42 protein-coding genes (1 of these 42 only partly in view) are annotated in these 57,671 nt (G+C 45.1%); 5 read left to right on the plus strand and 37 right to left on the minus strand.

The annotated features are described in order from the left end of the window. The first annotated feature begins 91 nt into the window (after positions 1-91). Positions 92-1,396: a molybdopterin-dependent oxidoreductase gene (locus ACE3MZ_RS20305; protein WP_411343903.1), complete on the plus strand. Its 1,305-nt coding sequence runs from the start codon at positions 92-94 to the stop codon at positions 1,394-1,396. Positions 1,397-1,540: 144 nt separating this feature from the next. Here the strand turns inward: ACE3MZ_RS20305 and ligA are convergent, their stop codons facing one another. The 20 genes from ligA to ACE3MZ_RS20405 all read right to left on the minus strand — a co-directional run bounded on the left by ligA (position 1,541) and on the right by ACE3MZ_RS20405 (position 23,679). Beyond that, on the minus strand, positions 1,541-3,571 hold the full coding sequence (ligA, locus tag ACE3MZ_RS20310; RefSeq protein WP_411343904.1) for an NAD-dependent DNA ligase LigA: 2,031 nt from the start codon (positions 3,569-3,571) through the stop codon (positions 1,541-1,543). Between the two features lie 189 nt (positions 3,572-3,760). After that, positions 3,761-6,106: a DNA helicase PcrA gene (gene pcrA, locus ACE3MZ_RS20315; RefSeq protein ID WP_411343905.1), complete on the minus strand. Its 2,346-nt coding sequence runs from the start codon at positions 6,104-6,106 to the stop codon at positions 3,761-3,763. Between the two features lie 30 nt (positions 6,107-6,136). Continuing rightward, the gene (locus ACE3MZ_RS20320; RefSeq protein WP_411343906.1) at positions 6,137-6,826 is read right to left on the minus strand and encodes a heptaprenylglyceryl phosphate synthase; all 690 of its coding nucleotides are present in this window, start codon (positions 6,824-6,826) and stop codon (positions 6,137-6,139) included. Between the two features lie 181 nt (positions 6,827-7,007). Next, the gene (locus ACE3MZ_RS20325; protein WP_411343907.1) at positions 7,008-8,432 is read right to left on the minus strand and encodes an undecaprenyl-phosphate glucose phosphotransferase; all 1,425 of its coding nucleotides are present in this window, start codon (positions 8,430-8,432) and stop codon (positions 7,008-7,010) included. Then, the gene (locus ACE3MZ_RS20330) at positions 8,429-9,334 is read right to left on the minus strand and encodes a glycosyltransferase family 2 protein (RefSeq protein ID WP_411343908.1); all 906 of its coding nucleotides are present in this window, start codon (positions 9,332-9,334) and stop codon (positions 8,429-8,431) included. The genes ACE3MZ_RS20325 and ACE3MZ_RS20330 overlap by 4 nt, the downstream gene beginning before the upstream one ends. A 275-nt stretch (positions 9,335-9,609) precedes the next feature. Then, positions 9,610-10,572 (minus strand): glycosyltransferase family 2 protein, encoded by a 963-nt coding sequence (locus ACE3MZ_RS20335; protein ID WP_411343909.1) that lies wholly within the window; start codon positions 10,570-10,572, stop codon positions 9,610-9,612. A 200-nt stretch (positions 10,573-10,772) separates the two neighbouring features. Continuing rightward, complete coding sequence (gene rfbD, locus ACE3MZ_RS20340; protein ID WP_411343910.1) at positions 10,773-11,642, minus strand: dTDP-4-dehydrorhamnose reductase; 870 nt, start codon at positions 11,640-11,642, stop codon at positions 10,773-10,775. Next, complete coding sequence (rfbB, locus tag ACE3MZ_RS20345; RefSeq protein WP_411343911.1) at positions 11,642-12,661, minus strand: dTDP-glucose 4,6-dehydratase; 1,020 nt, start codon at positions 12,659-12,661, stop codon at positions 11,642-11,644. Before rfbB ends, rfbD begins: the two co-directional genes overlap by 1 nt. Positions 12,662-12,743: 82 nt before the next feature. After that, positions 12,744-13,289 (minus strand): dTDP-4-dehydrorhamnose 3,5-epimerase, encoded by a 546-nt coding sequence (rfbC, locus tag ACE3MZ_RS20350; RefSeq protein WP_411343912.1) that lies wholly within the window; start codon positions 13,287-13,289, stop codon positions 12,744-12,746. A 9-nt stretch (positions 13,290-13,298) separates the two neighbouring features. Next, a complete protein-coding gene (locus tag ACE3MZ_RS20355; RefSeq protein ID WP_411343913.1) occupies positions 13,299-14,042 on the minus strand; it encodes a sugar phosphate nucleotidyltransferase in 744 nt (247 codons plus the stop codon). A 20-nt stretch (positions 14,043-14,062) separates the two neighbouring features. Next, positions 14,063-14,428, minus strand: coding sequence for an EamA family transporter (locus ACE3MZ_RS20360; RefSeq protein WP_411343914.1), 366 nt, complete (start codon positions 14,426-14,428; stop codon positions 14,063-14,065). Between the two features lie 18 nt (positions 14,429-14,446). Beyond that, complete coding sequence (locus ACE3MZ_RS20365) at positions 14,447-14,818, minus strand: DUF2304 domain-containing protein (RefSeq protein WP_411343915.1); 372 nt, start codon at positions 14,816-14,818, stop codon at positions 14,447-14,449. Positions 14,819-14,826: 8 nt separating this feature from the next. After that, positions 14,827-15,534 (minus strand): glycosyltransferase family 2 protein, encoded by a 708-nt coding sequence (locus ACE3MZ_RS20370; protein WP_411346868.1) that lies wholly within the window; start codon positions 15,532-15,534, stop codon positions 14,827-14,829. A 24-nt stretch (positions 15,535-15,558) separates the two neighbouring features. Further along, positions 15,559-16,998, minus strand: a complete 1,440-nt coding sequence (locus ACE3MZ_RS20375; protein ID WP_411343916.1) for a DUF2142 domain-containing protein — start codon at positions 16,996-16,998, stop codon at positions 15,559-15,561. A 33-nt stretch (positions 16,999-17,031) separates the two neighbouring features. Next, entirely contained in the window at positions 17,032-17,562 is a 531-nt protein-coding gene (locus tag ACE3MZ_RS20380) for a hypothetical protein (protein WP_411343917.1), read from the minus strand. Further along, positions 17,543-19,777, minus strand: coding sequence for a glycosyltransferase (locus ACE3MZ_RS20385; RefSeq protein ID WP_411343918.1), 2,235 nt, complete (start codon positions 19,775-19,777; stop codon positions 17,543-17,545). The genes ACE3MZ_RS20380 and ACE3MZ_RS20385 overlap by 20 nt, the downstream gene beginning before the upstream one ends. Positions 19,778-19,797: 20 nt before the next feature. Next, positions 19,798-20,658, minus strand: coding sequence for a glycosyltransferase family 2 protein (locus ACE3MZ_RS20390; protein WP_411343919.1), 861 nt, complete (start codon positions 20,656-20,658; stop codon positions 19,798-19,800). 20 nt (positions 20,659-20,678) lie between these two features. Continuing rightward, positions 20,679-21,422, minus strand: a complete 744-nt coding sequence (locus ACE3MZ_RS20395; RefSeq protein WP_411343920.1) for an ABC transporter ATP-binding protein — start codon at positions 21,420-21,422, stop codon at positions 20,679-20,681. Positions 21,423-21,433: 11 nt separating this feature from the next. Further along, positions 21,434-22,219 carry an ABC transporter permease gene (locus ACE3MZ_RS20400; RefSeq protein WP_411343921.1) on the minus strand — a complete coding sequence of 262 codons (786 nt, stop codon included), beginning with the start codon at positions 22,217-22,219 and terminating at the stop codon, positions 21,434-21,436. Between the two features lie 158 nt (positions 22,220-22,377). After that, positions 22,378-23,679, minus strand: a complete 1,302-nt coding sequence (locus ACE3MZ_RS20405) for a methyltransferase domain-containing protein (RefSeq protein WP_411343922.1) — start codon at positions 23,677-23,679, stop codon at positions 22,378-22,380. A gap of 122 nt (positions 23,680-23,801) precedes the next feature. On the opposite strand from ACE3MZ_RS20405, the gene ACE3MZ_RS20410 reads away from it, so the two are divergent. Next, a complete protein-coding gene (locus tag ACE3MZ_RS20410; protein ID WP_411343923.1) occupies positions 23,802-26,276 on the plus strand; it encodes a Wzy polymerase domain-containing protein in 2,475 nt (824 codons plus the stop codon). Between the two features lie 147 nt (positions 26,277-26,423). Here the strand turns inward: ACE3MZ_RS20410 and galU (ACE3MZ_RS20415) are convergent, their stop codons facing one another. The 3 genes from galU (ACE3MZ_RS20415) to ACE3MZ_RS20425 form a co-directional block, all read right to left on the minus strand. After that, positions 26,424-27,308: a UTP--glucose-1-phosphate uridylyltransferase GalU gene (galU, locus tag ACE3MZ_RS20415; protein ID WP_411343924.1), complete on the minus strand. Its 885-nt coding sequence runs from the start codon at positions 27,306-27,308 to the stop codon at positions 26,424-26,426. Positions 27,309-27,648: 340 nt separating this feature from the next. Further along, complete coding sequence (gene galU / locus ACE3MZ_RS20420; RefSeq protein WP_411343925.1) at positions 27,649-28,533, minus strand: UTP--glucose-1-phosphate uridylyltransferase GalU; 885 nt, start codon at positions 28,531-28,533, stop codon at positions 27,649-27,651. A 420-nt stretch (positions 28,534-28,953) separates the two neighbouring features. After that, positions 28,954-31,467: a DUF3656 domain-containing U32 family peptidase gene (locus tag ACE3MZ_RS20425; RefSeq protein ID WP_411343926.1), complete on the minus strand. Its 2,514-nt coding sequence runs from the start codon at positions 31,465-31,467 to the stop codon at positions 28,954-28,956. Between the two features lie 337 nt (positions 31,468-31,804). Here ACE3MZ_RS20425 and ACE3MZ_RS20430 point away from each other — a divergent pair, with 337 nt between their 5' ends. Further along, a complete protein-coding gene (locus ACE3MZ_RS20430; protein ID WP_411343927.1) occupies positions 31,805-32,245 on the plus strand; it encodes a hypothetical protein in 441 nt (146 codons plus the stop codon). 313 nt (positions 32,246-32,558) lie between these two features. Here ACE3MZ_RS20430 and ACE3MZ_RS20435 read toward each other — a convergent pair whose 3' ends face one another. The 4 genes from ACE3MZ_RS20435 to uvrB form a co-directional block, all read right to left on the minus strand. Beyond that, the gene (locus tag ACE3MZ_RS20435) at positions 32,559-34,496 is read right to left on the minus strand and encodes a stalk domain-containing protein (RefSeq protein WP_411343928.1); all 1,938 of its coding nucleotides are present in this window, start codon (positions 34,494-34,496) and stop codon (positions 32,559-32,561) included. A gap of 56 nt (positions 34,497-34,552) precedes the next feature. Then, entirely contained in the window at positions 34,553-35,719 is a 1,167-nt protein-coding gene (locus ACE3MZ_RS20440) for a S1C family serine protease (protein ID WP_411343929.1), read from the minus strand. 542 nt (positions 35,720-36,261) lie between these two features. Continuing rightward, positions 36,262-39,123, minus strand: a complete 2,862-nt coding sequence (uvrA, locus tag ACE3MZ_RS20445) for an excinuclease ABC subunit UvrA (protein ID WP_411343930.1) — start codon at positions 39,121-39,123, stop codon at positions 36,262-36,264. A gap of 185 nt (positions 39,124-39,308) precedes the next feature. Then, positions 39,309-41,309 carry an excinuclease ABC subunit UvrB gene (gene uvrB, locus ACE3MZ_RS20450; protein ID WP_411343931.1) on the minus strand — a complete coding sequence of 667 codons (2,001 nt, stop codon included), beginning with the start codon at positions 41,307-41,309 and terminating at the stop codon, positions 39,309-39,311. A gap of 645 nt (positions 41,310-41,954) precedes the next feature. Here uvrB and ACE3MZ_RS20455 point away from each other — a divergent pair. Beyond that, positions 41,955-42,746 (plus strand): flagellar motor protein, encoded by a 792-nt coding sequence (locus ACE3MZ_RS20455; protein WP_411343932.1) that lies wholly within the window; start codon positions 41,955-41,957, stop codon positions 42,744-42,746. A 2-nt stretch (positions 42,747-42,748) separates the two neighbouring features. Beyond that, positions 42,749-43,567, plus strand: a complete 819-nt coding sequence (locus ACE3MZ_RS20460; protein WP_411343933.1) for a flagellar motor protein MotB — start codon at positions 42,749-42,751, stop codon at positions 43,565-43,567. Between the two features lie 172 nt (positions 43,568-43,739). On the opposite strand, the gene ACE3MZ_RS20465 is transcribed toward ACE3MZ_RS20460, so the two are convergent. The 10 genes from ACE3MZ_RS20465 to ACE3MZ_RS20510 all read right to left on the minus strand — a co-directional run. Beyond that, on the minus strand, positions 43,740-46,115 hold the full coding sequence (locus ACE3MZ_RS20465; RefSeq protein ID WP_411343934.1) for a hypothetical protein: 2,376 nt from the start codon (positions 46,113-46,115) through the stop codon (positions 43,740-43,742). A 180-nt stretch (positions 46,116-46,295) separates the two neighbouring features. Then, positions 46,296-47,753: a S41 family peptidase gene (locus ACE3MZ_RS20470; protein ID WP_411343935.1), complete on the minus strand. Its 1,458-nt coding sequence runs from the start codon at positions 47,751-47,753 to the stop codon at positions 46,296-46,298. A gap of 80 nt (positions 47,754-47,833) precedes the next feature. Further along, positions 47,834-49,102 (minus strand): murein hydrolase activator EnvC family protein, encoded by a 1,269-nt coding sequence (locus ACE3MZ_RS20475; RefSeq protein WP_411343936.1) that lies wholly within the window; start codon positions 49,100-49,102, stop codon positions 47,834-47,836. A gap of 147 nt (positions 49,103-49,249) precedes the next feature. Then, the gene (gene ftsX / locus ACE3MZ_RS20480) at positions 49,250-50,170 is read right to left on the minus strand and encodes a permease-like cell division protein FtsX (RefSeq protein ID WP_411343937.1); all 921 of its coding nucleotides are present in this window, start codon (positions 50,168-50,170) and stop codon (positions 49,250-49,252) included. Next, positions 50,160-50,846, minus strand: coding sequence for a cell division ATP-binding protein FtsE (gene ftsE / locus ACE3MZ_RS20485; protein ID WP_411343938.1), 687 nt, complete (start codon positions 50,844-50,846; stop codon positions 50,160-50,162). The genes ftsX and ftsE overlap by 11 nt, the downstream gene beginning before the upstream one ends. Before the next feature lie 245 nt (positions 50,847-51,091). After that, positions 51,092-52,666, minus strand: coding sequence for a DHA2 family efflux MFS transporter permease subunit (locus tag ACE3MZ_RS20490; RefSeq protein ID WP_411343939.1), 1,575 nt, complete (start codon positions 52,664-52,666; stop codon positions 51,092-51,094). A 214-nt stretch (positions 52,667-52,880) separates the two neighbouring features. Beyond that, a complete protein-coding gene (locus tag ACE3MZ_RS20495) occupies positions 52,881-54,371 on the minus strand; it encodes a UxaA family hydrolase (RefSeq protein WP_411343940.1) in 1,491 nt (496 codons plus the stop codon). Between the two features lie 18 nt (positions 54,372-54,389). Beyond that, entirely contained in the window at positions 54,390-55,898 is a 1,509-nt protein-coding gene (locus ACE3MZ_RS20500) for a tagaturonate reductase (RefSeq protein WP_411346869.1), read from the minus strand. A 486-nt stretch (positions 55,899-56,384) separates the two neighbouring features. After that, on the minus strand, positions 56,385-57,389 hold the full coding sequence (locus ACE3MZ_RS20505) for a LacI family DNA-binding transcriptional regulator (RefSeq protein ID WP_411343941.1): 1,005 nt from the start codon (positions 57,387-57,389) through the stop codon (positions 56,385-56,387). A gap of 125 nt (positions 57,390-57,514) precedes the next feature. Next, positions 57,515-57,671, minus strand: the end of a protein-coding gene (locus ACE3MZ_RS20510; protein ID WP_411346870.1) for an MFS transporter. Its footprint extends 1,250 nt past the window's final position; the window shows 157 of its 1,407 coding nt (coding positions 1,251-1,407); its start codon lies off the right edge, out of view; it ends in the stop codon at positions 57,515-57,517.

Consider the following 57,671-nt stretch of genomic DNA (forward strand, 5'->3'; position numbering starts at 1 on the left):
GTGATTATTTAGCTTATATGGTTGGTATTCGATTTGTATCTTTTCAACATCATGATGAATGATTCATCGATTGCAAGGGAGGAATATAGATATGAGTCGTTTGCTTTCCATTATTCAAAAAGGCTTTGGTAAAAAGCTGATTCGTCTTCATGCTTGGAATGCCTGGCTGGTTGCGTTACTGGCGGTAACTGGACTTATTTTGCTAGGTGGATTCTGGCGCGAGGTATTGGGCGAAGTTCGGGTTTGGATTCGCTGGGTGCATATTATTGGCGGACTGGCGTTGCTCGTGCCAGTGGTCTACTATTTATTCCTTGCTTCCAAGCACTGGAAACAGATTCGGCAAAAGCCAGCACAGAAGATGAATGTGATTCTGGTTATGATTTTGCTGGTCGGTTGGATTGTATCGGGGGTTTTGTTATGGTTGCTGCGGCAGGTTGGACCCAATGTTGCCAATACGGCATTGTTCGTGCATGATCTGCTAACTTGGATTGGTCTTCCTTATATCATTTATCATTCACTCACACGTACAGCATGGCTAAAAGATCCGAAAAAGCGCTCCATTCGATTACAGCCGGACAAAGCAGAAGTAGATACCCTACATCCAGATTCTGAGCCAACAGTGAAGAAACCGGTAGTAACACCTGTGTCACGTCCACAGGAAGCAACGCCTTTTTATACACGACGTTCCTTTTTGCGCGGTGCCATTGGTATTGGACTTGCGGTTTCGATTGGTCCTACTTTTTTGCGGTGGCTGGGTAGTTCATTAACAAGCGGTGGTGGTAGTTGGACTGAAATGGAAGCCAGCAATCCAAACAAAATGGTGCCTGATCCGAAACCGCTCACCGATTCGTCGCCGCCGATCGGTGGAGGAGCACAGGGTGAGTTCCGTGTATATACGGTGACGCCGATTCCTTCTTTTGATAATAGTAACTGGTCGTTCACGATTGATGGGCTGGTGGATAAGCCGCAAACATGGAATTGGGAGCAATTTCTGAAGTTGAAGCGGCAGGTTCAGGTTAGTGATTTTCATTGTGTAACTGGCTGGTCGGTGTATAAAAATACGTGGGAAGGCATTCCGTTACTCGACTTTTTGAAGATGGCTGGCGTGAAGCCGGAGGCGCGTACGATTAAATTCTATTCTGGTGACGGAGTGTATACGGATTCGATTACGATGGAGCAGGCGCAGTTGAAGGATATTATGGTTGCGCTTCTGCATGATGGTAATATTATTCCTGCCGATCTGGGCGGTCCGGTGCGACTTGTCATTCCGAAAATGTATGCTTATAAATCAGTAAAATGGTTGAATCGGATTGAGTTGATTGCGGATGATTATACGGGATATTGGGAAGAACGCGGTTATGATAAAGATGCTTGGCTGCCGGATAATCTGAGTTGATCAAGGACGAGTGTCTCTGTGTATAGAGATGCTCGTCCTTTTTTTAGAGATTGTGGTTCAAACATTTCAAGATACTAGGTGGCAAAGGAGTTCTCTTAGTTCTCTTAGTTCTCTTAGTTCTCTTAGTTCTCTTAGTTCATTCTGTTATGCTTCGTCGAGATTTAGCAATTGGCGGAGTTGTTGCTCGTCTTCGATGATCTCGATGCCGAGGTCTTGTGCTTTAGTGAGTTTGCTACCTGCTTTTTCGCCGGCAATGACGATGTCGGTCTTTTTGGATACGCTGCCGGTGACTTTGGCGCCGAGTTGTTCCAAACGCTCAGCAGCATCGTCACGGGTCATCGTATGAAGTGTGCCCGTTAGGACAACGGTTTTGCCAGTAAAGTAGGAATCTTCGGTTATAACCGTTGCGGGCGCTTCAGGAACTTGCGGCTTCACGCCTTGCTCCAGCATACGGTCAATTCCGGTTTGCATAAATGGATCGGCAAAGTATTCGACGATACTTTCAGCGACAATCGAACCAACGTCTGGCAACTCAACCAGTTCTTCAACCGTTGCCGCGCGGATTTTGTCCAGATCGCGGTAATGTTCTGCCAGCATACGCGTTGTTGTTTTCCCAGTATTGGGAATGCCCAGTGCGTACAGGAATGATGCCAGATCACGGGTTTTGCTGTCTTCGATTGCTTGTAACAGGTTATTGGCCTTGCGTTCGCCAAAGCGTTCCAGCTTCACCAGATCGTCCAGCTGCAACGTATACAGATCCGCTGGTTCGCGTACTTGCAATTCGCTTTGCAACTGCGTTGCTGTCTTGATGCTGAATGTCTCGATATCCATCGCATCTCGGGAAGCAAAATGTGTAATACGCGCTACAATTTGCGGCTCGCAGCCAAATTTGTTGTTACAGAACAAATGTGCACCGCGCTGTTCTACCGGAAATCCGCATGCCGGACATTGATCCGGGTATGGAATTTCTTCGCCATCGTTCTCTTCGGACACTTTGCCAAGAATTTCAGGAATGACATCGTTTGAGCGACGAATATATACACGAGTGCCAAGAGCATGTTTCAAGTTTTTGCGTTCAATGTCGCCGATGTTGTTGAGTGTACAGTTCTGTACAGTTACGCCTGCGAGTTCGACAGCTTCCACACGTGCGAGCGGTGTGATTTTACCAGTACGCCCTACATTCCAGCTTACAGACTGGAGAATGGTACTCGTCTCTTCGGCTTCGAATTTGTAAGCAACTGCCCAGCGCGGGAACTTATCGGTATAACCGAGTACTTCACGGGTGCGCATATCGGTAATTTTCACGACCGCGCCATCGATCAGATAATCCAGACTGGTACGTTCGGCTTGGATCTCTTCCAGCTTCACGATCACATCATCAAAATTCTCATAATAAAAAACAGACGGATTCACGCGCAAATGATTATCCTGTAGAAACTGCATCATCTCTTGTTGATTTTGGAACGTGATGCCTTCTGCATATCCTACATTATAGAAGTAAGCGTTCAGCTTGCGTTTGGAGGTGATTTTGGGATCGAGGTTGCGTAGTGCGCCTGCGGCGGCATTGCGGGCATTTTTAAGTTTGTCCTTATCAGATGCGGCTTCGTTATACGCTTCCAGTACAGACAGATTCATAATGCCTTCACCCTGAATTTCCAGCTTGCCCTTCGTAAATGGAATCGACAATGGGATCGAGCGGATCGTTTTCACTTGTTCTAGAATTCCTTCACCGACTACACCACTCCCACGAGTCGATGCCTGAATCAAGCGACCATTTTCATACGTCAGGTTCAGTGTTAACCCGTCAAATTTCAGTTCGACCGCGTAACTTGGTTCCGGCAATGGTGTATCTGGATTCTTTTCGTTGTAATCATCAATGCGTTTCCGAGCACGGGTATGCCAGCTTGATAGCTTTTCCAGATTTTGCGCTTTGTCGAGACTCCACAGTGGTGCCAGATGGCGATGTGGTAGGAAGCCTTTTAACAATTCGCCGCCTACCCGTAAGGTAGGGGAATCTGGCAGTACGACACCGCTATCCTGTTCTAGTTGCAGCAATCGGTCATATAAGGCGTCATAGGCTTTATCGTCCACAAGCGGTTCGTCCATCGTGTAGTAATGATAATTATAGTTATTCAGCTCGGCGACAAGGCTTTCCATTTCCTTCATCGGGTCCATTTGGGGCATCTCTCCGTTCGTAATATGTAAGACAGCTGTCAATAAAACAGACAGCCGCCTCGAAATATAGACAGTATCCGCATACCATGCGTCAAGCTGTGTGATTTTGTAATTTTCTCTTATTTTAAAATTTGATCATAAAGTTGAAGATATACAACGTTACGATGTGCGTTTACAAAGGAAGGTTCATTATTCCACTTTGGTAATCGGTGCAAAACCAGCCAATAGTCGCTTCAAGCCTGTCGGTGCCGGGAAAGCAATTTGTAGCTCCATATCGTTCCCCGTTCCTTTGACAGCTACAATGGTGCCTATCCCCCATTTGCCATGGGATACTTTATCGCCTGCCTGGAAGTTACTACCACCGCTTGCCGCTGCTGGTTTCGGTGCTGTGCCGTTCCCCGTGCTTACCGTGACACCAGAAGATGCCGGAGTTGTACGTGGTACAGCACGTGCAGACGATCCGCTACCGAATGCCGACGAGTTATCCCGGCGTCCGCCAAAGTTACTACCACCTGCATTGCCACCAAATCCACGTCCACTATTTCCATAGCTGCTACCGCCGCCACGACGGTAGTTGTTCGGTGCTACGCGTGTATCTTCTTTGTACTCTTCTGGAATCTCTTCTAAGAAACGTGACGGCGGGTTAGCAGTTGTGCGTCCAAACAGCGTACGCATCTGGGCGCAGGAAAGGAATAGCTGCTTCTCCGCGCGCGTAATACCGACATACGCCAGACGACGTTCTTCTTCCAGCTCGTCATTATCCATAAACGCACGGCTGTGCGGGAAGACACCTTCCTCCATACCGATAATAAATACAGTTGGGAATTCCAGACCTTTTGCGCTATGCATCGTCATCAGTACGACAGCATCATCCTGCTCTTCTGGATCATCCCCCATTGAATCGATATCGGCGATCAGCGCCAAATCAGTCAAGAACGATACAAGCGATTTGTCTTCATTATTTTTCTCAAATTCCATCGTAACGGACAGGAACTCTTCAATATTCTCGACGCGCGCTTTGGACTCCAGTGTATTCTCACGTTGCAATTCGATTCGATATTGAGACATTTCCAGAATCTTCTCCGTCAATTCGGTCACTGACAGATAGTCTACCATCTGGTGCAACGCTGCAATCATATCGTAAAATTCCACCAGCGCATTGCGCGTACGTCCAGCAAAACCCAAGTCGTCGACAATCTCCAACACTTTAAAAATAGAAATACCGCGTTCGCCTGCTGCCGATGCCAGCTTCGCTACACTCGTATCACCGATCCCACGCTTCGGTACGTTGATTACACGGGTTAAGCTAATATCATCATCCGGGTTGGATAACAGACGCAGATAGCCGAGAATGTCCTTGATCTCTTTGCGATCATAGAACTTAATGCCGCCGACAATCTGGTACGGAATATCCGACTTGATCAGAATTTCCTCTATAACCCGGGATTGGGCATTGGTGCGGTACAGAATCGCATGATCCTGATAAGGACGACCGGTTTTCACATTTTTATGAATCTCGGATGTAACGAAGTAGCCTTCATCATGCTCAGAGTCGGCGCGGTACACTTTGATCTTGGCGCCGCCTTCTTTGTCTGTCCACAGCTTTTTCGGTTTGCGTCCGCCGTTGTTGCCGATGACTTCGTTGGCTGCGTTCAGAATGTTGGAAGTCGAACGATAGTTTTGCTCCAGCAAAATCGTTTTCGCTTCCGGGTAATCTTTTTCAAAGTTCAAAATGTTCGTAATATCGGCACCACGCCAGCGATAGATCGACTGGTCGCTATCACCAACGACACAAATATTGTGATGCGCATCTGCCAGCATATTACAGAGCATGTATTGCGCACGGTTCGTATCCTGATATTCATCCACATGGATATAACGGAATTTCTTCTGGTAAAATTCCAGCACTTCCGGAACTTCCTTGAACAGTTGAATCGTCGTCATAATCAGGTCGTCAAAATCGAGCGAGTTATTCGCACGCAGTCGACGCTGATACATCGTATATACTTTGGCTGCCAAACCTTCAAAATAATCGCCGATATTGCGCTCATACTGATCCGGTGTGACCAGTTCGTTCTTCGCTGTGCTGATCATGGATTGCACCGTTTTGGGTTCAAACTTTTTCGTATCCATGTTCAAGTCCTTCATGCAGGAGCGAATAACGGACAACTGGTCACCAGAATCAAGAATGGAGAAATTGGAAGTGAAGCCGATCCGTTCGATATCACGGCGCAAAATCCGTACGCACATGGAGTGAAAGGTGGATACCCAAATTTCACGTCCATCCTTGCCAACCAGCTGAGAGACACGCTCTTGCATCTCACGAGCAGCTTTGTTCGTAAATGTAATCGCCAGAATGCCCCATGGTGCCGATTTGCGAGAATCGATAATATGAGCGATACGGTGAGTTAGTACGCGTGTTTTACCACTACCTGCGCCTGCCATAATGAGCAGTGGACCATCGGTTGCCAGTGCCGCTTCCTTTTGTCTGGGATTCAGACGGTTGATGGCGTCTTTTATATTAATCATCGTCATGCGAAATAATACCCCTTTCAAACAAAATAATTACGCTTTGACAGCAGAAACTGTCTTCAACGCTTGTTGTAGATCGTTGTATACGATGTTGCCAACAATTACGGTATCGCATATTTGTGAAGCCTGACGTGCCGTCTGTTCATCGACTACGCCACCACCGTAAAAGATACGTGCGTTGCGAGTCACCCGACGAATATCTGCTGCCAGTTCCATATCGCCAAATGTACCGCTATATTCGACATACACTACTGGTAACTGCAATAAACGATCTGCTGCCTGTGCGTAAGCAGCTGCCGTATCAGCATCGAGATCGGTCATAGCATCGGTCAATTGCGCTACAGTAGATTCGCCATTTAACACAATATACCCTTCCGGGACCAGCAATTCCCATGGAATGAGATGACTGTACTGCTCAATCGCCTGTACATGTCTGCCAATCATCCACTGGCTGTGCTGTGTATTCAATACCATCGGAATCATATACAGATCAAAACCCGGTACAACTGCTTCGAGGTCGGACACTTCCAGCACACAGGGCAGTTCGTAACGACGCACACGGGACATCAGATCAACCGTGTTGTCATACGTAATCCCAGATGAACCACCGACCATGATCGCGTCTGTTCCGGACATGCAAATCAGCTCCAGATCGTCATCCGAAATGTCGCGATCGGGATCAAGTTTGAACACATGACGCCATGTTTTTATTTCGTCTCTCAATGATATTCCTCCGTCTTTGAAACAACCTTCAAAATAAGTCTATGACAGCAGGTGTATAGTGTCAATGTTCGTATGCAATACGAACAAAAATGCCCTACTTTATACAAGTAGGACATAGGCGTATTTCCATTGTAGTCGATAGATGTGTCGTTATTTTAGTTATTGTGCATGATGATGCAGATCAATACGCATTTTTGTTTACGAATCCATTACGTATCGTTTTGAAAATGATCTTAATATCGAATAGCAACGACCAATTTTCAATATAGAAAATATCGTGGTTAATCCGATCTTCAATCGACGTATCGCCACGCAAACCATTACTCTGCGCCCAACCGGTAATGCCCGGACGTACATGGTGCTTGACCATATACTTTGGAATCTCTTCCCGAAATTGCTCTACATAGTATGGACGCTCTGGACGTGGACCGACCACACTCATATCGCCAATCAGTACATTGAAAAATTGCGGCAGTTCATCCAAACTCGTACGTCGGATAAATGAACCGAACTTCGTTTTGCGCGGATCATTGGCAGTCGTCCAGCCCGTATCGACCTGACCTTCTGGAATAACGCGCATAGAACGGAACTTGAACATCATAAAATTACGCCGATTCAGACCGACACGCTCCTGCTTAAAAATAATCGGTCCCGGCGAAGTCAGCTTCACCCCGATTGCCACTACCAGCATAATCGGCGATGTAACCAAAATGGCTGCCAAGGAGAAAAGAATATCAAAGCCGCGTTTGAAAATACGGTTCGCCGCAATATCGAGCGGAATATCTCGCACGTTGATCATCGGCATGCCAGCAAAATTATCGAAATACGGTCGCGCAGGCAAATAGTCGAAGAAATCGGGAATAATGAGTGTACGTACACCTGCTTTTTCACATTCCGCAATGATCCATGGATATTTATCATGTGCATCCAGTGGCAACGCTAGAATGACCTCGTCGATCATCATCGAATGCAGCTTATCTCCCAATTCGTGAATTTTACCGAGTACTGGCTTGTACTTGCGTAGCTCTATACTGTCAAAATCACGATAATCATCAAGGAAGCCGACCACATCGTAGCCCATTTCCGGGTATTGCATCAGATTGTCGTAGAACCGTTTCCCAAGCGAACCTGCGCCCAGAATAAGTACGAACTGCTTGTTGAATCCTTTTTGCCGTGCGCGCTTGAGTCCAAGCTTGATCACATAACGGTAAAAGATAATAAGCAGCAGATTGAAGATCATGTATACGAGCAAGTAGTAACGCGAAATATTGACTTCTTTAAAGAAGAACAACGCGCCGAGCAGTACGAAAATGCTCACTGCATGCGTCTGTACAATTTTTAGCATTTCATCTGCAAAACGCTTTTTGCGCTTGGCTGAATATAAGCTGCTCATCGTACCGATCAGTACGGCAATACCACCGTACACAATACTCCACATAAAGTACGTTTCAATCGGCAATGCCCCATAACCTTCAGGCGAATTATCATACGGCAATACTAGTGCCTGAAACTTCAAAAACCAGGCAATCAGAAAGGAAAGCTGAATGACCGAGAAATCCGTCAAAATATACAGTCGGGTCAAAAATCGCTGATTTTTGCGGATCACGTCTGGATTCTCCTTTCTGTTTCGGCTGTGGATGCGGATGCCGGTCGTAATAATTTATTTTTAATCAATGACATCGCAAGCTTGACCCCGATGCCAGCATACACAATACCGTTCGTTACAAACGAATACTGCTTCCGGTAATGCTTGCGGTGAAACAGCCACATGGCCCGGTGAAATTCATAGATGATCTTGAATGGCTTGCGACGGCTGCTTGCTCCCTTGTAATGCACAATAAACGTATTGCCGCGGTAGTGAATCTCCCAGCCCGCTTCTTTAATCCGGTAGCACCAGTCGATATCCTCACCATACATGAAAAACGCTTCATCTAGCCCGCCAATCTGCTCAATGACCTCACGTCGTACAAGCATAAAAGCACCTACCAACGAATCAACCTGGTAGCTGTCGTCCGGACTGAGATAACCGAGCTGATAGCCGTTAAACTTAGGATTGTTCGGAAACCATTTTGAAAATCCGAACGCATAATAAAACGATGCTGATGGTGTTGGGAATCCACGCTTGCACGCCTTATCCAGCGTTCCGTCCGGCAAAATAATCTTACAGCCTGCTGCACCTGCACGCGGATGGCTGTCCATAAAAGAAACCATCGTTTCCAGTGTGTCCGGTTCTACGATGGTATCGGAATTAAGCAGCAATGTATATCGACCCCGCGCCTGTTTCATGCCAATGTTATTGCCTTTGGCAAAACCGCCATTGTCGGGATTGGCGATGAATACAGCATCCGGAAAAGTTGCCGGAATGCGAGTGACGGAATCATCACTGGAATGATTATCGACCACGATCATCTCGTACGTATACTGTGTCTGCGAACGATATACCGAAGCAATACAATCCAGTGTCAGCTGACATGTATTATAATTTAAAATTAAAACGCTAACGTCCATAATACGCTCCTGCCTTGAAATTCGCATATCATAAGCTAATGTGATTCATAGATTACGATCCTGCAATGGCTATTTATGATTGCTAATCATTATGAGTATTCTACCGACTTTTGTATATTCCTTGCAAAGACCGGACTTGAGTCTACAGGCATTATAGCACAGATCATCCGTTAGAAGTTAATTTCAAGATTATACCAGTAGAACCTTTTCAGTGTTTTCAAATGGTATGCACATCCACTTATGGATAAATAATATATTTATCAGCAATCAAGATATCAAATGTAACCAATCATAATTAACAATCGAAATAAGTGGTTTTCTACTATCGATTGACGATATAATCGGCATTTTTTTAAATATCGAATCCGCTCGGTTATACGCTCTCTCGGCGCAATAAAAGCATGTAATTGTTCTAGCATTTGCTTATCTGTTATGTGATCACCATAAAGTTTATTGAACTCTTTAGCCTGCGCAACTAATAGTTTATGATTTTGATGTTTACTAAAGCTGCTCAACTTTTTCTTGAATTTCTGCAATAGCGTTGCTTCTCCACCAACGGCGTTATTAGTATGCTGCCGATAATAGATAGATGGCTTTGAATCAAATGACAATGAACCGAAACAGGATATCGTCAAATAGATCCACCAATCATGCATAAGAATATGTGGTGTATGAACCGAAACAGAATTCAGTAATTGTAAGGCACTACGATTTATAGAAATAGTTGCTCCAACTGCAATGTTTTGAAATAGTGCATTATAAAATGAAGGTGGACGAGCAGGCATTCCTGGCCAAATGGCTGTGGGCATAAGTGCTTCGTCTGTCAATTGCGTAGCGGTAAATACCATAGCAGGTATTATGGCTCCATGCTCTAACTTCGATTCTGACTGCATTTCCAAATGATGCAACTGTTCGATCGCTCTCGTCGTCTTATCACACATCCAAACATCATCCTGATCACAAAAACAAAAATAGGCAGCTTCCAAATCAGCTTGCTGCATTAAACTCCAAAAGCTCCTTACCACTCCTATATTGTCACCAGCAATCAGTTCTATCTGCCCCGGATGATTATCCATGTAACGTTGTACAATGGATACGGTAGTATCCTGCGAGCCATCATCACGAATCAAAATCTTAAGATCAGTATGCGTTTGCGCAAATATACTATCCAACTGCTGAGCTATGTATTTTTCTCCGTTATAGGTGGATAATAACACCTGCAAAGTTTGATTAGACATCTCATTACTCCACTCTATGATTTGGCATTTGCCCGAAATGTATAGCTATTTTATTTTAGCATAAATTTCTAAGTAGCTATCCATCCATCTGCACACACAAACAAAAAGAGATACTATCTGTTTGTTAGCAGACAGTATCTCTTTTGAAAATGCTATTGAAGTTGGTTATCATTCGAATCTGAAAATCAAATATGTTATTCTTACGAGCTTTGCTTCAATTCTTGCAAAAAAGCTGTCAGTCCATCCTGCCAAGAGCGAATATCTTCGAATCCATTGGTGCGGATCGAGAGATGCTCCATGACCGAATTTGCCGGACGTGGCGCTGGACGTGGAAAATCTGTTGTTGTGCACGGTTCCAGTTCAGCGATGATCTCGGCTCCAAGAATCTGCTTCGCCTGCGCAAAAATCTCCTGTGTAAACTCATACCACGTACATGCTTCACTATTCGAAGCATGGTAGATGCCATACTTTTCCGTCAGCATCAACTCAGACAGAAACTCTGCTAGATCCACCGTGTAGGTCGGCGAGCCTTTCTGGTCATGAACCACTTTCAGCTGTGGTTTCTCTTGTCCCAGCTTCAGCATCGTTTTGACAAAGTTGTTGCCGTGCATGCCGTATACCCATGAAGTACGTACGATAAAGTAACGACTGGAGAGTGTTTGAGTTAGTACTTCGCCTGCATGCTTGGACTTACCGTAAATGCCCTGCGGATCGGTGTTGTCGTATTCATGGTACGGCTGTTCCCCTTGACCATCAAATACATAATCGGTACTGATGTAAATCACCTTCGCCTGTACGGCTTCGGCAGCGACGGCAATATTGCGGCTACCTGTTGCATTGACCAGATACGCACCGTCTATATCACTTTCCGCCGCATCTACAGCGGTGTACGCTGCACAGTGGATTACAACATCCGGCGCAAATTCGCCGATCACTTGCTGGCATTGCTCCAGATTAGTAATATCCAACTGATGGCGGTCGCATCCCAGCACCGTGTGACCTTTGCGTTCCAGTACAGCAACCGTATCCACGCCGAGCTGACCAGATGCGCCCGTAACGAGTACGTTCATTATTGCTCACCTAGACGGCTACCGTATTGCTGTTGGTAGTATTCTTGGTATTCGCCAGAAGCGATACGAGTCCACCATTCTTTGTGATCCAGATACCATTGGATTGTTGCTTGGATACCGGATTCAAAATTGTGTTTCGGCTTCCAGCCCAGCTCGGTCATCGTTTTGGTTGGATCGATACCGTAGCGACGGTCGTGACCCGGACGGTCTTGCACGTATTTAATCAAGGATTCCGGCTTATCCAATTGTTCCAAAATCGTTTTGACGATATGGATATTCGTACGCTCATTGTTGCCACCGATGTTATACACTTCACCATTTTTGCCTTCATGAATAACGAGATCAATCGCGCTGCAATGATCTTCTACATACAGCCAATCACGAATATTCAGACCATCACCGTATACCGGCAATGCTTCATCAGCAAGCGCACGAGAAATGATCAATGGAATCAGTTTCTCTGGGAATTGGAAAGGTCCGTAGTTGTTCGAGCAGCGTGTGATATTCACTGGCAGACCGAATGTTTCGTGGTATGCACGCACCAGCAGATCGCCCCCTGCTTTGCTCGCAGAATACGGGCTATTCGGAGTGAGCGGTGTTTCTTCTGTGAACAGACCGGTTTCGCCCAGTGTACCGTATACTTCATCTGTCGATACTTGCACGAATTTGGTGATGTTGTGTTTTTTGGCAACATCCAGCAGGACTTGTGTGCCGAGGACATTCGTTTTTACAAATACGTCCGGCTCCAGAATGCTACGATCCACATGCGATTCTGCTGCAAAGTTAACAATGATGTCCACACCTTGCGATACGAGTTCATCCATTTTGGCAGCATCACCGATGTCGGCTTTCACAAACGTATGATTGGGATTGCCTTCGATGTCTTTCAGATTTTCTAGATTGCCTGCGTAAGTCAGCGCATCTACGTTGATAATCTGATATTCTGGATGTTCACGCAGCATATAGAGTACAAAGTTGCTGCCGATAAAACCGGCACCACCCGTAACGAGTAATTTCATAGTTCTTCCTCCTGTAATCAGTGAATAAGATTCAGCAAGGATGCTGAACCTTATTCATAGATCAATATAGTTTATTTTAGAATCAAAAGTTGAGATCGGCATCTTTTAGTAGTGGTTGACGCGTATCTTTGTCAGATAGTACCGGTGTATGGACAGGCCAATCAATGCCTAACGCCGGATCACTCCACAAAATACCACGATCATGTTCAGGCGAATAATACTCGTCCACTTTATACAACACTTGCGTATTCGGCACCAACGTACAGAATCCATGCGCAAAGCCTTGTGGGACGAGCAATTGACGCTTGTTGTATTCACTCAGAATGAATCCTTGCCACTGACCAAATGTCGGCGATTCCTTGCGAATATCTACAATCACATCATAGATGGCACCAGCAATGACACGTACCAGCTTGGTTTGCGCTTTCGGATTCAATTGGTAATGCAATCCGCGCAGTACACCAGTCTCTGCAGAGAGTGATTGATTATCCTGTACAAAATCATGTTTGATTCCCAGCTCATGCATGATGTGTTGATTATAGCTTTCCATAAAGTAGCCTCTGTGATCTCCGTGTACAATAGGATCAAGCAGCAGAGCACCTTGCAGTTTAGATGGTATAGCTTTCATAATATCCTCCTATAGCTTCAGCTTGCCGAATTCTTCTCCAAACGTAATGTCTTTGGCAAGTTCATTTGCTTTGGCAAGTGAAGCATGTGTACCGGCATCAGTCCACCATCCTTGTAGAATATCAAAGGATAGTTCATCACGCTGAATATAAGCGTTGTTCACATCCGTAATTTCCAATTCGCCGCGTGCAGAAGGCTTCAATGTTTTGACAATATCAAATACATGATTATCAAACATATAAATACCAGTTACTGCATAATCGCTTTTCGGAGATTTCGGTTTCTCTTCGATGGAAACGATACGCTCGCCATCCAGTTCAGCTACACCGTAGCGCTGTGGATCGTGAACTTGTTGTAGCAGCAATTTGGCACCTTTTTGCTGTGTACGGAAGTTTTCCACAAATGGTGCAATATCGTCTGCAAATACATTATCGCCGAGGATCACGATCATCTGATCATCTCCGACAAAATGCTCTGCCAGATCCAGTGCTTGGGCAATACCTCCTGCTTCGTCTTGCACCTTGTATGTAAAGGTGACTCCCATATCGCTGCCGCTACCGAGCAAGTTTACGACATCGCCCATGTGATCTTTACCTGTAACGATCAGAATATCGTTCACTCCGGCTTGTTTTAGTTTGTGTACGGAATAAAAGATCATGGGATATTTACCAACGGGTAATAAGTGTTTGTTGGTTACTTTGGTAAGCGGGTACAGACGCGAGCCTGTTCCACCTGCAAGAATAATACCTTTCATAACGTGCGCCTCCTCTAATGTTAATCTGTTGCAATAAAGATAACACCTATAACGATGATTGCTGCTCCAATCCATTTCGTCATGGATACAGTTTCATTAAACATGCTGATTGACAAAAATATACCTAATACATACGCCAAACTTTGAATAGGATACGCTACTGATAGCGGTAATCGGGATAATACAACAAACCACACCAAGGTAGCTATAACATATAAACCAAGACCTATAATGATGGTTGGCGACAGCAGTGCTTTCCAAGCATTACTTAAATTCACACCGCCAATTTTCTCTAAACCGAGTTTAAAAAATGCTTGGCCACTTACTAGCATCAAAATATTCAATAATAACAATGTGTAACTTATCAGCGTATCCGATTTGAGCATCTTGTCCCTCCGTTTGCATTAAACCTGTTTTTTCGCCAGTTGATCTTTAATTTTCTCTAGCTCATGTTTAAGTATACCAACGTCCTGAGATAACTCTTTAATTTTCATTGTCGATTTTGACAGCTCCAGTGTCAACGATAGAATGATCATAATAAGCCCCAAGAAAGTCAACAAAAACAAAGCATTAACAGGAAGTTCGATCCCCATCAAACCAGCAATACCATTTAAAATGGTAGGAAAAACTGAGAGCACGATGCTGATAATAGTAATCACAAACCAAAGCATAGAATACTTCAATTCTAGCCTATACTTACGAATAAAATTAATTAATAAAATAAAACAGAGGAGTGAGCCTATCAATAAGATAACCTGAAGTTTTAAAGATACCATATCTTCTCCTATACCAGTTCTTTGCGAAGCTTATCAATCACTATCGCTATCGATACTTTAATCATATAATACACTGACTTTAAAGCTGTAATCGAAGAAGTACCACTTGCTCGATGCTCCATCACAACCGGAATTTCAGCTATTCTAAAAGCATTTCGTTTCAAATACATAATAGATTCCGGTTCTGGATAGTCCACAGGATATCGTTTAGCAAATAGTTCTATCACTTTACGATTACAAGCTCGAAATCCAGAAGTAGGATCTGTAATACGTTGCCCAGTAAGTGTCAATAATAATTTAGAAAAATAGCTAATACCTACTCTTCGTAAAACAGTGGATTGGAACCCTTGTTTCTCGATATAGCGCGAACCAATGACCAAATCTGCCTGTTCTTTCAAAAGTGGCTCGATCAAACTAGCAATGTAGATAGGATTATGTTGTCCATCTCCATCCACTTGTATTGCAATGTCGAATCCATTCTCATACGCGTATTTGTAACCAGTTTGTACAGCTCCTCCGATACCTAAATTACAAGGTAAATTAATAACAGGAATGTCCAATTGCTTACAAATAAAAGCGGTTTTATCTTTTGAACAATCATTAATGATTATATAATGAATGTTAGGATTGTTTAAAATACGAATAGATTTAACGAGAGCTTCAAGATTATTCTCTTCATTGTAAGCAGGTACAATAATCAAAATTTTTTTATTGATTTCACTCTTCCCCTTTTCTATAAATTACGTGCCCGGAACCCAATAACGCACGATAATAAAGAAAATCATTAAAGCACTGCTAAATGTACAAAATGTAGTCAAAATATGGTCGCTAAATTCACGCTGAATCGGTTTGACCATTAGAGGTAGCTTCTGGTTATATAGAACCAACATTAGCAATAGCATAATCGGTATAAAATAACGCCCTTGCACTCCAGAAACAGTTGGATACCCAATACCACCGATTTCGGGAATAGAAGTCCAAGTTAGATATAATCCTGTTTCAATCAATACAATTGAAGCAAGAAAAACAACAATTGTTATTAATTTATGCTGCATAGTTAATTTAATCGCTGAATGGCTATCAAATAGTGCAAATACAATAATGAATAAGCAATATAGATAAATGAATACAGGTGGGAAGTTAGTATCCAGCCATCCTAGATTGCCGATAAAGCTGTTTGTATAGAAGAAGCTTAGCTCATAGAATGTTCTGAACAGTATACCTATATATTGTATAGGATGACTTAGAATGAATGACAATTGTTCAGATGAATTACCATTATTATCGAACTTACCATGAATCTGACCAATAATAGACCATAATCCATAACTAACAATTCCACTTAACAGTATAGCTCCAAAATAAATCAGTTGTTTCTTGAAATTCACAAATTTATTTTTGGGGATTAATAAAAATAACAATACTAGCGGGAAATATACCTGTTTTAATTCAATAAGAATAAAAGAAAGTACACACAGCATAATAATTTGCTTTAAGCTGACTTTTTGGATATTAAGATTAAATGCAATATTCAATACTAAGCCTATAAATAACAAGCTAATTCCGATAACCATTCCATCATAGCTAGTTGAAGAAACTAATCCTATCGTCATTGGCATACAAGCCAGCAAAAAGAACACTCTTTTGTAAAATGGAATCAATTTCATGCCTGTATATGCACAAAAGATAAAGAAGATCAGGTTACCTATTCTCCCAGCATACATATAACTAAGCGGTGTAAGAAGTTCACCTTTCCCTAAAGAAAAAATGTAAATGATCGCTTTAAAAAAGAACATCGCTATAGCCTGAGGTACATACAATAAAGGATTAGTTTCTACTGTACTAAACTGACTAAATGCAACTGGCGTATAATTAACCGGTGTACTTATAGCAGTATAGTATTTTTTATAGTCAAATTTCTGTGCTATATCTGCTTTCATATATCGATAATTAGCTTCAAAATCCACAATAGCTTGCGGTAAATAAAATCCAACTTCTCCATGATCGTTCGCTTGTGGCACCAGATCAAGATTAGCTACTGTAAATGCTCTTTTAAAGTGGCTGTCTTCATCCGCCATTTGAAAAGGCGGGGTTATGAATACACATAGTAGTCCGAAGAATAGTAGTATATTTAGAAGTTTCAATTCAAGTTTAAAATCTTTTTGCTTTTCTCGCTCCATTCTAAATAAATTCCTCTCTACAACATAATTTTACTAAAACAGAGTATGGTTACATACTACTTTAAATGCCAAGTCTCCTTGTTGCTGTTCACCATTCTTCATATAGTCACCATCAGAGTACGTATCTTTTGAAGACATATAAGCTGTAATGGCATGACCAGCAGAGCTATCCGTGGAGCTTACAAAAATAAGATACTTTTTATCTTTGGAAAACTTAATTGGTGGAAAACGAACATCATAATAGGCATTATCAGGTAAGCTTTCTGCTTTGATTGTAGTTGAGTAAATAGTTCTAGAATCACCCAATTCTCGTATTCCCAATGTAACACGGCCTTCATTTACTCTTGCATATGTTGCCAACTTTATAGAAAATCCGCTCAGATTATTCATTGGAGATATGAAAGATTGACTTACTTCTGTGCCTGAAGTGATTTCGCCAACATTCTTTTGTCCATCCGTATTGATTACCTCAGTCATCTTACCGATATTTCCAATATATACGTAAATAAAAAGAACCAAGAGAATAAAAGGAATCAAAAAACGTTTAAACTGATTTTGCTTCATATTTTTCACCGCTGTTTTTTATAGGTTGTGTTGAATAATCATAGAGTGCAAGAACATCATTTTCGAGATTTTTCCATTCTTTATGTTGTGCAGTCTTTAATCCATTCTCAATCAGTCGTGTTCTCATAGATGGATCATTGCACACCGCTTCAATCATTTGTAAGGCATTAGCAAAATCACCTTGTTCATAAAGCAAACAATTCTCGTTGTGAACTAGGTATTCGATATTGCCTTCATTTGGTGCTACCACTGCAACACCGCCTGTTGCCATCATTTCCAGCGGTGGATAAGAGAAACTTTCTAACAAGCTGGATTTTACCAAAATATCGCACTGTGCATATACTTCTCCGACTTGGTCATGTGGCACTTTATTAAGAAAACGATCTACCTTATACCAATCTTTAGGTTTACCGCTATACGACAGATACCAAACCTCGAAACGATTGCGATCTAACTGATTCGTAATTTTAAAGCTTTCATCTACATTTTTATAGTAATCACTGGAATTACCTTCGACCAATACTTTGATTTTACCTTCAAAAGTACGTGGACGATATTGAAAGACAGATAGATCGATTCCATTCTCAACATAGGCTGCATGCTTATTGTACCGCTCCAACAGCCAATTTTCACACCATTTAGAAATGGTTATATATTTGATATTAGTAAAGAAATTATAGGTTAAGTTGGCCCAGACTCTCATGTGATTGCCAGGTTCGTAGAAGTTGGTTTCAAAATTTTGGACAAGATAATACTTTTGCGTGATTTTAGCATACATGTTCAAAAAATCATTAGTTGTCCACAATGTTGACACGCATTTTCTAAGTAATCCATGAAAGCTATGTCGATGATAGGAGATTACATTGATTTCTCCATCTTTATTGATAATATTTTTATCATCTTCACTCATAGAAATGATCAGTACATCCTTACCATGATCACGTAAAATGTTACAGTGCTTAATAACCACATTAACACCACCGCTGATCTGAGTAGAAGGCAATACAAAAGCGATATTCTCACTCAAGCGTGATTCAATAAATTCAAACAATTTATAACCGCTTCCCATCGTAGTCCAACCATTCATAACCGTATTGTATGAATTTTTACCGATGGTTTCCCGGTACGCTTTATCAGTAATCAGCTTATCTAGATAGAAGCTCCAATCTTCAGCAGTATTACAAAGTATTCCATCAACTTCCTGTGTAATCACATCACGAAATGCACCCAAATTACTTGCTATAGTAGGTACCTTAACCAATCCTGCTTCTGTCCATTTATTCTCAGATTTAGCCTCATTGAAAATCGTATCTACCAAAGGAGCTAAATTGATATCTACATTGGCAATCAATTGTGGCAAATTGGTCCAGTCAGTAAATTTTTCAAAAATGATTCGGTCTTTATACTCGCTTAATTCCTGCGGAATGTCCAGAATACCAACCACTTTTAAATAGGCATTATTATGCTTTTTAAACATGTCTTTGACTACATCAATAATCAAATTAAAGTCTTCATTGTGCGTAATACTGCCACTAAAGTATCCCATAACCACACGCGAAGATGAATTGCTCTGTAAAGCAGCGTCTTTATCTTTTAGTGCTTTTAGAGATAGCTCTACCATCTTCTCCGAAGCTACATTACGATTCACAAACACTTCTTCAATGTAATTACTCATTTCATTAGCCAATCTGGTAGTTGTAGTAATTGCGTAATCACATAATTTTAATGTTTGTTGAGTACGATTAACACCGTCCATATACTGGTCTAGATCTTCTTTGCTCATTGTATTTAAGTAGTCAATTTCTTTTACATACTTATAATCAATAACAAGATCATCAATATCAAAGAAAACTGTTTTGTTAAAATACTTGGCCTTTTTGATTAATTCTTCTACAACAGGTGTGTGGGGGCAACGGAAGAAGATAAACGCTCTATAGTAGCGAACCATTTCGATATCAAGTTCTTCATAATAAACGCTATCACAGGAATATCCATTGAAGTGAAGTTGCTCGATCTGATGGTCGACACGATAACGGGGTGGATGCGGAAGAGAGCAACCATTAATAAAAAGTACATCTTTAAAATGGTACTTGGAAGGAACGTGTGTTTTTAAAAACCTTTTTTTTGTATATCCGTAAGCTTTCCGCATGAGGGCTTTGCTTCCCTCATATTTCATGGTAGACATTGTTTTTTTCATGAGCGTATTTATACTCAACTTTATCACCTTCATACAATTTATTTTTTGAGATTATCAATTAACATACGTTGTTTGTCTCTAATATAGCTTTTATGTTTTTCTCCGCCAGCTGTCGAGGTCGGCGAGATGCGCCAATGATACAAAATTTTAGGGAGATGTTGCACCTTTGCTTGATGTTGAATAGCACGGATAGCTAAATCCCAATCTTGAACGCCTTCGTAACCTATTCTAAATCCATTGATACTACGCAAAAGAGATGTGCGATATACGGCGAGGTGACAAATATAATTCATTTGCATAAGTAAGGGAAAGCCCCAGTTTTTTTTAAAAAATGGCTGTACTCTTTTGCCATCCAGCCATTTGTCTTCATTACTAAATACTAGATCAGTATCCGGCATTTGATTCAAAAGTTTTACTACTTCATATAATGCAAAATCAGCCAAAATATCATCATTATCTAACAAAACTGTATAGTCACCGGACGCCATATTTAGAGCCGTGTTACTACAAGCAGATATATGCCCATTTTCACTACGGTAGGTTATATGAATTCTTGCATCCTGCTGCCCATATTCATCCAGCACTTTCTGAATATGAGGCATGGTGGAGCAGTCATCGACAATACAAAGTTCCCAACGAGTATAGAACTGTCGCTGTACTGATTCAATGCATGCTCGCAAATATTCTTCCTGTACATTGTAGACAGGAAGAATAATGGACATCAATGGTTGGATGCGAAATCGCGCACATTCTTGTTTGACATTCGCTATATCATATCGCTCGTTTTTTTTAATCCAATTGTCATACCATGTCTCGCCACCTATCGAACGCAATGGATGAAATTTAATTTGGAAACGAATGATATATTTCATTATTTTATAATATAGTCCAGGGAGCATTGGATTTCTGTTCTCCCTTCTTAGGTATATTTGGAATAATAAAAATCACATAATTCCTCAATATTCCCCTGTTGGATCAATTGTCCTTTTTCTAAAATGATACCTCGTGTACATAAATTCCGAATTTGATCAATGGAGTGTGAGACAAGCAACACACTTGTACCTTGCTGAACCATTTCACTAATTTTGGCTTCACATTTTTGTTGGAATTTAAAATCACCTACAGACAAAATCTCATCAACAATCAAAATATCTGGTCTGGTCGAAGTAGCAATCGCAAAGCCAAGTCTTGCATACATTCCTGATGAAAAATTCTTTACCGGCACATCGATAAATTCAGCCAACTCCGAGAATTCCACGATTTCAGGAAAACGGGCATTCATTTCTTTTTTAGAATAACCAAGAATTGCTCCATTTAGGTAAATATTCTCTCTTGCAGTCAATTCTGTATCAAAGCCTGCTCCTAACTCAATCAATGGTGCCATGCGTCCAGCAATTTGTACGTTTCCTTTAGTTGGCTTTAATACGCCTGCTACAGTTTTGAGCAAAGTACTTTTACCCGCTCCGTTTAATCCAAGCACTCCAAACAATTCACCACGACTAACTTGGAAACTAACATCTTTTAAAGCCCAAAATTCAGTATACGAGATTTGATTTTTTATTCTTTTAATCAGAAACTCCTTCAAACCACTTATTTTTTCAGTGGTCATGTTAAAACACATCGATACATCCTGAACATTAATAATCACATCACTTGTTTGCATGACCAAACTCCTTAAATATAAAGGATAAATTTATCCTGACGTTGTTTAAACATATATACTCCAATTAACAAAGTCACCAAAGCATAACTAGCACATTGAATATTAAGCTCTAATGGAGGAATATGCCCATAAAGCAATGATTCCCGGAAATGAGTTAAAAAATAAAACATTGGATTGCCAAGTAAAAGTGGCATGTACTTATCCGGCATAATATTCATAGGATAAATAATTGGTGTTGCATACATCCATGCTGTAATAAACACACCATAAATATGCTCAACATCTCGGAAAAACACAACGATACTGCACAAAATCAAGCCTACTCCTACACTGAATACAAATACATAAAAAATAGATAAGAAACTAAAAATAAACGTATATTTGAGATGAACACCAGTAATAAAACATACAATCAATACTGCGCAGAGAGAGAACAACATATTTACAGCCGAATATAACACTTTAGATAATGGAAAAATATATTTTGGTATATATACTTTTTTAATGATTTGACCTGAAGAATAAATCGATCCCATCGCCAGCGAAGTAGAATCCGAGAAAAAAGAAAATAATACTTGTCCGCTAATGACGTAAGCTGCAAAATTCTCGACATTAAATTTAAATAACTCTTGAAACACTAGCGTGATAATAATCATCGTCAGCAATGGATTTAATACGCTCCAAACAATGCCTAATACAGATCGTTTGTACTTAATCTTAATGTCTTTAGCCACAAGCAACTTCAGTAAATCTTTGTATTTATAAAAATTCAAAAAGTATCGCTTTAATTCATACATTAATATACCGCCACCTAGCTGTCTTAATTTTCAGTTAAACTATGATTAACAAACTCAGTTTACATCTTCAACCCATCCAGTATACGTTAAACACCAGTGAGCGTCCAATTCGAATGTACTTCAAAAAAGTACTGTCTTATAATGACTACAAAAATCATTTAACGAAATTTACGCATTATTCTATTGATAGCTCTGAGTGGACGAGTAAGTTTCCAAGATGTTGAATTTAACAGAGTTTGATTTTCAACGTTTGCAGTTTCATAAAGATACATCGCATATTCGCGTTCACTCATAATCAAACTTAATTTTTCTTTTGTTTGATCGTAGTTCTGCAACTTTGTTTGAAGTTCTACTAGTTCATTTTGCAATGTCTCAATTCTGGGTTGGAGTTTAGAACATACATTTCCAGAATTCAACACTTCAATATAGCCACTTAAATGAAATGCAGATGTTATTTCACCGTGAAGATGAATGAGATACTCAGGTCTTGATACTTGAAATTCTGTATAGCTACCACGATGGCCAAATGAATTCAAAGAGATCATCTCAATTTGCTCTGGATAATCCAGAATATCAATATTAATCAGTTGTCCCTCTAATGGAATCCATTTCAAACTTCGTATATTTTCTGTTTGCTCAAGGTCAAACGTAACATTGAATTCTCTACCTTCAATTTGCATATCGGCATATACAACTTGTTTATCACTAAAGCCGTTACCATAATCAATTTGAAGTTGGCTAACCCATTTAGTAGCTTCTAATGGCATGATGCTATTGAGTAATTCCAAATTCCCCAGCTGTTTATCGGAACAAACGGCAATTAAATACTTACCTTTGTTTACAGTATGATATATGTCATCCATACGATAATGTGAGTGCTGAGAAACTTCATCGCCACCTAATCCCAGATAACTGAACGTTTTAAACCCTTGCCGAAACATATGTGTATAGCTGAATTGTCTTTGCAAGAAATCCTGAAACTCATGTTCGTAAAATTCATGTAGATGAAATGGGTTTGTAAATCCATCTACATCCGAATATAATCTTTTATCGGGTGTAGACATAATGAGTACACCATCCGGTTTCAATACTCTTTTGATTTCCTGTAAAAAACGTTTTTGCGCTTCTATATCCACATGTTCAATGGTTTCAAAGCTAATAACTACATCAACTGAATGATCTTCAAGTGGTAATGTCTGTATATCGGATACATGAAATTCAATGTTATTCGACTGATACGCGTTACGTGCCCAGGTAATGGAATCTTCGGATATATCAATTCCCGATACAAATTCAGCATGCTGAGCAATCAAGTTTGTACCATATCCTTCTCCGCAAGCTGCATCCAAAACCTTTTTATTTTTAACAAAATCAAGAATCGCATGATATCTTTGTTTATGTTCAACTTCGATCTCACCAAAAACCTTATTTGGAACATACCGTTCTCCTGTAAAATCCATTTTATCCTCCTCAAATTGGGCTAAAATTGGTTTGGTGAATCTCCCGCTATTCTCAGAATAGTTCCTGTAGTTAAAATGTGTTAAAATAGCTTAGAATTATACTACCAAAGGAGTTTAAAACATTGGCTAATCCAGTATACGGCAAACAGTTTAAAGCGTCTACCGAAGACGAAAAACGCAATGGCATGTTCTGGGTCGTTAACATCTGTCTTATTCTATTCTTGTTATGGACCCCGTTTCAAGTGGCTTTATTTAATGGTTTGAGTTATTCATTTGAAAAACCGATTTTCTGGGCGATTCTGTTGTCCGGCATTATTATGGTCCTGGGGCTGATCCAATTTTATAAAAAGGTAAAATTGGATGATCAACGGGATATGATCGCGCTGCTGATCATTTTGCTGCCGCTATCGTACATGATTTCCATGATTGGTGCCGCCTCTTGGCATTATGCCGTAAATATGGTGCTAATTCAATGGATGTACGCATTTATTTTCATCACCGGCATATATATGCTGCGTGACCGTATGTCGAATAAGATCATTCAGATGACGATTATGGGTTCCGCCTATATTATCGTAATGTTTGGTTTTATTAACTGGTTCGGTCAAGCACCGCTCGGTGGCAAGCTGGTATTCTGGTTCTCGAACGGGGTACAGAACGGTTCTTATGTAGACGCAATTATGCAGGATTCCAACGGCTGGCGTCTCACTTCTGTATTCCAATATGCGAATACATACGCTGCGTTCCTGATGGCTATGTTGTTTGCTGCGCTATTCAATGTAAGTCGTTTGAAAACATGGTATGACCATTTGCTGCATGGCTTTATGCTCGTACCGATTATTTTGTCACTGATTCTCACGTTGTCTCGTGGTGGTCTTGTTGTACTGCCATTTGTACTGCTGATTCTGCTCTTAATGCTGCGTCCGGCACAGCAAATTCTGTGGATTATCTATATGGTGATTGCAGGCGCTGCCTCCGCGATTATCCTGAATCCAGTAACGAATATCGGTCTACAGGTCATTGCCAAGTATGATGGTGTTGCAGCTGCTAAAGGCTGGGTCTATGTGCTGATAACTTCGCTGATTGTCGGTCTAATCGCGATAGCTATTGGACGCTTCATTGCTCCAAAACTCGAAAACGGTGTGGAAGGCTGGACCGCTCGTCGTTTCTCCAGTGTATGGTTGCCGATTGGTTCAGCAGTTATTGGTGGCGTCATGTTATTGCTGCTGATTGGAACCAGTCTGCGTAACTTGCTCCCTGCTAACATCCGTGTCCGCTTTGAGAACATTAACTTCCAACAAAGTAGTGTATTGGAGCGTTTCACTTTTTACCGTGACGCATTGAAATTATGGAAGGATTATCCGTTCTTTGGCGCTGGTGGTGGTGCCTGGGGTGCTTCTTTCCAAGCTTACCAGAATAACCCGTATGTCAGCCGTCAGGTGCATAACTTCTTCTTCCAATATCTCGTTGAAGTCGGTATTATCGGGTTCCTGATCTTTGTATTGTTTGTAGGCTTTATCTTCTATAAATATATCCGCGGGTATATTAAAACGGATAAAGAGAAACGGGAAAGCCACTTCTTGTACTTCATTATTGCAGTATCGATCCTGATGCACAGTCTGCTCGATTTTAACTTGAGTTATGTGTATATGGGCATACTTGTATTCTTAGGATTGGGTGGTATGGCTTCCGCAATGGATGCTCAGCCGCTGAAGTATTTGAAACTAGGTGCAGGTACGATACGTGGGATTTATGTATCGTTGATTGGAGTGGCTGCGATTATTATTACATTTACTTCGCTGCGTTTTGCTCAAGCATCTGGCGATATCAAAGATGTTGCCAAATTGTCTACCAATCAAAACGCAACGTATGAACAATATCGCAAGCTATTGGATGATGCACTGTCCATTCGCAGTACATTCCCAGAAGGCGTCGTCTATCTGAGTTCACTGCTAACTCAAGGACTTCAACAAACCAAAAACAAGGATTTCTACAATCAAGATCTTGCTTTGCTTAACAAAGCTCATGAAAAAGAGCCTTATAATCAAGATATTGTGAAGCAAATGGTCACTCTGTACCAATTAAATGGCGAGGATGATCAAGCATTTGATCTACTTGTGAATAGTACTCCAAAATACAAATGGGATATTAACTGGTATGAAGGTGTATTGACTCAAGCCTATGTTCTTGGTAATAAGGCTTATGAGAGCAAAGACACTGCTGCTGAACAGAAATACTTCCAGCAAGGACTGAATGTGTATCAACAGGTTCTGGACGGAATTCAGTATCTGACTACACTACCAGAAGGTCAGCTGCAAGGTCGTGACTTTAGCGTCACTCCAAAAATCGCTTTGAGTGTTGGTGAGATTTACCTGATGCAAGGTGAAAATGCTCAAGCCGCTGAAGTATTGAAAAAAGGTCTGCAAGACGATTTGACTGACGATACAAACAAACAAGTTGCTCGTTATTATCTGGCTGCGCTGAAAAAAGAAGGTCAAAATGATCAAGCAGTCTACGACAAATTGATTGCTGCTGATCCAAAAGAAAAAGAGCAAATTGCTGCAATCGCAAATAAAACCTATACCCAAGCTAAATAGTAGTACGAATCCGTATCGTATGAAGGTATAGACAAACTTGTATGTATTTTCAAAATCACAAAAAGGCTTCTCCCTATACGTGGAGAAGCCTTTTTATTTGATATGAATGAATATGGAATAACGAACTGTAAAATCATTAGATTGATGCTACCTGCTCTCTTCTGCATTCAACACTTCTCGTAAATAGGCGAGTGTAGATTCACGCAATTCAGGATGCTGAAGTGCATAATGCACGGTCGTTTGAATAAAACCACTCTTCTCGCCTACATCATGACGCAACCCTTCGAATTGATATGCGAGAATGTCTTGGCTTTGACCGAGTTTGGAGATGGCGTCAGTTAGTTGGATCTCTCCGCCCGCGCCGGCATCTTGATTACCAAGGATGTCGAAAATCTCCGGGGTCAGGATATAGCGACCCATGATCGCCAGATTAGATGGGGCATCTTCGCGTGGCGGTTTCTCTACCAGTCCCATTGCTTTGTACAGACGATCCGATTCTGGCATACATTCAGCAGCGACCAGACCGTAGCGGGATACGTGCTCCCACGGTACTTCTTTGACGCCAACTACGGATGCTTCGTGATCTTCGTACACGTCCATCATTTGCTTCAGGCATGGTACGTCCGATTCCACAATATCATCGCCGAGCAGAACAGCGAACGGCTCATTACCGATGAATTTGCGAGCACACCAGATGGCGTGACCGAGACCTTTTGGTTCTTTTTGACGGATGTAATGAATGTCTGCCATTTCGGACGGTTCACGTACGGCGTCGAGTAGTTTCCACTTTTCCTTTTCCGTGAGATTGTGCTCTAACTCGAAGGAATAGTCAAAATGGTCTTCAATGGCGCGCTTGCCTTTGCCAGTTACGATAATGATATCTTCGATACCAGAAGCGACGGCTTCCTCAATAATATATTGGATCGTCGGCTTATCGACGATTGGCAGCATTTCTTTGGGCATCGCTTTGGTGGCAGGCAAGAAACGAGTTCCCAGACCTGCGGCGGGAATAATGGCTTTACGTATTTTCATACTTGTTCTCTCCCAATCATTAAATAAACTATGAATTACAATCGTATTATTTAGCAAGTTAGCATAGAGCATAGTTATTTATAAATATACATTGAATAATTACATATTTTCCGTGTTCTCACTATTTTCTACACGCGATAATGTTTATCTTATACGAATAAAGCACAATCAGCAAACATGACTCTAGGATCTGCTGATTGTGCTTTATTCATATTTGCTGATTACGCTCTATCGTTTGTAATCATACTTTATTCTCAAAAATCATCAAAATGAGTTTACTACGATATGTATACACATCATAGTAAACTCATTTGCATTTATTCTCTTCTATTGATTGATTCTACTTATTCTCTTCCTGCGCCAGCACGTCTTTCAAATAATCCAGCGTGGAATCGCGCAGTTCTGGATGCTGAAGCGCGTAGTGAATCGTCGTTTGGATGAAGCCACTCTTCTCGCCTACATCATGACGCAATCCTTCGAATTGATATGCCAGAATGTCCTGGCTTTGACCAAGTTTGGAGATAGCATCGGTCAGTTGGATTTCTCCACCAGCACCAGCGTCTTGATTACCAAGGATGTCGAAGATCTCCGGGGTCAGGATATAGCGACCCATGATCGCCAGATTGGATGGGGCGTCTTCGCGTGGCGGTTTCTCTACCAGTCCCGTTGCTTTGTACAGACGATCCGATTCTGGCATCGATTCAGCAGCGACCAGACCGTAACGGGATACGTGCTCCCACGGTACTTCTTTGACGCCAACTACGGATGCCTCGTGATCTTCGTACACGTCCATCATTTGCTTCAGGCATGGTACGTCGGATTCTACAATATCATCGCCGAGCAGAACGGCGAACGGCTCGTTACCGATGAATTTGCGGGCGCACCAGATGGCGTGACCGAGACCTTTGGGTTCTTTTTGACGGATGTAGTGGATGTCTGCCATTTCGGACGGTTCACGTACGGCGTCGAGCAGTTTCCATTTTTCTTTTTCCTCTAGATTTTGTTCCAACTCGAAGGAATAGTCAAAATGGTCTTCAATGGCACGTTTGCCTTTACCGGTTACGATGATAATATCTTCGATACCAGAAGCGACGGCTTCCTCAATAATATATTGGATCGTCGGTTTATCGACGATTGGCAGCATTTCTTTGGGCATCGCTTTGGTGGCAGGCAAGAAACGAGTTCCCAGACCTGCGGCGGGAATAATGGCTTTACGTATTTTCACGGTTATGATTCCTCCATCTACAATTTGGGATAAGGCGTTCTGTCTCATGGATATGTAATGAAAAAGACATGAGAGCGTTCGGTTGAGCCTGAATGCGGCTACCCTATCATTTAACCATTATTCACGACAGTTACCCAGTCTAAACATTGGCAGTTTTGTGATAGCGGATACATATATCTGTCTTATTCAGATTGTATACATAGTATCGTATTGGGTTACGTTACGCTGTTTTGTAGAATTGTTAGGAAGGTAAACGTAGATATACATGCAAAATAGATGAGAGTTCGTTCTCTTTCTACTTTTGCTATACATTGCATACATATAAAAAGACTTCCCGCAAAAGGGGAAGTCTTTGACATTATTGATTGAATTACATACTCGGTCAACATGTATGCAATACACGTTGGACGTTCAACTCATTTATTTTACCAATTGTCCACGAGTTACGCCGAGTTGGTTGGTTGCTTTGAGTGTACGCCATACTTGAGTACCGCTAATCTCGCCGGTCAGTGCTTTGCTGTACAGATCGAGGACTTGCAGCACTTGCTCTGGTGTTTCTTCCAAGAACTCCACGCGATACTGGGACACGCCCAGTTGCAGGAAGTTGCTCAAGTATTCTGCACCGGATTGCTCGATAGCGTTGTAGACGGTATTACGACAGCCTTCATCCACGCGTACCGGATGGGACATACCGATACGGTCTTGCAGGGATACACGGCTATCTTCGCACGGACGACCACAGTTGGTGAAGTCCGTACCTTCGCTCAGGAAGGTGCAATAGACACAATGTTCCGTGTGGAACATTGGCAGATGTTGATGAATAACAACTTCCATCTGATCGGTACGACTACGTCCTAGCAGGTCGACCATTTGCTGAATATTCAGGTCGTATGATGGAGTCACCATATCTACCCCAGCTTCTAAGAATAGATCCGCCGTTTTGTGATTGGCAATATTCAACGAGAAGTCGCCGATCAGCTGTGGATGATTGTCTTGTGGATGGCTTTGACGGCGTGCGAGATAGTAGTATAGCGCACCGGTATTACGCACTAGCACAGCATCTGGCTGCAAACGCAGAATATTGGCGTGGTAGCCATTTTCGCCTGGCATATGGATACGTGGTGTTACGAGTGCGATCTTTTTGCCAGCGGCTCGTACAGCAGCAACGGCTGCTGGGAATTGCTTAATAAATTCAAAGTCGGCGTAGATCATGTCCACGTCAGTTTGTACGACAGCTTCCACTTGCTCCAGATTGCGGCACAATGCCGTCAGCATCGCATCGGTACCACGAACCGGTGTCATTGCCGGGGAAATATCTCCGTATACGGCGATGTCGCGTTTGATATATACAGGTGGTTTCGGGCGTTCGCCCTCCAACTGTTCTACTGCCTGACGGCGAATTGCGTTCAGTTCGCGCATCGGGATGATAATATCGCCGTGCAGTTGGGCTTCCAATTCATCCAGTTGGAAAATAGTACCGCCCAGACGACCGAATTGTTCGTGCAGCAGCTCGGCATTCATCGGACGCTTGGCAGCAATTTCGAGTTCCATTTCGGAATCGACACGTACAGTTACGCCTTTTTGCATATCCGTCCAGTAGGTCACTAGCGGTTGACCAGCATGACCGATCGCTTTGACATGGATGGGGAATACGCGGTACGGTTTGTCCGTTTCATACGTTTGACGCATCCGTTTATCCAGTGCCGGATCGTTCGTTTTCCAGATCTTGTCACCGACATGTACCTTTTTCAGGTTAATGTCATTGCGACCGGGTACGATGTCAACGATCCACGATTCATTGGCTTCGCCTTCCAGCTTGACGCCTTGACGACGAAGATCGTAGATCCGACCGCCTTCTTCTTTTTGCGTTGGATCGCCAGCGTCGAATACGATACCGTCGCCGCGCTTGATTGGCGCTTCCAGGCGGCAGACAACGCCGTCGCGCAGAATCTTCTCAACACGACCGAGGTACACGCCGCGGCTTTTCGGGAAAGTACCGTCAACGAGCTTTTTGTTGTTGGTTCCATCGAGGAATCCATGGGTGAATCCGCGCGAAAAGCTTTGTTCCAGCTCGCGAATATCTTCGCGGCTGATTGGCGTTGCATCGCCGTCGAAATAACGGTCGATCGCTTTACGGTATTTGCTGACTACGTTCGCAACGTAAGTTGGCGATTTGAGACGACCTTCGATTTTGAACGAGGTTACGCCTGCTTCGATCAGTTGTGGCATAATGTCAATCGCTGCTAGATCTTTCGGTGACAACAGATAGGTGACATCGCCCATGATCTTTTGCTCGCCATCGACGATGAGATCATATGGCAAACGGCAAGCTTGTGCGCATTCGCCGCGGTTAGCGGAGCGTCCGCCCCACATTTCGGATGTTAGACATTGACCGGAGTATGATACGCACAACGCGCCGTGGACGAATACTTCCATTGGCAGGCGTGCTTGTTCGCCGATCTTCTGGATTTGTTTCAGATTATTTTCACGTCCGAGGACGACACGTTCCATGTGAAACGGCTTGGTAAATTCGACCGCTTCTGGTGAAGTGATCGTCATCTGGGTCGAACCATGGATTGGAAAATCCGGCGAGATTTCGCGGATCATTTTCACCAATCCCAGATCTTGTACGATTACGGCGTCTACCCCTGCGTCTACGCAAGCGTCGATTAACTCACGCGCATCGTCCAGTTCATTTTCAAATACGAGAATATTAAAGGTCAAAAAGCCCTTTACACCATAGCTATGCAGAAATGCCATAATCTCCGACAATTCGTCCATACGGAAGTTGTTCGCACGTGCACGCGCGTTAAATTTTTCCACGCCAAAAAAGACTGCGTCCGCCCCATTCGCTACCGCCGCCCGCATGCAGTCCCAGTCGCCAGCCGGCGCCAGAAGCTCTACGTCTTGTCTTTGTAATGCTGTATCAGTCATGTAGGTCAAGTTCCTCCCAAATTCAATTGCCCTTGGATCGGGCAATGCTCTATTCACGGATGCTGTCCGTTACATTATAAAATGGAACACTGCGCACACGCAGTGCATACGTCACACACTTTAAAATGATTCTAATCCAGTGTACCAGACCTGTAACTACGTATCTACCGTATCCTTTAAATTTGTATGAAAATATTCAGGAAATTTGCAGGCGAATCATGGACATGACTACAATAGATATGAAGATGTGACGGATGAGATCGAAACGGTATGAATATGAAGGCAAACTAGCGATATTCCTACGATAGCAGCACTATAAAAGGAGACGGAATCCAATATGGCGACAACACTACAGGATATTGAACGATATGGACGACAACAAGGCTGGTGGTATGATGAAGCGCATCAACCATATGGGGAAGCGTTGCGTGAATTAGGGCTGGCAGAGACAGATGAAGTGTTTATCTTTTTCGCGCATGCGGAAGACGGACCTACGTTTCATAGTGCTCGTGGGGAAATGTATCATTGGGGCTGGTTTATGCTGCATTCGGACGACGTGAAGCTGAGCATGATTCGGATGCGAGAACTCGGTATAGATGGTGAGTATATTCCGCTGGATAACTTCGCGGGAGATGGCGGGCATTTCTACAATCGCCGAACGGGACAGGTGTTGTATTTGCAAGCGGGAGAGTTGTTACAGCAGTATTTGGCGGGGCAAGTTCAGCCACAATGGGAGACATTTGCAGCGTATCTCGGATCGTATTTTCAACTCGATTGAGCTAGAACTTTTACAATATAAGCATATAAAAAGCTGACTGCACAGGAGTGTTCCTGTAGCTAGTCAGCTTTTTGGATTAGGCATTTCATGCTGAGAACATAGTCTTAACTCTGCTTAAAAAGGCAATTTATTTAAGACAATTCATTTAAAGCAAGTCATTTGTAGAAACGCGATACTACTTCTTATTCATACTCGCGATTCTGTCTTACTGTTTACTTATTGTTCTTGCTCTCTGTACTTTGTTCTTACTTACTGCATTTGCTTGATATCTTGCTGACTTTTCTTCCTGACTTCTCTTCCTGACTTCTCTTCCTTATTTCGCCGTCCACTGGAATGAAGATAACACACTCGCTACTTCTGCTTGATGGGTAGCCGTGTTGTTGGCGTTATTCACTTCGCTGGACAGAATGAATGTACGTTTGCCCTTGGTGAAGATGGTATATGTGCCAGTATACGGTGCATCGTCACTACTAAACGTAGCTGTGAACGTATACGCTGGAACACCAGCAAATGTAGTCGGCTGTCCTTCGGATACGGTCGCTGTCGACGATGATCCTGTGGTGCCAGTTCCGCCGGAGGTCAGGCTACTTTTCCAGTCCTGAACAGCTTGCTCCAGCGAACTGGAATTTTTGATCGATACGTAGAAGCTACCGCCCGTGTAGTAGTAGGAGACGCCTGTTGCATTATAATCATTACCTGCATCACTCCAGTAACGCGGAACTTGTAGACTGTATCCGTATGTTGTTGATGTACGGGTGACCGTCTTGGTGCGATCTTCGGAATAGTAATCAAGCGGCAGATGACCGAAATTGCTTTGCAATGTCTCAAAGTCCACTTTCATCGAACGTACCATTTGCTCAAATTCGGCATCTGTTTGCGGGCTATCGGTCAGACCGCTGTATTCAAAGTAATACCGGTAATCGCCTTGCTGAATCAGCACCTCATACTCGGTATACCATTCATCGTTACCGTACATATATTGCATTTCGTTGATGACAGCATTATGACCGTCGATCTGGCGTTCCGTTGTACCGATATAGCGGTAATGATCGGCGGCGAAGTTCTGGTCAAACCAGTTGCGAATATCCTGCGACCAGTTTTGCACGGTTGATCCTGCCGGTACGCTGTATACGCCGAATTTGGCATACGATTCGTCTTTGTTGGTTGCTTCATCGGAATCGTCGCTGACTGACCAGCCGCTTGGCAGATTAACAGAGATGCCGTAATCCTCATTGGAGAAGGTTTCGCCCGTTTCCTCAGCATCACTGTCTTCTGCGATATCTTCCGCTTTGTCATCATCGCTGTTAAAGGACAGCTGGAATGAGTTCAGCAGTGCCTGATTATCGTTAAAGTCTTTGTAAGAATATGCCTGCGAATCGGCGTACATCACAAAGTACAGATAACCATTACCTGCATACAACCGCGTCTCTGACAAATAACCATCGGTCGTTTTGCTGATTACGCGTGCATACGTACCATTGGAACCATTCACGATCTGCTGATCCAGAATTGTCTCATCCAATGAGCGAGTATAGCTAACCAGTTCATCCAGCAGATCATCGGAATCTGCCTGTGTATAGACCGAACCTGTAACGGTATCCGGCTCAACCGCTACTTGTAACAAGTACGTGCCTTCTGTATTCATAAAGTTGGCAATTGTTGCATTGGAACCGCCCAGATAGGTCAGATCCTCTGGATAGTTGATCGACCACTGGTATTTGCTGTCACCAACACGCGTCTTCCCAGCATGCTGAGCAGCGCTATCATTACTGCCGGACTGTGCTTCCGATGCAGGCAAGGTGACTACGATCTGACCGGAAATCACTTTCATGTTGCCGCCGATGCCTTCCGTCAGTGGACGCAGCGGAACCATCAGGGTGCCGAGTCGCATGACTGGTGCAGCAGGCAATGTGACCTTTTTACCGTTCATGGTTGCGATCTTACTGCCGATTGTCATCGAAATGATGTGTTTGCCGGAAGTCAGTTGAATCACATTGTCATCATGCAATTCGACCTGAGCGCCAAAAGCACGCGAGAACAGACCCAACTGTACCATCGTTGTTCCGCCTGCTTCGTATGGCTTGATGATTGTCTGCTTATCACCGTTAATGGTTGCAGACGTACTACCTTTTTTCAATTTCAATTCCAGCAGTTCAGCGGCTGAAACGGTTCCGACTCCAGCGTAAGAAGTTGCCACCGTAATTCCGGCTGCCAATAGACCCGTTGTGGTCATACGCATCCATGTATTCATTCTGTATCCTCATTTCTATAATCAAAGTGGAGGGTAAGGCATAAAATGAAGCCGATTTATTCGCCGGAATCTGAGTCGGACGAAGTAGCAGCCGTATCAGCGACCGCATCCGTCTGCTGGGATTGCGTCAGCTTCACGCTGCGAGTAACGATGTCACCATTCGATTGCATCGTCAGTTTGATAATATCGCCCGTTTTGTATGAGCGGAACAATTCGTTCAGATCGACTACAGTGTGTACTCGTTTGCCATCTACACTGTACAGAATATCGCCTTCTTTGATGCCTGCTTTCTTAGCATTCGTAGAATGAACGGATACAACAGTGAGTGCATCATTCGTTGGCATGCCGATCAAAGCGTCGTCGCTCTCTTTCAGTTCCAGACCGATGGAGGCACGTTTGACAGTACCGTATTTACTCAGTTGACCGATAATGTACTGCACAGTATCAGCAGGAATGGTGAAACCGAGATTATCGACACCAAGCGCTTCATATTTCATCGTATTGATGCCGATTACTTTGCCGTCCATATTGATCAGCGGACCACCGCTATTCCCGGGGTTGATCGCCGCATCTGTTTGTAGTAGATAGTAGGACGCATCTACCGCACGGTTCACGCCGCTGACGATGCCTGAAGTCGCTGTATTGCGCAACGACAATGACAATGGTGTACCGATGGCGATCACTTGCTCGCCCACCTGCGGTTTTTCACTGCTGGATACGAATGAAGCTTTTTTCAGACCAGTGGCATTGATCTTAACGAGTGCCAGATCGCTAATGCTATCGCTATAAAATTCTTTGACGATATACGTTTTGCTTTGTCCGTTCGCTTCGGAAGTAATTACTTTCGCTCCCGGCTCCATGCTGTCGATCACATGCGCATTAGTAACGATCCAACCATCAGAGGAAATGATCACACCGGAACCAAAAGCGATACCCGGATCACTCGATTCGGAACCGCTGCTGTCATCATCACTTGAACTGGAGCCGCTCTCCGCTTGAATCGCCGCGGCTGTAGGCACGCCAACAATCCCGACAACGGATGGCGAGATACGGGAAATAATCTTGGTATATCCGGCACCTGCGGATGCACCGTATTGCGGTGCAGTGTATGTATAGCCGGAAACAGATGCTGCTGCCGAGGATACGGCGGCAAAAGGCACAGAACCAATCAGGGTAGTACCGGCGAGCACAAATGCGGATAATGGGATATGGAGTTTTTTCAAATTCATCCAGCCTTTCTGTAGTTGCGTGCATATATATTGATATAACCCTGAAACAAAGGTTCAGTAAACGAAGCAAGGTGCCAAGTCATGATTTTTTCTGTAAAAAACTTGTATTCTCAATGTAACATATTACACAGAGTCGTAACAATTGCTCTGCCCGGTTATTTGCCGAAATTATGTGTAATGGATCTGCATGATGATGAGCATAGTGAATATGGAAGACAATTGTACGCTGATTATGTAAAGCGCAGAGGGATGGGCTTCACTCTGAAGTTCCATCCTTCTGCGTAAAAACAGACTACTGTGCTATGCAATACTTCGACACAAACCTGAGAGGGATTAAGCTAAACGCATATACTGTATCCCTCTATCGGAAATTTAGAGATATTGATCTAAAAGCCCACATTAGTAAAGCTCATATTATTAAAACCTATATTATCAAAGCTCATAGTATGATCGAAAGTACCATTTCGATCATACTATGGCCGATCACAGCTCAGTTTACGTGCGAGCTGATCAGTTGGAGTTCCGTCTGTCATACATCAAACCTGACTGCTTTCCAATTCGCGGCTACGAACGGTATCGCGTTCCAGAATCGGTTTTAGATAATGACCTGTATATGAGCCTTTCACTTTGGCGATGTCTTCCGGTGTACCGGAAGCGAGAATTGTACCGCCGCCGCTGCCGCCTTCTGGACCGAGATCGATCAAGTAATCGGCAGTCTTGATCACATCTAGATTATGCTCGATAACGAGTACCGTTTCGCCAGAATCAACCAGACGCTGCAACACTTGCAGCAGACGATCAATATCGTCCACATGCAGACCGGTTGTCGGCTCATCTAAAATGTAGATCGTTTTACCGGTACTGCGACGATGCAATTCGGAAGCCAGCTTCACACGCTGTGCTTCCCCACCGGACAGCGTAGTCGCCGGTTGACCAAGCTTCACATAACCGAGACCGACATCCAGCAGCGTTTGCAGCTTGCGGTGAATACGAGGCAAGTTCTGGAAAAACTCGACGCCATCTTCGATCGTCATTTCCAGTACATCGGCGATATTGCGGTTTTTGTATTTCACTTCCAGCGTTTCGCGGTTGTAGCGCTGACCTTTACATACTTCGCAAGGCACATAGACGTCTGGCAAGAAGTGCATCTCGATTTTGATAATACCGTCACCGCGGCAAGCTTCACAGCGTCCGCCTTTGATGTTAAAGCTAAAGCGACCTTTTTTGTAGCCGCGTACTTTGGCTTCATTCGTCTGTGCAAACAGATCACGGATATCATCGAATACGCCGGTATATGTTGCCGGGTTGGAACGTGGGGTACGTCCGATTGGCGACTGGTCGATATCGATCACTTTGTCTACATGATCCAGACCACGAATCTCGCGATATTGACCCGGAATGACGCGTGCTTTGTTCAGATCGCGTGCCAGCGTTTTGTATAAAATCTCGTTGACGAGCGTCGATTTACCAGAGCCGGAGACGCCTGTCACGGCAGTGAATACGCCGATTGGGATTTTTACATTGACGTTTTTCAGATTGTTTTCCTTGGCACCGCGTATTTCTAACCAGCGATCGCCCGGCTTACGACGTTGAAGTGGCACTGGAATGAATTTGCGTCCGCTCAAATATTGACCGGTCAGCGATTCCGGGTGCTCCATAATCTCGGTCGGTGTCCCTTCGGCGATCACCTGACCACCGTGAATGCCAGCACCCGGACCGATATCGATAATATGATCGGCTGCCATCATCGTATCTTCGTCATGCTCTACGACGATCAGCGTATTGCCTAGATCACGCATATGCTCCAGCGTTTTGATCAGACGATCGTTATCCCGTTGATGCAGACCGATACTCGGCTCATCCAGAATATAGAGAACGCCAGTCAGACTGGAACCAATTTGAGTCGCCAGACGAATCCGCTGTGCTTCTCCACCGGATAATGTTCCAGCTGCACGCGCCATCGTCAAATAATCCAAACCAACGTTCACGAGGAAGCCAAGACGGCTCACGATTTCTTTGAGGATCAGACGTGCAATGCTGCGTTCTTTTTCACTCAGCTCGATCTCTTGGAAGAAACGAAGCGAATCGTGAATCGGCAAATCCGTTACATCGGAGATGTTTTTGCTGTCTACGGTAACAGCTAGCACATCGCGCTTCAGACGTTTGCCTTTACATACCGGACAAGGCTTGGCACTCATATACCCTTCGATATATTCACGCATGCTATCAGAAGACGTATCTTTGTAACGGCGCTCCAGATTGGGAATGATGCCTTCAAAGACAACCTGAGCTTCCTTCGTACGACCAAAATCGCTCTCATAGCGGAAACGAATCTTCTGTCCATCCGAACCGTTCAAGATCAGATTATGCTGCTCTGTCGTCAATTCCGATACTGGCACATCGGTTGGAATATTGTAATGCTGGCAGACTGATTTTAGAAATTGCGGATAGTAATTGGACAAACCGCCGCTCCACGCCTGATATGCACCTTCTTCAATCGTTTTGCTGCGATCTGGTACAAGTAGATCGGGATCGACAACCATACGGATACCGAGACCGTCACATTCCGGGCATGCACCAAACGGGCTATTGAACGAGAACATACGCGGAGATAGTTCTTCCATACTGAATCCACAGATTGGGCAAGCAAAGTTAGAACTGAAACGCAGCTCCTCCTGACCGATAATATCAACCAGCAGCTGACCACCGGACATTTTCAATGCCATTTCGATCGAATCAGCGAGACGTACCGCTACATCTTCTTTGACTACGATGCGGTCAACGACCACTTCAATCGTATGCTTTTTGTTCTTTTCCAATTGAATGTCTTCGGACAGATCGCGCAGTTCGCCATTGACGCGTACACGAACAAAGCCTTGCTTGGAAATCTCGGTAAATACACTTTTGTGCTCACCTTTGCGTCCAGAAATGATCGGTGCCAAAATCTGCAATCGGGTCTTTTCCGGGTATTCCATAATGCGGTCTACCATCTGTTCGACGGTTTGCGATGTGATCTCCACACCGTGATCCGGGCAATGCGGATGACCGACACGGGCGTACAACAGACGCAGATAATCGTAAATTTCCGTTACAGTTCCCACAGTGGAACGCGGGTTCCGGCTAGTTGTCTTCTGGTCAATCGAAATTGCAGGAGACAGACCATCAATAGAATCGACATCTGGCTTATCCATTTGACCGAGGAATTGACGAGCATAGGCGGATAATGACTCTACATAACGACGCTGCCCTTCCGCATAGATCGTATCAAACGCGAGAGACGATTTGCCCGATCCGCTCAGACCGGTTAACACGACAAAGCTGTCGCGTGGAATGCTGATATCGATATTTTTCAAGTTATGCGCGCGTGCGCCTTTGATATCAATAAATTTGTTCGACAAGGAATCCAACCTCCATATCCGGTGCTTCCGGAGTAATTAAAACCTGTTCCGGTATTCACCGGTCGTATCAGGGTTGCTATCAACACGCAGCACATAAAGCATCAGTCTATGATAAAGGTTGCCGGATATACCGCCCTGACGGCAAGCATATCCAAGCAACCTCTGAAAGTACAACATGATGTGCGTTAACTAATCTCTGCTTTTAATTCCAATACGGCATCGCGCAATTCAGCAGCACGTTCAAACTGCAAGTCTTTTGCCGCTGCCTTCATCTCGCCTTCCAGACGTTCGATCAGAGCGATCCGATCGCGTTTGGACATCTTCGCTTTGGATGCTTCTGCCATATAGTTCGCTTTGCCTTCGGCGACTTTGGTCGCTTCAATCACATCGCGGACTTTTTTACGAATCGTTTGTGGGGTAATGCCGTGTTCTTCGTTGTACGCGATCTGGATGCTACGACGACGCTCTGTCTCACGAATCGCATTCGCCATCGAATCGGTCACTTTGTCACCATACATGATCACTCGACCTTCGGAGTTACGCGCAGCCCGTCCAATCGTCTGAATCAAGGAACGTTCGGAACGCAAGAAGCCTTCTTTGTCGGCATCGAGAATCGTAACGAGCGACACTTCCGGCAAATCCAGACCTTCCCGCAACAGGTTGATCCCGACTAATACATGGAACGTTCCTAGCCGTAGATCACGCAAAATTGACATCCGCTCCAACGTTTTGATATCGGAGTGCATATAGCGTACTTTGATACCGACTTCTTTGAGATAATCGGTCAGATCTTCCGACATCTTCTTCGTCAGTGTCGTTACTAGTACACGCTCGTCCTTCTCAATCCGTATCCGAATCTCGCTGATCAGATCGTCAATCTGTCCTTTGGTTGGACGTACTTCGATAATCGGATCAAGCAGACCTGTCGGACGAATGATCTGCTGCGTCATATCTTCGCAATGTTCCAGTTCATACGGTCCCGGTGTTGCCGAAACGAATACCACTTGACCGACCTTGTTCTCAAATTCCTCGAACTTGAGCGGACGGTTATCCAGCGCTGATGGTAAACGGAATCCATGATCAACCAGTACATTTTTACGCGCTTGGTCACCGTTGTACATCGCGCGAATCTGTGGCAATGTAACATGCGACTCATCGATAACAACGAGCATATCATCTGGAAAATAATCCAGAAGCGTATACGGGGTATCGCCACGTTCACGGAATGTCAGTGGACCGGAATAGTTCTCAATCCCGGAACAGAAGCCGATTTCCTTCATCATCTCAATATCGTAACGCGTTCGCTGTTCCAGCCGCTGCGCTTCCAGCAATTTGCCTTCTTCGCGGAATTTCTCCAACTGCTGTTCCAGTTCGCGCTCGATATTTTTGATTGCTACTTTCATCGTCTCTTCTTTGGTTACGAAGTGAGATGCCGGGAAAATGGCAATATGGTCGCGTTCGCCAACCAGTTCGCCGGTCAACACATCAATCTCGGTAATGCGTTCAATCTCATCGCCGAACAATTCGATCCGAACTGCCTGTTCACCGCGTGACGCCGGGAAAATCTCGATCACGTCACCACGTACGCGGAATGTGCCGCGGACAAAGTTGATATCGTTGCGCTGATACTGGATATCGACCAGACGCGCCAATATTTCGTTGCGCGACTTTTCCATACCGACACGTAAAGACAGCAACATGCCTCCGTAATCCTGTGGAGAACCGAGACCATAGATACACGATACACTCGCAACAATGATTACGTCGCGACGTTCGAACAGTGAGCTAGTCGCCGAGTGACGCAGTTTATCGATCTCTTCATTGATGCTGGAGTCTTTTTCGATATACGTATCGGAGGAAGGAATATACGCCTCCGGCTGATAATAATCATAATAACTGACAAAATAATCAACGGAGTTGTTTGGGAAAAACTCCTTGAACTCGCTGGCAAGCTGGGCAGCCAGCGTCTTATTATGTGCAATGACCAATGTCGGTCGTTGCAACTTGGAAATGGTCTGCGCAATGGTAAAGGTCTTACCTGTACCGGTGGCGCCGAGCAGCGTCTGATACTTCTCGCCGTTCTTGATACCATCAACCAATTCTACGATCGCATTAGGCTGATCGCCCTGCGGGGAAAATTCCGACTCTATCTCAAATTTCTTGGAGCTGACAACAATATCGTTCATTGCCCTGCATCACCCTATCGTCTAAAATATATAGTACGTTTGCCCGATAATAACAAAAGAGACCGTTCTTGCGAATGTCCGGCACCTATACTTTACCCAGCCTTGGCTGTGCTGGCACATCTATAAGAACTCATCTCTATGAAAACAATCGGTATTACGCAATCCAGACCGCTTCTGCGCCCAACGACACGATCTTCCTTACATACACATCGCGCGCTGACGGTCACAGCAAAAAACCAATTTTATTTTCCTTCGTCTTCCTATTGCTGGACGCTATAATTGGTTAAATAGATATAAATTATAATACCCGCCATCGCCTCTTCAATTTACAAAGATAACAATGCGGGATAACGTAAAAAAACGATCACGACAGCAGCATCCTACGTTGCGGTTCACCCTGATCTGGAGGTGTGGAAAAACCACAGGATTTCATCATTCATACAGTCAAATAAGAATGTTTGTTCCCTTCTATTATACTCGTACCATACCATTTATGCAATTGAAACAAGGTCTGAAAACGACATTTTTTTCAATATTTTCATACAAGCAGTTGCGCAATGTGGCTGGCTGGAACGGGAACATTTCCACATTTTCCCTGTCTCCAACACAGATCAGCTTCCCGTACGCAGAACAGGAGATGGATACATGGATTTGACAACAATTATCGGAATTATTGCAGGGGTTGCTGCATTGATTGGGGGGTTTTTATGGGAAGGCGGGGACGCTGGAGGCTTGCTTCAGGGTGCTGCCGCATTAATCGTATTTGGTGGAACGGCGGCGGCTGTAGTGATCAGCTTTCCGGCATCTCGTTTAAAAAAGTTGCCACAAGCTATTGCTACCGTACTCGTACCGGCACGCTCGGACAATGAACAATTGATCGAAGATATCGTCAACATGTCGATGCATGCACGCCGCGCTGGTGTACTGGCGCTAGAGCCACAGGCGGTATCGCATGAAAATGCTTTTTTGCGCGAAGGATTACAACAGGTGGTCGATGGTACAGATCGCGATGTGATTCAGCAAATTTTGGAGTTAGAAATGGGCAAGACGGAGCAAGAATATGAACAATATGCCAAAATCTTCGACGCGGCTGGTGGTTATGCGCCAACGATGGGGATTATCGGTACTGTTATGGGTCTGATTCAAGTATTGAGCAGTCTGAATGAGCCAACTGGTCTTGGTGCATCGATTGCTGTTGCTTTTACCGCTACGCTGTACGGTGTGGCAAGTGCCAACCTGATCTTCCTTCCACTCGCTTCCAAAATCCGGTCGCGCAGTGAATTGGAAATTCAGACGATGGAAATGCTCGTTGAAGGTGTATTATCGATTCAAAATGGTGAAAATCCACAACTTGTACGCCGCAAGCTGGAAACATTCCTCGTTGATAGCGAAGGTAGTTACGATGATAGCAGACCCGCATCCGCAAGGGAGGAGTAACGATGGGACGTTATTCTCGTCGCAAGCCCAACAATAGCGCGCATGATCATAAAGACCGCTGGCTCATTACGTATGCCGATCTGATCACGTTGCTGCTTATTTTCTTCATCGTCATGTACTCGGTTAGCCAGATCGATTCCGGTAAATATAAAGTATTAACAGAGTCACTACAATTGACGTTCCAGAGTGCCAATTCAGTGCTGGATGGTGGCAAAGGTGTAACTGGGACAGCTGGTGAGAGCGTCGACAATGGCGGTCAGCCCCCTGAACAGAATCAGAACGGTGAACAGGGCGGACAAAGCCAAAACGACGGTCAGGAGACGCTCACAAGCCGTGAGCAGGCATTTCGTGAACAGGAACGCGAGCTTGGCAATCTGATGCAAGTGATCCAGAACTATGTGCAGACGAACAATCTGCAAAATCAGGTGTCCGTCGTCGACAAACCGCAGGGCATCTCCATTACGCTCAGCGATCAGTTTCTGTTTGACGAAGGGAAGGCGGAACTCAAAGATCGTTCGCTCGGTACGCTGTCCCGTCTTGCCAGTCTGTTCCAGTCGATCAATACGACGATTAGTATTGAAGGGCATACGGACAATTTGCCAATTGTGTACGCTTCTCGTTACAAAGATAACTGGGAGCTGTCGGGTGCGCGTGCGCTGTCTGTACTGCGTTATTTTATCGATAACAAAAAGCTGGATCAGTCCAAGTTCCAATATGCCGGCTATGGAGCTACTCGTCCGGCGGCAGACAACTCCACCGAATCGGGCAGACAGAAAAATCGCCGCGTGGAAATTATCGTTTTGCGACAGTTGCAGGAATAGTAAAACAATAAATGGTAGCTGTTTGGGAGTTATTTGGGAGTTAGATGATATAAGTGGTATATCTGCTCGAAGTACTCCACTGATGTTTTTATTAAAATACCAGAATATCAAACCATCAACATACGAAAAGCCCGTGTTGTGCTGCATTTGCAGTGAACACGGGCTTTTGTTATTATTTGCGACGATTGGAACGGCGTTGACTGCGTTTTGGTAATTCGTCTGCCGACAATGCGGATGTGAGCGGAGCGTAATCGACCGGTTGTGGCTGTATGCGCGCAGGGATTGGACTTGTCGCTTCATCCTCTGGCTGCGCTGATTCCGACTCATCGTAATGTACCGGTGAGACATCATGCGTCTCGTTCGTCTCGTTTGTCTCGTTCGTCTCGTTCGTCTCGTTCGTCTCGTTCGTCTCGTTCGTCTCGTTCGTCTCGTTCGTCTCGTTCGTCTCGTTCGTCTCGTTCGTCTCGTTCGTCTCGTTCGTCTCGTTCGTCTCGTTCGTCTCGTTCGTCTCGTTCGTCTCGTTCGTCTCGTTCGTCTCGTTCGTCTCGTTCGTCTCGTTCGTCTCGTTCGTCTCGTTCGTCTCGTTCGTCTCGTTCGTCTCAGTATATTCTACCGAAGAAACCGGGGGTGCAACATTTGAAAATTCGGAGACATGTGCTGATTGTATCGAATGATCCTCTTCTGTAACATGAGTATGTTCTTCCACTTGCGAAGGCTCTGGATCATGAGAAGATTGCATAGCGTCTGAAGAACTTTCATATTCAGAAGATACATCTTTAGAAGACACCTCAAAGCTAGAATGTACTTCCGAGCTATTAGGTACTTCATAGCTAGCAGATACTTCAGAGCTGGCAGGTATTTCTGATTCAGAAGGGATCGCAGAGCTGGAATGTTCTACAGCATGCGATGATGGTTGCACATCAGCAACATCCGTAGCATCTGCCTCTGCGTCTGCTTGTATATGAGAATGTACCAATTCCGACGATGGTTCTGACGATCCAAGTTCAGACGAAGCGGGAACATCTGTCGCTTCGAGTTGCTTTTCGTGCTCAGGCTCAAGAGCAACATGAGACGCTGCTGGCTCCGTAACCGAAGATGGCGCAACAACTGGCGGTTGTGTGTGTATAACACTCGTCTCCGCCTGTTTCTGTTCCGACTGCGCCGTCGTATCTTGTTCAGCGACTGCATCGGAAGCTTCCGACTTCGTCCGATCATAACTTGGTAACGCAATACTCGAAAATTCCTCGATATCACCAAATGATCCTCTAGTTGAGCGGTCGCCGCCACCGCGCTGCTTTGTCACTCTGGGCTGCATCAGCAGGTGAACAGCACTCAATCGTTCCACATCCGGCGAGATCAGCGACTGATCATCCGGGGCGAAGATCATGCCCAGCTGATGATGATCACCAGCATAGATCGCACGCTGCAAAAATTTACTTTCCCCATTAATATTCAATATTTCCAGCTTGCAAAATGCTGGATTCATACGCAGCGCCTCATGCAGCTGCTGCGGGCCGTTCACTTGCATACCATTTACTTTGTACGCTGTCTCGCCAGCTAGAATACCTAGCTCGCTCGCTGGGCTGCCCGGAATGACATCCATAATCCGTAGCCCGCGCAGACTTTGTGTATACAGCAGCGGCTGACCCGCTTCTTCGCGGCGGGCGGCATAAATCATATATTCACGCCAGATCACACCAATCCAGATTCCGAGCACCGCTAGTGGATGCCAGAAAAAAGAAGCGGCGGTGATGACCAGCAACACCAGATTACTTTGCCATAAACGACGTGTGACTACCTGCGCCTTGTGAGCAGGCAGCATCGTACGAGTCAAGATGCTGCTGCCGATCATTACTGGCAACATGGTGAGCGCTATCCCTGCTTCCCAATCGGCACTGTGATTAAGTGGACTCCACGGCAATAGCAGACCGCCAGTGAGCGGAACAAACAACCAGATCGGCACTGGCCAAAACGCATCCAGCGTATACGCACCGACCGGCTTACCACGCTTGCCTTCCACATTGACTGGAGATGCCAATCTAGGTGCTTGCGAGCGGTACAAGATCGCTTCCGCCATTTGCAGCAGGACAGCAATTGCCAGCAATCCAGTCCAATCGGCTATCCGCACGCCTGCTACGAGTTCGCCTAACCAGCCGGAAGGCTGCCAATCCGGCATCAACCACAATACTAGCGAAAGTATCGTTGCCACTGCCAGCGCATCCAGTATATGCGCAAAACGCAATCGAACAAGCGACAGCAGGACGATCAATCCGCTTAATACCCAGTTCATTCCGATGGTCATATGTATACCAATCCCGGTCATCAGCACCGAAACAACCAGTCCAATTACCAGACCCGTGATCACTGTGCGCAGCACTCTGCCTGCATACAGATGCACCCGTATGTTGAATAAACGCCGTTCCAGCAGTCCCTGACGCCGGTAATGCAGAAGTACAGCAATCAAAAATATATAGTAAAGCGGCTGCGTCAGCAGCTGCCACAACACATCAGCCGTTATTCGGAGTGTCTCGTTCAATACCGCTACCATTACCCACTCTCCTCAGTTGCCTCCATCATTTTGCACATCGTTCATTCATGTTTGCGTATTCATTACTCTCTATTGTACCGAAAAAAAGAAGGCTGCAACAGCCTTCTTTTTACAATCGTGTTGGTCATCTCGTTTCCGCCAGTGGTAGCGCGGGTCTAGTATAGAACACACGTACATATTTTATTTTTTGGTAGCTACTTGTTGCTCGACGCCAGCAATCGCTTTGTTCAACTGGACATCGTATTGCGGGTCTTGAATGTGTTTTACCAGCGCTGCTTCCAGTGCAACAGCGGTTTTGGCATCAATCTGACCATTTGTGGTCAGTTTCTCCGCGGTTTGGAACGCTTTGACCTGTTCTTCTGTGCTGCGGTCAAAGTATCCATCTTTGCGATCTACGTCGTAGCCAAGACCGTCCAGCATGATCTGGGCATTTTTGACGTTATCGTTATTCATGTCGTATTTGAGCGTTGTATCTGTATTGATCGGCGTCACTGTGTAATAATCCGGCGGCGATACGTTCACATCGGGCTTGATGCCTTTTTTGTGAATCCAGTCGCCGTTTGGAGTTAGCCATTTGGCGATGGTAATCTTGATCAGACTGCCATCATTGAACAGATTGTCCATGCTCGTCTGCACAGTGCCTTTACCATACGTCGTTTCGCCGTACAGTGTAGCGCCTGCGGATTGTTTGAGCGCACCGGCTAGAATCTCGGATGCACTGGCGCTACCGCCGTTCGTCACAACTGCAATCGGATAATCTACGCTTTGACCAGTCGAGTTGGCAACCTGACGTTCACCAGCCTTATCCTCGATCTGTACAATCGCTTTGCCCTTCGTAATAAACTGGGATGCCATATCTTCAACAACGGACAGTACACCGCCCGGGTTGTTGCGAACGTCGATAACGAGTCCTTTCATCCCTTGAACTTGCAGTTTCTTCAGTTCTTCTTTGAAACGTTCGGCAGTGTTGAGCGAGAACTGTGTAATCTCGATCACACCGATTTTATCGTCTGTCATACGTGCATACACCGTTTCCATCGCGATATCGTCACGTACGATTTTGAAGGTCATCGTCTCTTTGCTGCCAGCGCGCTGAATCTCCAGCTCGGCAGTAGAGCCTTTTTTACCGCGAATTTTGGCGACAGCGGCGTTCAGATCGTCACCGGATAGCTTCTCGCCATTCACGGAAACGATAATATCTTTGGCGCGCAGACCGGCTTTCTCTGCTGGTGAGCCTTTGATCGGAGATACGATCACGACATTGCCGTTATCCTGCGATACTTCTGCTCCGATTCCGGTAAAGGAGCCAGCGATGGATTCGGTAAATTGACCAGCCGTATCCGCATCCATGTAACTGGAATACGGATCGCCCAGCGCTTCCACCATACCGTTGATGGCACCGTCGACCAGTTTGCTCTCATCTACATTTTGATAATAATTGCCTTCGATCAGACTGGCGACCGTACTGAGTTTGGATTTCTCCTCGTCGGTCAATCCACTGTTGCTAAGCGCGCCCAGCACACCCTGACCCATTGAAGCTCTTTGCACAAATGACGGCAGATTCACTACAGCCAGCGTCAGTACGCTGCTGAGCACCATCATGGCAACAACAAGCAGAGCTACCGTGCGTTTTTTCATTCCATTAACCGCCTCTCTACGTTAAAACCGGTTCACCCGCGATCCGCATATGAAGCAATGCAGACCGCAGGCAACCGGTTTTACAAATATCCCATTGGATCAACTGGCGAACCATTGACCCGTACTTCAAAGTGGCAGTGCGGCCCGGTGGAGTTACCAGTAGAACCGACTTCTGCAATTTTCTCGCCTTTGCTTACGCTTTGACCGACCTGTACCATCACACCGCCGTTGCGGATATGACCGTACAATGTTTGAATGCCGTTTCCGTGGTCGATAATGACAGCATTACCGTAGCCGCTCACTGCACCAGCTACTACGACTGTACCGCCATCAGCAGCCATGATCGTTGTACCCTGCGGTGCGGCAAAGTCCACACCAGCATGCAGTTTGTAAATGCCCGTTACCGGATTCGTACGATAGCCAAACGGTGAGGACAGGCGTGCCCCGCTAACTGGCACCATCAGGATGCCGCTTCCGCTACCCTGATAACCGCCACCGCCTCCACCGCCGCTATACGAACCGCCAGAACCTTGTGAAGCTGCTGCTTCTGCGGCTGCACGAGCTGCGGCTGCCGCGCGTTCTTGCGCTTCAACGGCTGTTTTCTCGCTATAGAGAGAGGCGCGTTTGTCCGCCAGATTCCATAATGACTGCTCCTGAGCTGCGGTTGCTTCTTCCGCATTCTGGATTTGCAGATCGTATTTGGCGATCAGACGTTGTTTTTCGTTTTCTTTGGAATCGAGCTCGCCTTTGCGTTTCGCTTTTTCGGAATACAAGCTTTTTGCTTTGGCGTAGTCGGCTTTCAATTTATTTTGCGTCACGATGACGAATTGTTTATCTTTTTCATGTTGTGCCAAAATGTCCTGATCCTGATCAACGATCATTTTCAAGGAATCTGCACGCTCTACAAAATCGGAGAAGCTAGTTGCAGACATCAGTACATCCAGATACGATACCATACCGTCGGTGTACATCATCCGTACACGCGTATCAATCATGCCCTCTCTGGCCTTGATCCGTTCCTGTGCTTCGGCCAGGTCTTTCTTTGCCTGCCGCAGACCGGTTTCCGTTTTGGTAATATCGTTGGATACACGCGAAATCTGGCTGTTTACTTCGTTGATTGCCTGCAATACATTACTCAAATCCCGCTGCGCTGCCTTTTTCAGTGTAGACGATTGTGCACGACGGGCTTCAGCCGCTTTTTGTTGCTGCTTCGCTTCTCTCGCCTGCTGCTCCACTGCATTCAGTTCTTTTTGAATATCGCTCGAAGATTTGGCTGCAGATGCCTGTCCCGGTTGTATCAATGCAGCGGCCAATAAAACGGTGGCCATAATTGATGCGGCTTTTTTCAACTTTTTTACCATCCTTTTATTGTAGTTGGTTATTTAAAGAGTCGTTTCCGGCGCTCAGCAATTACGTCATGTTTATTATCGGCAATGATAAATGAGCATTTATAGGACTAAAGCACTTTTCGGTAAAATTTGGAACTATTTTGACCGTTATACTTTAAGAAAACGACGAATCGATACCGTACTGCCCCAGATCCCGATCAATACGCCGAGAATGAGCAAAATGCTGCCTAGTAATAACCAGATTTGCTGTAACGGTACAAGGGTGATCAACGAGCCTAGACTCAAGGATGACATAGATGCAATCACGAGTTGCTGATACCCGATAAACAGAATAATGATCGTTACGAGTGCACCGATTCCGCCTAGCAGCGCGCCTTCAATAAAGAACGGCCAGCGGATAAACTGATTGGTCGCCCCGACGAGCTTCATAATACCAATCTCGCGGCGGCGTGCCAGAATAGTCACTCGAATCGTATTGGCAATGAGGAACATCGCCATCAATGCTAGTGCAGCGACTAGAATCAGACCGATATTACGAATCAGATCCGTTACTTTGAACAGCGTCTCAATCGTCTCACCGCCATAGCGGACTTTGAGGATTGGCTTCTCTGCATGATCGTTGTTCAGCGCTTCAATCTTCTGTGCTACAAATGGAACCGTGCTCGCTTCAATCACATTGACGCGCAGCGCATCAGGCAACGGGTTGTTATCCTCGGCATATCCCTCAAGGAAACTTTCCCCGCCTTCTCCCAGATTCTCGCGCAATTCCTTCAAACCTTCGTTTTTCGGAATGTACTGGATGTTGCTCACTTCCGGCATTTCGCTAATTTCCTGCTGCAATTGCTCACGTAGCGATTGGCTTACATTTAGCTCCAAGAAGACATTAATCTCTACCTGATTGTCCGCCTTATCGGCGAGCTGATTGACGTTATATACAAGTAAAATAAAGACACCGAGAATGAATAAAGACACAATAATCGAGGTGATGGACGCGACTGACATCCATCCATTGCGGAACACGCTTCGAAAACCTTCCCGCAGGTGTCGCAAGAAGGTACTAAAATTCATAACCGTACTCCCCTCTAATCTGGTCTCTGACCAGCTGACCGTTCTCAATCGCTAGTACGCGGCGGCGCATCGAGTTAACAATATCTTTGTTATGTGTCGCCATAATAATCGTTGTGCCACGGAAATTAATCTCATCTAGCAATTGCATAATGCCAAACGATGTCTCCGGGTCTAGGTTACCAGTCGGCTCATCGGCGATGATCACAGCAGGATTGTTAACAATCGCACGCGCAATCGCAATCCGCTGCTGCTCCCCACCAGAGAGATGATCCGGGTAGCGGGTTGCCTTGCTCTGCAAACCGACAAGCTCCAGTACTTCCATCACTCGTTTCTTGATCTGGCGACGCGGCGATTCGATAACTTCCATCGCAAATGCCACATTTTCAAAAGCTGTCAGCTTGGGCAGCAACCGAAAATCCTGAAACACGACGCCAATGTTACGACGCAGCAGTGGGATTTTGCGTTGTTGCAGCTTGCCCAGATTGAAGCCGTTTACCGAAATCTGCCCTTTGGTCGGCTTCTCCTCACGGTACATCAATTTCATAAATGTCGATTTCCCCGCTCCCGAAGGACCGACTACATATACAAATTCATTACGGTCAATTTTAACGGAAATGCCCTGTAGTGCATGAGCACCATTGGGGTACGTTTTCCATACGTCCTGCATCTCGATCAATTTATCACTTCCTATTACAGGGTTCAATGTAACCACAGCCGACTAGCGATACATCGCAACAGTCTTGATTCTGCCGGTTACGACAGGTCTGACATAATTCCACAATCTCTATTGTAACAAATTCGTTACCTGTTGAGTACTATAATAACCTGAAAAGATTGGCGGAATCAAAAAACGACCGGTTTCATTGGTAGCGTGAAATCGGTCGTTCCTTATGTGGCGCGGGATGCCCGCTCTTGGTTTGTTTAATGTAATGTTTCAGAAGTTGGATGTGGCTTGTCAGAAGCACGAGACGATGTAACTGCCCGTGCACTTCCCATTAGCGCAACCGATACCAAGGCGCATATTGCAGGCACAATCGCCCAGCCAAATGTACCGGACACCGACTCAGTCAGTGCTTGCCGGATAATGTCCAGCACCTGCGCTGGAATCTGCGACTGCATCTGTTCTGACAGCAATGCACGCGGATCGATAGTCGACAGATCCATGCCAGATGGTAATGAGCCACCTGCCTGCTCCTGAATGCGAGCGCTAAACAGACTATGCTGCACCAGCCCGAAGATCGTGACCCCAACCGACATGCCGAGCGAACGGACAAAGGATAACGTCGAATTGGCAGCACCGCGCTGACGTACATCAAATTCCTGAATACCGCTAATGCCCAGTACGGAAAAGGAAAACCCGATCCCAAACCCGGTAATGATCAGATCCAGCACGAGCAGCCAGTGCGGTGTATCGGCACGCAATTGACTGAGTAGAATCATACCAACCGTGAATATAATCGCTGAACTAACCATGATGCGGCGGAAGGTCATTTTATTCACCAGAATCCCGCCAACCATCGCTGCCAGTACTGACCCTACCGTCATCGGTAGCAGAGTCAGCCCGGAATTGACAGCAGTACCACCAGTTACACCCTGCACATAGATCGGAATATAGAGCGTCACTGTAATAAATGCCGCTCCGTAAAAGAACCCAGCCGCCACACTACCTGCAAACAATCGCTGGCGAAACATCGGAAACGAGACAATCGGTTCCTGCGCACGCCGTTCTACAAGTACAAATGCAATCGACATGACGACAAACCCGATCAACAACAGCACAATCGGCAGCGACGTCCATGCATATGTCCCCCCACCCAGCTCCAGCGCGAACATGAGCGACACGACTGCGCCGACCAGCAAACCTGCGCCTGCCCAGTCAATCTGCTGACGCGCACGCTGCAACGATTCACGATAAAAGAACAAAATCAACAGCAGCGAAACAATCCCAAGCGGCACATTGATATAAAATACCCAGCGCCAGCTAAAATACTGCGTAATATACGCACCAAGCAGCGGTCCAAACAAACTCGACATGCCGAATACCGCTCCCAGCAGCCCGGTCATTTTACCCCGCTTCTCCGGCGGAAATGTATCAAATACGATCGTAAACGCAATCGGTACAAGCGCACCGCCTCCAATACCTTGAATGGCGCGATACAGACTGAGCTGCACAATCGACTGCGCTGTTCCACACAAAATCGAACCGAGCATAAACATAATTAAGCCGAATACAAAAAACCGCTTACGTCCATACATATCAGACAATTTCCCAAAAATCGGCGTTCCTGCTAGCGAAGCGACCAGATACGCTGACGTAACCCATACGAACTGATCAAAGCCCCCCAGATCGCCGACAATCGTCGCAATCGAGGTTGCCACAATCGTATTATCAATGGATGCGATAAAGATGCCGAGTAACAACCCAGCTACGATCCAGCCTGTTTTGACTGCGCCGCCCGGCTTCTGCCCCGGTACAGATATTGCTGCTTGAGCCATTTCCGTTCACTCCTCTTCCTATTATGCTGCGTACGTTCCGCTGTACAAGATGCAATACGTTATTATTAACACATCTTCCCTGTAATGACCCACTGGTCAGCAAGAAAAAGTATAGCATATGCCATCGCATGATTTCTCTTTTACATGCAAAAAGTTCGGCATGTTCAAACTAGCTGAACGTGCCGAACTTGTATAGGATGATTGTATGCTTGTATTACAGCGTCACACCATTTTTGAAAATAGCCAATTCACGGAAATTGTTCTTCTCATTGTTGACCCAGCGCCCACTGGCAACATCAACAATATAATCGACAAAGTCTGCCAGACAATCCTGCATGCTGGTCTCCTCTACGAGCACACCCGCGTTATAGTCAATCCAGTGCGGCTTGCTCTCAAACAGCGGCGAATTGGTAGATACCTTCATCGTTGGCACAAACGAACCAAACGGCGTTCCCCGACCCGTTGTGAAAATTACGAGCTGACAGCCCGCCGCTCCCAGTGCAGATGACGCAACCAGATCGTTGCCCGGCGCACTGAGCAGATTGAGTCCGCGTGTATGCAGCCGTTCGCCGTATTGCAGCACATCCTGCACAGCGCTGGTACCGGCTTTTTGCGTACAGCCGAGCGATTTGTCTTCCAGTGTAGTAATGCCACCTGCTTTGTTGCCGGGCGACGGATTCTCATACACCGGCTGGTTGTAATTCATAAAATACTGCTTGAAGTCATTGATCAGATCGACAATTTTGCCAAAAACCTTTTCATTCTCCGCACGCTCCATAAGAATCTGCTCAGCACCGAACATTTCCGGTACTTCGGTCAAGACGGTCGTTCCGCCCTGAGCTGCCATATAATCGGACAATTGACCGAGCAGCGGGTTGGCGGTAATGCCGGACAATCCGTCCGAACCGCCGCATTTGAGTCCGATCTTCAGTTCCGACAGCGCAATAGGCTCGCGGTGGTCATCGCGAACGGCTGCATGAATCTGATGCAGCAATTCTACCGCAGCTTGTACTTCATCCGATACACTTTGAGAAACGAGGAATTTTACGCGTGATTCATCATATGATCCGATCGCTTGTTTGAAATCTTCCATTATATTATTTTCGCAGCCTAGACCGAGTACTAATACCCCCGCCGCATTCGGATGACGTACCGCATCTGCCAGAATGGTCTGGGTGTGCAGATGATCGTCGCCGAGCTGTGAACAGCCATACCCGTGCTTCAATACGAGCATATTCTCAAAAGGGGCAATATCCCCGATCTCGGCACTGAACTGCTTGAGGATCATCTCGGCAATGCCGTTTACACAACCGACTGTTGGTACAATCCACAGCTCATTGCGAATCCCCACTTCGCCATTGCTACGGCGATAACCCATAAAGGTACGCTGTTCCGGCACATACGGATTGGGAAAGCTACGCGGCGCATAGTTATATTGCTCAACCCCGCTCAGGCTGGTGCGCGTATTGTGTACATGAATATGGCTACCTGCGCTGACCGGCTGAGTCACATGACCGATCGGGTATCCGTATTTGATCACCGGCTCACCGACTTCCAAAGGTGCTAGTGCGATCTTGTGCCCTCTGGCGATGTCCTGCTGCACCTGCACCATCTGTCCGTTATGCTCCAGTGTTTCCCCTTGCTCATAATCGCGCAGCGCCACGGCTACATTGTCCTGTCGGTTGATCTGAATCCATTCCAGCATTGCGGCTCCTCCTTGTGTTTAGATCGTTGATTGTGATGGGCGGCGCAGCTCCGATGGCTCCTGCATCATTTGCTGCAAGGCGGTACCCATGCCTTTTTCCAACATAGACTGCATATCCGCAGCTACACGTTCCGTCAGACCATCAATAGCATGCAAATTCTGCTCCCAGAATGTCGTCTCGCTCAATGCCTGTTCTGCCAATTGCTGTATAGAGATGTTATGGTCATCATATGCTGTCCACCACTGCGCAAACCGGCTCAATACTTGCGCATCGTCATTGAGTGCAATGTGCTGCCCATTCCGCTGTCCACGGTAAAAGACGAACAATGCTGCCAGTGCAAAGGTCAGCCGGCGCGGCAAATGTCCCTGCTGTTCGATAAACGTTAGCAGCGTTGGCAGATCGCGGGTTTTGAATTTGGAAATACCGTTCAGTGAGATGCTCATCAGCTGATGCTGCACATACGGATTGGCAAACCGCTCCAACACCGCAACAGCAAAAGACTGCAATTCCTCTTCCGGCAGATCTAGCGTCGGAATAATCTCCTGATGGATCAAGTCGCGTACAAAGGCACCCGTCACTTCGTTGCCCACCGCTTCGCTAACTGTATACAATCCGTACAAATACGATACCGGCGTCATCGCGGTATGCGCGCCATTCAAAATCCGCACTTTGCGCGTACGATAGGGCGTCATATCATCTACAATCTTCACATTCAATCCGGCAGCTGCGGCAGGCCATTCCGCCGCCAGCGATGCCGGAGCTTCGATCACCCACAAGTGAAAAGGTTCACTAACCACTACAAAGTGATCCTCATATCCTAGCTCCTGTGTAATCTCCGGCATACGTGCCTTTGGATATCCCGGCACAATCCGGTCAACCAGACTACAGCAAAAGACATTATCCTGCTCCAACCATTGTATAAAACCAGCTTCCAACTGCCACAGCTCTGCATATTGCAGTACGATCCGCTTCAGCTCATCCCCATTACGGTCAATCAGCTCACACGGCAAAATGATAAATCCTTTCGAAGGATCGCCTTGAAAATGTGTATACCGACGATACAGCAGCGCAGTCAATTTGCCTGGATAGCTGCGTTGCGGCATATCTTCTAGCGTATCTGCCGGATCAAAGGCAATGCCCGCTTCCGTCGTATTGGAAATGATGTACCGCAATTCCGGTTGCTGCGCCAATTGTTCATACTGCTCATATTGCGTATACGGGTTGATGCCTCGTGTCACACAATCCATCACGTCCTGCTGCTGAACAAGTTCACCGTCCTGCATGCCTTCCGTATAAATGGTATACAATCCATCCTGTTCGTTGAGCGCTTCCGCCATGCCGTTTGGCAGCGGTTGTACAATCACAACACCCGCTTGAAAGTCCGCGTGTTGATTCATACGCTGAATGTGCCAGTCCGCAAATGCCCGCAGGAAATTCCCTTCGCCGAACTGGATCACTTTTTCTGGATACCGTGGTGCTGGGTGAAATTGACGATTCAATCTATTCACGTTCGATTCCTCCTGTATGCAGTACTCTATTTTGAGCAGTAAAGTAACATCCTTTGCTTTGCAAACATTCCGTTTCATTGCATCTATTGTTTGTAGATCACGTTTACATCTATAATTTTAAATTTATGCACACGTTAACAAAATGAGATTTATCACACTTGGATGAAAAACAAACCGTATATTTAAGTCGTTTCGATCATCATAGCTATCCTGCATGATAAGCATCCTACAGCCAGCACTACAGCAATACTCATGTAACGCCACATAACTACGTTTACAGCCTTACACAAACACGGAAACGCCGGAATCGTTACAGATGCTTCACTGCTGTACATGCACTCCCCCCACAGCTCACATCATCATACACAATTCCGGCGTTTCTTCACTTCTTCACTTCTTCACTTCTTCACTTGCCAATTTTCGAGTTCCAGTTCGAGTTTCCAACCCTACAGAAATATTCTTATTCTTCAGCCAGCATCCTAAGAAAATCACGTCACACCCGAATTATTTTCCATCAGCTGCCGTCGAACGTCGTTCGATCAGTTCCGTACCATGGAAAATCAATTCCTCGTCGCTCGCTTGCAGCTGAATCCGTTCCAGAATCTTCTCCGCACCGTGTGCGCTCATCTGCTCAATCGGACGTTTAATCGTCGTCAGCGCTGGATTGGTATACATCGAGAATTTGATATCATCGAAACCGACGACGGAAATATCCTCTGGCACGCGCACACCCATTTCGAATGCAGCATTCATCGCCCCAATCGCCATATCATCATTAGAGCAAAAGACAGCGGTTGGCGGTGTATCCAGTTGCAGCAACTTGCGCATCGCTTCATAACCGCTCTCCGTGCTGTACTCGCCCGGTACGATATACTGCGCTGGCACATCAACGCCCGCCGCCTGAATTGCCTCCAAGAAACCGATGCGACGCTGCTCGGTCGACTTGAAGCCCTGCATCCCTTCGATCAAGGCGATACGGCGGTGTCCCTGTGCAACGAGATATTCACCAGCATGCCCGGCACCTTCGCGGTCATTGGAAACGATATTGACAAAGCTTCCACCCGGGATCAAACGGTTCAATACGACCAGCGGAATCTGCTGATTCACCACATGCTCGATAAAAGCGTTGTCGGCGTCACTCTGACTCATCAAAATAATACCGTCAAACCGTTTCGGATGAATGGTTGCATAGTCAGAATAATCGTCGATGCCACGTACAAACAGATTGTATTCAACCCCGATAATCGAGTTAACGCCGCGCATCGTATCCGCGAAAAAGCTGCTGCTCGTTCCGCGCGACAGACTGGTAAAGAACAGCCCAATCGTATGCGAACGCTGCAAAACAAGACTTTTGGCATTGTAATTCGGAATATAGTTAAGCTGCTGGGCTATCTCTACAATTTTGCGTTTCGTTACTTCTTTGATCAGTGGGCTATTGTTAAGCGCCCGTGAAACGGTTGTATGAGATACGTTTGCTAATCGGGCAATATCTTTGATGGTGGCTGCCATGTGCATACCTTCCTTTGTCGTAGCTTTCCGAGATGCGGACAGCGAGCTTGCTGTCCGACCTGCTTACTCCTAAGAATAACACATTGTACTTATTCCACCATACTCTGCGCTTGCCCTGCCATGATTTACATCATGCCTTCCTGCGACTGACGACGCAGCTGCAATTCAGCGACAATCTCCTCGTGCTTGCGGTCGGTCAGTTTATACATCAGTCCGATAACGATCATCGCAATTGCCAGCGCCACAGCAGGATACAGACAGAGAAGTCCTTTGATTCCGAGC

This window comes from Paenibacillus sp. WLX1005 (genome assembly GCF_046603685.1).
In the GTDB taxonomy this organism is placed as follows: Bacteria; Bacillota; Bacilli; order Paenibacillales; family Paenibacillaceae; genus Saccharibacillus.

Coding starts and splice junctions, on each gene's coding strand:
- ACE3MZ_RS20335 (WP_411343909.1), bottom strand. CDS start 10,572: ATGTCTAATCAAACTTTGCAGGTGTTATTATCCACCTATAACGGAGAA.
- ACE3MZ_RS20495 (WP_411343940.1), bottom strand. CDS start 54,371: ATGCTGGAATGGATTCAGATCAACCGACAGGACAATGTAGCCGTGGCG.
- ACE3MZ_RS20380 (WP_411343917.1), bottom strand. CDS start 17,562: ATGAAGCAAAATCAGTTTAAACGTTTTTTGATTCCTTTTATTCTCTTG.
- ACE3MZ_RS20305 (WP_411343903.1), top strand. CDS start 92: ATGAGTCGTTTGCTTTCCATTATTCAAAAAGGCTTTGGTAAAAAGCTG.
- rfbD (WP_411343910.1), bottom strand. CDS start 11,642: ATGAACGTACTCGTTACGGGCGCATCTGGTCAGCTCGGCGTGGATACG.
- ACE3MZ_RS20375 (WP_411343916.1), bottom strand. CDS start 16,998: ATGGAGCGAGAAAAGCAAAAAGATTTTAAACTTGAATTGAAACTTCTA.
- ACE3MZ_RS20430 (WP_411343927.1), top strand. CDS start 31,805: ATGGCGACAACACTACAGGATATTGAACGATATGGACGACAACAAGGC.
- galU (WP_411343924.1), bottom strand. CDS start 27,308: ATGAAAATACGTAAAGCCATTATTCCCGCCGCAGGTCTGGGAACTCGT.
- ACE3MZ_RS20435 (WP_411343928.1), bottom strand. CDS start 34,496: ATGAATACATGGATGCGTATGACCACAACGGGTCTATTGGCAGCCGGA.
- ligA (WP_411343904.1), bottom strand. CDS start 3,571: ATGGACCCGATGAAGGAAATGGAAAGCCTTGTCGCCGAGCTGAATAAC.
- rfbC (WP_411343912.1), bottom strand. CDS start 13,289: ATGAAAGCTATACCATCTAAACTGCAAGGTGCTCTGCTGCTTGATCCT.
- ACE3MZ_RS20455 (WP_411343932.1), top strand. CDS start 41,955: ATGGATTTGACAACAATTATCGGAATTATTGCAGGGGTTGCTGCATTG.
- uvrB (WP_411343931.1), bottom strand. CDS start 41,309: ATGAACGATATTGTTGTCAGCTCCAAGAAATTTGAGATAGAGTCGGAA.
- ACE3MZ_RS20390 (WP_411343919.1), bottom strand. CDS start 20,658: ATGCTCCCTGGACTATATTATAAAATAATGAAATATATCATTCGTTTC.
- ACE3MZ_RS20405 (WP_411343922.1), bottom strand. CDS start 23,679: ATGGATTTTACAGGAGAACGGTATGTTCCAAATAAGGTTTTTGGTGAG.
- ACE3MZ_RS20465 (WP_411343934.1), bottom strand. CDS start 46,115: ATGGTAGCGGTATTGAACGAGACACTCCGAATAACGGCTGATGTGTTG.
- ftsX (WP_411343937.1), bottom strand. CDS start 50,170: ATGAATTTTAGTACCTTCTTGCGACACCTGCGGGAAGGTTTTCGAAGC.
- ACE3MZ_RS20360 (WP_411343914.1), bottom strand. CDS start 14,428: ATGCTCAAATCGGATACGCTGATAAGTTACACATTGTTATTATTGAAT.
- ACE3MZ_RS20470 (WP_411343935.1), bottom strand. CDS start 47,753: ATGAAAAAACGCACGGTAGCTCTGCTTGTTGTTGCCATGATGGTGCTC.
- ACE3MZ_RS20425 (WP_411343926.1), bottom strand. CDS start 31,467: ATGACTGATACAGCATTACAAAGACAAGACGTAGAGCTTCTGGCGCCG.
- ACE3MZ_RS20460 (WP_411343933.1), top strand. CDS start 42,749: ATGGGACGTTATTCTCGTCGCAAGCCCAACAATAGCGCGCATGATCAT.
- ACE3MZ_RS20365 (WP_411343915.1), bottom strand. CDS start 14,818: ATGGTATCTTTAAAACTTCAGGTTATCTTATTGATAGGCTCACTCCTC.
- ACE3MZ_RS20330 (WP_411343908.1), bottom strand. CDS start 9,334: ATGGACGTTAGCGTTTTAATTTTAAATTATAATACATGTCAGCTGACA.
- ACE3MZ_RS20355 (WP_411343913.1), bottom strand. CDS start 14,042: ATGAAAGGTATTATTCTTGCAGGTGGAACAGGCTCGCGTCTGTACCCG.
- pcrA (WP_411343905.1), bottom strand. CDS start 6,106: ATGACGATGATTAATATAAAAGACGCCATCAACCGTCTGAATCCCAGA.
- ACE3MZ_RS20400 (WP_411343921.1), bottom strand. CDS start 22,219: ATGTATGAATTAAAGCGATACTTTTTGAATTTTTATAAATACAAAGAT.
- ACE3MZ_RS20505 (WP_411343941.1), bottom strand. CDS start 57,389: ATGGCAGCCACCATCAAAGATATTGCCCGATTAGCAAACGTATCTCAT.
- rfbB (WP_411343911.1), bottom strand. CDS start 12,661: ATGAAATTACTCGTTACGGGTGGTGCCGGTTTTATCGGCAGCAACTTT.
- ACE3MZ_RS20490 (WP_411343939.1), bottom strand. CDS start 52,666: ATGGCTCAAGCAGCAATATCTGTACCGGGGCAGAAGCCGGGCGGCGCA.
- ACE3MZ_RS20395 (WP_411343920.1), bottom strand. CDS start 21,422: ATGCAAACAAGTGATGTGATTATTAATGTTCAGGATGTATCGATGTGT.